This is a genomic window from Dactylosporangium vinaceum, assembly GCF_019904175.1.
GTDB classification, from domain to species: Bacteria; Actinomycetota; Actinomycetes; order Mycobacteriales; family Micromonosporaceae; genus Dactylosporangium; species Dactylosporangium vinaceum.
Window position 1 is genome coordinate 2,012,644 of the sequence record NZ_CP061913.1, and the last position, 57,671, is coordinate 2,070,314.

General features: G+C 71.7%; 43 protein-coding genes and 1 pseudogene (1 of these 44 running past the window's edge). 25 read left to right on the forward strand and 19 right to left on the reverse strand.

Features of this window, described 5'->3' with window-relative positions; translation table 11 throughout:
- The first annotated feature begins 77 nt into the window (after nt 1-77).
- The 4 genes from Dvina_RS08720 to pspM all read left to right on the forward strand — a co-directional run bounded on the left by Dvina_RS08720 (nt 78) and on the right by pspM (nt 4,472).
- Entirely contained in the window at nt 78-1,811 is a 1,734-nt protein-coding gene (locus Dvina_RS08720; protein ID WP_223101898.1) for a vWA domain-containing protein, read from the forward strand.
- A gap of 30 nt (nt 1,812-1,841) precedes the next feature.
- Nucleotides 1,842-2,666 (forward strand): hypothetical protein, encoded by an 825-nt coding sequence (locus Dvina_RS08725; RefSeq protein WP_223101899.1) that lies wholly within the window; start codon nt 1,842-1,844, stop codon nt 2,664-2,666.
- Nucleotides 2,667-2,810: 144 nt separating this feature from the next.
- On the forward strand, nt 2,811-3,677 hold the full coding sequence (locus tag Dvina_RS08730; protein WP_223101900.1) for a PspA/IM30 family protein: 867 nt from the start codon (nt 2,811-2,813) through the stop codon (nt 3,675-3,677).
- Between the two features lie 33 nt (nt 3,678-3,710).
- Complete coding sequence (gene pspM, locus Dvina_RS08735; protein ID WP_223101901.1) at nt 3,711-4,472, forward strand: phage shock envelope stress response protein PspM; 762 nt, start codon at nt 3,711-3,713, stop codon at nt 4,470-4,472.
- Between the two features lie 1,418 nt (nt 4,473-5,890).
- On the opposite strand, the gene Dvina_RS08740 is transcribed toward pspM, so the two are convergent.
- From Dvina_RS08740 to Dvina_RS08765, 6 genes are all read right to left on the reverse strand, one after another.
- Nucleotides 5,891-6,712 (reverse strand): hypothetical protein, encoded by an 822-nt coding sequence (locus Dvina_RS08740; protein ID WP_223101902.1) that lies wholly within the window; start codon nt 6,710-6,712, stop codon nt 5,891-5,893.
- 434 nt (nt 6,713-7,146) lie between these two features.
- The gene (locus Dvina_RS08745; RefSeq protein ID WP_223101903.1) at nt 7,147-7,959 is read right to left on the reverse strand and encodes a DNA-formamidopyrimidine glycosylase family protein; all 813 of its coding nucleotides are present in this window, start codon (nt 7,957-7,959) and stop codon (nt 7,147-7,149) included.
- Nucleotide 7,960: 1 nt separating this feature from the next.
- Entirely contained in the window at nt 7,961-8,422 is a 462-nt protein-coding gene (locus Dvina_RS55505; protein WP_223101904.1) for a hypothetical protein, read from the reverse strand.
- Between the two features lie 12 nt (nt 8,423-8,434).
- The gene (locus Dvina_RS08755) at nt 8,435-8,905 is read right to left on the reverse strand and encodes a GNAT family N-acetyltransferase (protein ID WP_223101905.1); all 471 of its coding nucleotides are present in this window, start codon (nt 8,903-8,905) and stop codon (nt 8,435-8,437) included.
- Nucleotides 8,906-10,108, reverse strand: a complete 1,203-nt coding sequence (locus tag Dvina_RS08760) for a glycoside hydrolase family 5 protein (protein WP_223101906.1) — start codon at nt 10,106-10,108, stop codon at nt 8,906-8,908.
- A gap of 1,102 nt (nt 10,109-11,210) precedes the next feature.
- Nucleotides 11,211-12,143: an LLM class F420-dependent oxidoreductase gene (locus tag Dvina_RS08765; RefSeq protein ID WP_223101907.1), complete on the reverse strand. Its 933-nt coding sequence runs from the start codon at nt 12,141-12,143 to the stop codon at nt 11,211-11,213.
- Between the two features lie 18 nt (nt 12,144-12,161).
- On the opposite strand from Dvina_RS08765, the gene Dvina_RS08770 reads away from it, so the two are divergent.
- Nucleotides 12,162-12,929, forward strand: coding sequence for an SAM hydrolase/SAM-dependent halogenase family protein (locus Dvina_RS08770; protein ID WP_223101908.1), 768 nt, complete (start codon nt 12,162-12,164; stop codon nt 12,927-12,929).
- Nucleotides 12,930-12,961: 32 nt separating this feature from the next.
- On the opposite strand, the gene Dvina_RS08775 is transcribed toward Dvina_RS08770, so the two are convergent.
- The 3 genes from Dvina_RS08775 to Dvina_RS08785 all read right to left on the reverse strand — a co-directional run bounded on the left by Dvina_RS08775 (nt 12,962) and on the right by Dvina_RS08785 (nt 19,514).
- On the reverse strand, nt 12,962-17,461 hold the full coding sequence (locus Dvina_RS08775; RefSeq protein WP_223101909.1) for an ATP-dependent helicase: 4,500 nt from the start codon (nt 17,459-17,461) through the stop codon (nt 12,962-12,964).
- Between the two features lie 191 nt (nt 17,462-17,652).
- Nucleotides 17,653-18,282, reverse strand: coding sequence for a leucine efflux protein LeuE (leuE, locus tag Dvina_RS08780; RefSeq protein WP_223101910.1), 630 nt, complete (start codon nt 18,280-18,282; stop codon nt 17,653-17,655).
- Nucleotides 18,258-19,514 (reverse strand): bifunctional pyridoxamine 5'-phosphate oxidase family protein/GNAT family N-acetyltransferase, encoded by a 1,257-nt coding sequence (locus Dvina_RS08785; RefSeq protein WP_223101911.1) that lies wholly within the window; start codon nt 19,512-19,514, stop codon nt 18,258-18,260. Before Dvina_RS08785 ends, leuE begins: the two co-directional genes overlap by 25 nt.
- Before the next feature lie 1,484 nt (nt 19,515-20,998).
- Between Dvina_RS08785 and Dvina_RS08790 the strand changes: the two genes are divergently transcribed.
- Genes Dvina_RS08790 through Dvina_RS08800 form a run of 3 tightly spaced genes read left to right on the forward strand, consistent with a single transcriptional unit; the run spans nt 20,999 to nt 24,038 of the window.
- Nucleotides 20,999-21,766 (forward strand): hypothetical protein, encoded by a 768-nt coding sequence (locus tag Dvina_RS08790; protein ID WP_223101912.1) that lies wholly within the window; start codon nt 20,999-21,001, stop codon nt 21,764-21,766.
- 54 nt (nt 21,767-21,820) lie between these two features.
- Nucleotides 21,821-22,861 (forward strand): LolA-like protein, encoded by a 1,041-nt coding sequence (locus Dvina_RS08795; RefSeq protein ID WP_223101913.1) that lies wholly within the window; start codon nt 21,821-21,823, stop codon nt 22,859-22,861.
- A gap of 34 nt (nt 22,862-22,895) precedes the next feature.
- On the forward strand, nt 22,896-24,038 hold the full coding sequence (locus Dvina_RS08800; protein WP_223101914.1) for an acyl-CoA dehydrogenase family protein: 1,143 nt from the start codon (nt 22,896-22,898) through the stop codon (nt 24,036-24,038).
- Here Dvina_RS08800 and dhaL read toward each other — a convergent pair.
- The gene (gene dhaL / locus Dvina_RS08805; RefSeq protein WP_246656110.1) at nt 24,013-24,639 is read right to left on the reverse strand and encodes a dihydroxyacetone kinase subunit DhaL; all 627 of its coding nucleotides are present in this window, start codon (nt 24,637-24,639) and stop codon (nt 24,013-24,015) included. The genes Dvina_RS08800 and dhaL overlap by 26 nt on opposite strands.
- On the reverse strand, nt 24,636-25,631 hold the full coding sequence (dhaK, locus tag Dvina_RS08810; RefSeq protein ID WP_223101915.1) for a dihydroxyacetone kinase subunit DhaK: 996 nt from the start codon (nt 25,629-25,631) through the stop codon (nt 24,636-24,638). Before dhaK ends, dhaL begins: the two co-directional genes overlap by 4 nt.
- 18 nt (nt 25,632-25,649) lie before the next feature.
- On the opposite strand from dhaK, the gene dhaM reads away from it, so the two are divergent.
- The 7 genes and pseudogenes from dhaM to rny all read left to right on the forward strand — a co-directional run.
- On the forward strand, nt 25,650-26,057 hold the full coding sequence (gene dhaM, locus Dvina_RS08815) for a dihydroxyacetone kinase phosphoryl donor subunit DhaM (protein ID WP_223101916.1): 408 nt from the start codon (nt 25,650-25,652) through the stop codon (nt 26,055-26,057).
- Between the two features lie 7 nt (nt 26,058-26,064).
- Nucleotides 26,065-26,295 (forward strand): HPr family phosphocarrier protein, encoded by a 231-nt coding sequence (locus tag Dvina_RS08820; protein WP_246656111.1) that lies wholly within the window; start codon nt 26,065-26,067, stop codon nt 26,293-26,295.
- Entirely contained in the window at nt 26,288-27,673 is a 1,386-nt protein-coding gene (locus Dvina_RS08825; protein ID WP_223101918.1) for an MFS transporter, read from the forward strand. Before Dvina_RS08820 ends, Dvina_RS08825 begins: the two co-directional genes overlap by 8 nt.
- A 51-nt stretch (nt 27,674-27,724) precedes the next feature.
- Nucleotides 27,725-27,925 (forward strand): DUF3046 domain-containing protein, encoded by a 201-nt coding sequence (locus Dvina_RS08830; protein ID WP_223101919.1) that lies wholly within the window; start codon nt 27,725-27,727, stop codon nt 27,923-27,925.
- A 157-nt stretch (nt 27,926-28,082) separates the two neighbouring features.
- Entirely contained in the window at nt 28,083-29,132 is a 1,050-nt protein-coding gene (gene recA / locus Dvina_RS08835) for a recombinase RecA (protein ID WP_223101920.1), read from the forward strand.
- Nucleotides 29,133-30,886: 1,754 nt separating this feature from the next.
- Nucleotides 30,887-31,537, forward strand: a complete 651-nt coding sequence (locus Dvina_RS54095; protein WP_246656511.1) for a regulatory protein RecX — start codon at nt 30,887-30,889, stop codon at nt 31,535-31,537.
- Nucleotides 31,538-33,498: 1,961 nt separating this feature from the next.
- Nucleotides 33,499-35,052 (forward strand): annotated as a pseudogene (rny, locus tag Dvina_RS08845) (ribonuclease Y); the annotation flags it as partial.
- A 424-nt stretch (nt 35,053-35,476) separates the two neighbouring features.
- On the opposite strand, the gene Dvina_RS08850 reads toward rny, so the two are convergent.
- From Dvina_RS08850 to Dvina_RS08870, 5 genes are all read right to left on the reverse strand, one after another.
- Nucleotides 35,477-38,182 carry an ABC transporter substrate-binding protein gene (locus tag Dvina_RS08850; RefSeq protein WP_223101923.1) on the reverse strand — a complete coding sequence of 902 codons (2,706 nt, stop codon included), beginning with the start codon at nt 38,180-38,182 and terminating at the stop codon, nt 35,477-35,479.
- Between the two features lie 98 nt (nt 38,183-38,280).
- Complete coding sequence (locus Dvina_RS08855) at nt 38,281-39,147, reverse strand: amino acid ABC transporter permease (RefSeq protein ID WP_223101924.1); 867 nt, start codon at nt 39,145-39,147, stop codon at nt 38,281-38,283.
- Entirely contained in the window at nt 39,144-39,800 is a 657-nt protein-coding gene (locus tag Dvina_RS08860; protein WP_223101925.1) for an amino acid ABC transporter permease, read from the reverse strand. Before Dvina_RS08860 ends, Dvina_RS08855 begins: the two co-directional genes overlap by 4 nt.
- Nucleotides 39,801-39,871: 71 nt before the next feature.
- A complete protein-coding gene (locus Dvina_RS08865) occupies nt 39,872-40,831 on the reverse strand; it encodes a glutamate ABC transporter substrate-binding protein (protein WP_223101926.1) in 960 nt (319 codons plus the stop codon).
- A gap of 112 nt (nt 40,832-40,943) precedes the next feature.
- Nucleotides 40,944-41,687 (reverse strand): amino acid ABC transporter ATP-binding protein, encoded by a 744-nt coding sequence (locus tag Dvina_RS08870; protein ID WP_223101927.1) that lies wholly within the window; start codon nt 41,685-41,687, stop codon nt 40,944-40,946.
- A gap of 189 nt (nt 41,688-41,876) precedes the next feature.
- Here Dvina_RS08870 and surE point away from each other — a divergent pair, with 189 nt between their 5' ends.
- Entirely contained in the window at nt 41,877-42,647 is a 771-nt protein-coding gene (gene surE / locus Dvina_RS08875) for a 5'/3'-nucleotidase SurE (protein WP_246656112.1), read from the forward strand.
- Between the two features lie 13 nt (nt 42,648-42,660).
- Entirely contained in the window at nt 42,661-44,127 is a 1,467-nt protein-coding gene (miaB, locus tag Dvina_RS08880) for a tRNA (N6-isopentenyl adenosine(37)-C2)-methylthiotransferase MiaB (RefSeq protein WP_223101929.1), read from the forward strand.
- Nucleotides 44,128-44,260: 133 nt separating this feature from the next.
- Here the strand turns inward: miaB and Dvina_RS08885 are convergent, their stop codons facing one another.
- Nucleotides 44,261-45,469, reverse strand: a complete 1,209-nt coding sequence (locus Dvina_RS08885) for a DUF349 domain-containing protein (protein ID WP_223101930.1) — start codon at nt 45,467-45,469, stop codon at nt 44,261-44,263.
- A gap of 229 nt (nt 45,470-45,698) precedes the next feature.
- Between Dvina_RS08885 and Dvina_RS08890 the strand changes: the two genes are divergently transcribed.
- The 3 genes from Dvina_RS08890 to dapF all read left to right on the forward strand — a co-directional run bounded on the left by Dvina_RS08890 (nt 45,699) and on the right by dapF (nt 48,205).
- Nucleotides 45,699-46,370 (forward strand): class III extradiol dioxygenase subunit B-like domain-containing protein, encoded by a 672-nt coding sequence (locus Dvina_RS08890; protein WP_223101931.1) that lies wholly within the window; start codon nt 45,699-45,701, stop codon nt 46,368-46,370.
- Between the two features lie 79 nt (nt 46,371-46,449).
- Nucleotides 46,450-47,352: a tRNA (adenosine(37)-N6)-dimethylallyltransferase MiaA gene (gene miaA / locus Dvina_RS08895; RefSeq protein ID WP_223101932.1), complete on the forward strand. Its 903-nt coding sequence runs from the start codon at nt 46,450-46,452 to the stop codon at nt 47,350-47,352.
- Between the two features lie 4 nt (nt 47,353-47,356).
- Complete coding sequence (gene dapF, locus Dvina_RS08900; RefSeq protein ID WP_223101933.1) at nt 47,357-48,205, forward strand: diaminopimelate epimerase; 849 nt, start codon at nt 47,357-47,359, stop codon at nt 48,203-48,205.
- Here dapF and Dvina_RS08905 read toward each other — a convergent pair.
- Nucleotides 48,202-49,638 carry an NAD-dependent malic enzyme gene (locus tag Dvina_RS08905; RefSeq protein WP_223101934.1) on the reverse strand — a complete coding sequence of 479 codons (1,437 nt, stop codon included), beginning with the start codon at nt 49,636-49,638 and terminating at the stop codon, nt 48,202-48,204. The genes dapF and Dvina_RS08905 overlap by 4 nt on opposite strands.
- Nucleotides 49,639-49,763: 125 nt before the next feature.
- Between Dvina_RS08905 and hflX the strand changes: the two genes are divergently transcribed.
- The gene (gene hflX, locus Dvina_RS08910) at nt 49,764-51,200 is read left to right on the forward strand and encodes a GTPase HflX (protein WP_223101935.1); all 1,437 of its coding nucleotides are present in this window, start codon (nt 49,764-49,766) and stop codon (nt 51,198-51,200) included.
- A gap of 98 nt (nt 51,201-51,298) precedes the next feature.
- Nucleotides 51,299-53,065: a hypothetical protein gene (locus Dvina_RS08915; RefSeq protein ID WP_223101936.1), complete on the forward strand. Its 1,767-nt coding sequence runs from the start codon at nt 51,299-51,301 to the stop codon at nt 53,063-53,065.
- A 141-nt stretch (nt 53,066-53,206) separates the two neighbouring features.
- On the opposite strand, the gene lexA is transcribed toward Dvina_RS08915, so the two are convergent.
- On the reverse strand, nt 53,207-53,887 hold the full coding sequence (lexA, locus tag Dvina_RS08920) for a transcriptional repressor LexA (RefSeq protein WP_223105416.1): 681 nt from the start codon (nt 53,885-53,887) through the stop codon (nt 53,207-53,209).
- A gap of 823 nt (nt 53,888-54,710) precedes the next feature.
- On the opposite strand from lexA, the gene Dvina_RS08925 reads away from it, so the two are divergent.
- From Dvina_RS08925 to Dvina_RS08935, 3 genes are all read left to right on the forward strand, one after another.
- The gene (locus Dvina_RS08925; protein WP_223101937.1) at nt 54,711-55,031 is read left to right on the forward strand and encodes a LysM peptidoglycan-binding domain-containing protein; all 321 of its coding nucleotides are present in this window, start codon (nt 54,711-54,713) and stop codon (nt 55,029-55,031) included.
- 753 nt (nt 55,032-55,784) lie between these two features.
- Nucleotides 55,785-56,297: a transcriptional regulator NrdR gene (gene nrdR, locus Dvina_RS08930; protein ID WP_223101938.1), complete on the forward strand. Its 513-nt coding sequence runs from the start codon at nt 55,785-55,787 to the stop codon at nt 56,295-56,297.
- Nucleotides 56,298-56,458: 161 nt separating this feature from the next.
- Nucleotides 56,459-57,671 carry the 5' portion of a vitamin B12-dependent ribonucleotide reductase gene (locus tag Dvina_RS08935; protein ID WP_223101939.1) on the forward strand. Its footprint extends 1,649 nt past the window's final position, so the window shows 1,213 of its 2,862 coding nt (coding positions 1-1,213); it begins with the start codon at nt 56,459-56,461; the stop codon falls past the right edge of the window.

A 57,671-nucleotide genomic window follows, 5' to 3' on the forward strand; every position in this document is an offset into this window, starting at 1 on the left:
CGGGGCAGTATCGGCGGCGGCGTAGCGCGTTGCCCATCGTTGTTGCCGCAGTGATCGGCGTGGCTGCGATCTGCGGTGTGTACCTTTTCCTGGCCAATCGCGGCGACGGCGGGGACTCGAAGGCGGACAACCCGCGCCGTGAAGGGTGTATCGCGCTCAACGTCACCGCGTCCAGTGAGAAGGCCGCGCTGCTGTCCGAGCTGGCCAAGAACTACATCAAGGCCGATCGGCGTTTTGACGGCAAGTGCGCGGATCCCCAGGTACAGACGAAGGCTTCTGGGGCTGCTCTTGACGCACTCGCCAAGGGCTGGGACGTCGCCAAGGACGGGCCGCTGCCCGCGATCTGGACGCCGGCTGCGTCGTCGTGGGTCGCGCTGCTCAAGCAGCGGCTGGCGGCGGGGGACAAGGGCGGGCTCGTCCCGGACGGCAAGTTGCCGATGATTGCGCAGTCTCCGCTGGTGCTCGCCCTGCCCAAGCCCATGGCCGAAGCCCTCGGATGGCCGGACAAGCCGATCGGGTGGGGCGACGTGTTCGGGCTGATCAACGATCCGAACGGGTGGGGCTCCAAGGGGCACCCGGAGTGGGGGAAGTTCCGGCTCGGCAAGACCAACCCGCACTTCTCGACCTCGGGGCTGAACGCGACCGTGGGGGCGTACTTCGCCGCGACCGGGCGTTCGACCGACCTCACCGACAAGGATCTCGCCGACCCGAAGGTGCTGCAGTACGTCAAGGCGGTCGAGTCAAGTGTCGTGCACTACGGCGACACCACGCTGACGTTCCTGTCGAACCAGGCCGCGGCGGACCAGGCCGGTCGCGGGCTCAACTACGTCAGTGCCGTGGCGGTCGAGGAGAAGTCGGTGTTCGACTACAACACCGGCAACCCGACGGGCGATCCGGCGCTGGCCGGCAAGGGTGCGCGTCCGCGCGTGCCGCTTGTCGCGGTGTACCCGAAGGAGGGCACCCTCGTCAGCGACCACCCGTTCGTGGTGCTGACGAACGCCAGCGACGAGCAGAAGGCCGCGGCGGCCGACTTCCTGAACTACGTGCGCGACGCGCCGCAGCAGAAGCGGTTCACCGACCTGGCGTTCCGCACGTACGACGGGAAGGCGGGCGCGGGCGCGACGCGCGAGAACGGGCTGCTGCCGGACGCGAAGTTCACGACGATCGACCCGCCGTCGCCGCAGGTGCTCGAGAAGGCGCTCGCGACGTGGGACGGGCAGCGCAAGCGGGCCAAGGTGCTGCTGGTCATGGACGTCTCCGGGTCGATGAACAACGACGCCGGCAACGGGCAGACCCGCATGGAGCTGGCCAAGCAGGCCGCGCTGCAGTCGCTCGGGCTGCTCGCGGCGGACGACGAGGTCGGCCTGTGGACGTTCTCGACCGAGATCGAGGGGGCCAGCACGCCGTACACGGAGCAGGTCCCGGTAGGGGCGCTGGCCGACAACAAGGCGAAGCTGGAGCAGGTGATCAAGTCGCTGAGCGCCGATGGCGGCACGGCCCTGTACGCGACCACGCGCGCCGCGCAGCGCAAGATGGTCGAGCTCAGCAACCCGAACCGGATCAACGCGGTCGTGGTGCTCACGGACGGCAAGAACGAGTACCCGAAGGACGCCGACCTCGACGCGCTCGTGCGCGACGTCGACACCTCGGAGAAGGAGATCCCGGTCCGGGTGTTCACGATCGCCTATGGCGAGCAGGCCGACCTTGGCGTGCTGCAGAAGATCTCGGCCGCCTCGCGCGCGGCCGCGTACAACGCGAGCGATCCGACGACGATCAATAACGTGATGGTCAACGTCCTGTCCAACTTCTGATCCCGGTTTCCACGGGGCACACTTACGAGGATGGGCTTCAAGGAGCACCTGACCGAGCCGTGGGGGCTCGTGGCCGCCGGCGTGCTCGGCGGCATGGGCGGCGCGGTCGCGGCCGCGCTCGCCCCGGCCGGTCTGCTCGTCGGTGTCCCGGTCGGGCTCGCGGTCGCGGGCGCCGTGTACGGGATTCGGGTCGGTCTCGGCGTGATCACCGATCGCGACGGGGCGCCGGACCTCGCGCTCAAGGCGGCGCCGCCCGCGACGCTGCCGACGCCTCCGCGCGGGAGCGATGCGGAGCGCTTCCTGCGGCGGGCCGAGGCCGCGGTGCGGACGCTGCGCCGCCAGGCCGAGGGCACCGGCGATCCGCTCCTGCGCAGCCAGGTCTCGGAGGTCGACGACTCGGCCGCCGGGGCGCTCGCGGACCTGGCCCGCTTCGCCGGGCAGGTGACGCTCATCGAGCAGACGGCGGCCGGGATCAACACGCAGCGGCTGCGCCAGGAGTACAGCCAGATCCAGCGCGGCCTGTCCGGGCTGGAGCCGGGGCCGCTGCGCGACGAGCGGGAGCGGGCCCGCCGGGCGCTGTCCGATCAGCTCGACGTCGGGCAGCGGCTGCGCGACGCCAAGGAGATGCTGCTGGCCCGCATGCAGTCCGCGGTGCTGGGCCTGGAGGGCCTTGTCGCACGGATGGCCGAGCTGGTCGCCCTGCACGCGACAACGGTCGGCGGCGCGCCGCTGACCGCCGCCAAGGTGGCGGAGCTCACCAACGATCTCGAGGGCCTGCGCGCGGGCCTGGCCGAGGCTGAGCGGCTGTCCCGCTCGGCGCTCTCGGGTGGGGATGACCCGGGTTCACTGCCCTGACTTTCCCCCGACTTAAGTCCGACTTGTCCGGGTTTCGAGCTGATTTTCGAGGTGTACCCGTCCGTCTGGGCGTGACGCTCTAGCGCGAGCCTGACACGATAGAAGCCGCACGTCTTCCCGTGCTGGCCGAGAGAGGACCGCGAGATGGCGAATCCGTTCGCTAAGGGCTGGAAGTACCTGATGGCGCTGTTCGGCGCCAAGATCGACGAGTATGCCGATCCGAAGGTACAGATCCAGCAGGCGATCGAGGAGTCGCAGCGTCAGCACCAGGCGCTCGTGCAGCAGGCCGCGGCCGTGATCGGCAATCAGCGGCAGCTGGAGATGCGCCTCTCCCGCCAGATCGCCGAGGTCGAGAAGCTCCAGGGCTCGGCGCGGCAGGCACTGACGCTCGCCGACAAGACCCGGGCCGAGGGCGACGAGGCGAAGGCGCAGCAGTACGAGCAGACGGCCCAGGTGTTCGCCACCCAGCTGGTCGCGGCCGAGCAGGGCATGGAGGACCTCAAGGCCCTCCACGACCAGTCGCTCAACGCCGCCGCCCAGGCCCGCAAGGCCGTCGAGAACAACGCCATGATGCTCCAGCAGAAGCTCGCCGAACGCACCAAGCTGCTCAGCCAGCTGGAGCAGGCGAAGATGCAGGAGACCGTGGCCAAGTCCCTCGAGTCGATGAGCGGCCTCGCCGCCCCCGGCAACACCCCGTCACTGGACGAGGTGCGCGAGAAGATCGAGCGCCGGTACGCCAACGCGATGGGCCGCGCCGAGCTCGCCTCCAACTCCGTCGAGGGCCGGATGCTCGAGGTCCAGCGCTCGACCCTGGACATGGCCGGCAGCTCCCGGCTCGACCAGATCCGCGCGAGCATGGCCGGCGAGAAGCTCGCGGCCGCGCCCGAGACGCCAGCGGTCGGCGCGCCGTCGGCCTCGCCGGGCACCCGGGACGCCAGCGTCGCCCGCCTCGACGAGATCCGGGCCAGCATGAAGGACAAGCAGACAGGCGACTCGGCCAGCGCCAGCTGACCGACGACGTAGGCACAACCCCGGGGGGCGGTCATGGCCAGCGAACGGACCAAGCACCTCAAACGACTGCGGAAGCTGCACCGCTCCGCCCGGGGCTGGTCCGTGCGCGCCGGGCTGCTCACCGGGGCCACCGCGATCCTGGTCCCGTACAGCGGGCTCGGCCTGCCCGACGCTTTCTGGGCCGCGGCCGCGGGCGGGTCGATCGCCATCACGTGGTGGCGGTGGATCGATTTTCGAGCCTTCCGAGCGTTGCCTGTACCGCCAGAGCCCGATCCCGCACTGACGAGCGCCCAGGCCCGCGACAAGCTCGTCAACCTGGCCCAGCGACTCCCCGGCGGCCGCACCGCGGTGGCCGAGTTCGACCGCCAGCGCGAATCGTTCAAACTCCGCGGCCTGACCGTCGCCGAGCCATGGCGCCGCCTGGACCGCGCCGCGACGATGCTCTCCGGCCTTATCGGCCGCCTGGGCCCACACGCCGAAAGCGCAGTCCTCGACGCCACCGTAGCCGAACGCCAACTCCGCGACCTGGCCCAGCGCTGCGCCTCCGTCGAGCGCACCATGCGCCTTGGCCCGGCCGGGGAAGCTCTCCGCCCCGCCCACGCCATCCTGGCCGAGCAGCTGGAGCAGGGCGTCACCGCGTACGAGCAGTTCGTCACCGCCGCCGCCGGCTGCGTAGCCGAGGACAACATGGCGGTCGGCAACCTCACAGACGCGACAGCATTCCTGCGCGGCGTAGCCGAGGGCTTGGCCGACCTGCGCAACCCCCAGGCGGCTCCCCGCCCACAGACCGCCTGAGCGCCCCTTCGCCGGCCCCCGCCCGCGCTCGACTGCGCACGCTGGCCCCACGCCCCGCACGAACCGGCACCCGCGCTGGACCCGCACCCGCGCCCAGTGACCCGCCTGGACCGGCACCGCAGAACGTGACGTCCTCTCGGGGCAAGACCCGGATAGCGTGATCCAGACCGATATTTGGTCACCGGATCGTTGGCCGCGGCCCGCGATTCGCCGTCGGCTCCGTCGTGCTCACTATTCGGTGGTAACGATCCATGGGCGCCTGCGGCGACAGAAGCAAAGGTCATATTTCGTTGTCGGCCGATAAGCTCCAACGCATGCGCCGAAAGGCGCCAAAAATGAAGCAGAACGAACAGACTATTGCCCTTATTCGCCGCAGGCGCTCGCGACCCGTTACCACCGAATGACGACCACAACGGACCTGGCCCCATCCGACGAACCTCAGCCAACAATCGGTAACCAGACAACGGCCGGGACCACGCTGTCCGGTCCTTACCCCGAGAGAACGCCACATGCTGCGGTGCCGGTCCAACCCGCTCCTCGCGGCGCCGCACCCCGACGACCGGCACGCCCTCGTGAGCAGCCGAGCCAAAGGCTGAGGCAGAAAGGACCCCGGCGAACGCGGCACCGGAAGGCGACCGATCAGTAGCCGAGAGGCACTGGTGCGGGCTGTCTTCGGGCGCGGGCCTCATGACCACTGGCAGGGTGGGACCAGCAGGCGACGCGACTCCTACGAGCACCTTGAGGCCAATAGGTGGCGTGACCCCGGCAGGTGACATGTCTTCGGCTAGTGCCGCGGACCTGGTGAGCGGCGCGGAGCTGACAGGCGGCGCAGCCTCGGCATCTCGTGTGGCGCCGATGGGCGGTGCAGCTCCGGCAAATGGTGCCGCGTCGGTGAGCGGGACGGCACTGGCAGGCGAGGCGAGAGCGGCGTCGAGCGGCTCGATCGGAGCGTCGCGCCGGCGGCGGAGCTTGGCTGCGTGCCGCTGCGCCAGTCCCCAATCCCGATGCCGCGCATGCTCGCGCCGAAACTCCTCATTGAGCGGCGAATAATTCCGCACCCGAGTCCGGTCGCGCATGGAAGACGTTTCCGCCCGATTGAAGAAGCTCAGCTGTCCGCCCACACCACGATTGTTCCGAGCTCGACGTTAACCCAGCGTTAGCCGGCCTTGCGCCATTGCAAACAGCGTATGCCCTATGTCCCTATACCGTTATCGCCACCGACGCTGACGGGAGACGCCCCGGCGCCGACCGCTTCGCCTGCCCTGGCTCGGCGGGCTTCGCATTGACCGATCCGGAGTAGGCGCTGACGGGAGCGGCGCACCCCCAGTGGCGCGGACCCGAGTAAGTCATTTTTTCGCCTGTCGGGGTATAAATCGGATATGTCGGTGTGCGGAGCGCCCGACATATCGCGGGAATGGTCACTCGTTCGGCAGCAGGTAGCGCCAGCTGGCGCGGGCCATCGTGCCGTCGGGCATGCGGTATGCGGGCCAGGCGCCGCGTTGGTCCAGGTCGCGGGTCAGGGTGCGGACCGCCGATCTTGCGGCGTCGCCGTCCAGGTCGGCTCGGCGGAGGCCCTCCGCGTTCGGCGCAGGCAGGGTGATGCCCGGCGGCCATGGGGCCTCGGTTGCGGACGGTGACGGGTCGGTGATGATCGGGGAGCCGGTGCCGGCCTGGCCCTGCAGCACAGGGACGGCCACGACGCGGACCCGGGTGGCCAGGTACGGCTGCGCGGTCGCGGACACCGTCTTGTGCACGTTGGCGAGGCGGTCGCGGGCGTTGTAGAGCGCGTCGGCGTACACGCGCTCGGGCTTGAGCTCGTCGAAGCCCTCGGCCGTGAAGCTCAGCGGGCCTGTCGGGGTCCACACGGTGACCCTCGTGACAGGTGCGTCGACGATCGTCGGGGTAGGCGTCGGCTTCTTCTGCGACGCTACCGCGCGCAGGTCGTCGGCCAGGCCGTTGGACAGGGTGCGGAGCTGGTCGGGGTCGAGGCGGGAGCGGTACGTCGCGTCGGCTATCGCGTCGCCGTCGCCGTAGATGACCAGGCGGGGCGGGCGCAGGGCGGCGATGCCGGGCGCGGTCAGGCCGCCGGTGAGCTCCCAGATGGCGATCGGCTCGTCCTGGGGCGGGTCGAACGACGGGGTCGGGCTCGGGGCGACGCCCGGGGTGCCGTCGCACGCGGTGAGCGCGGCCGCTGCGAGGAGCCCGGCGAGCATCCCTCGCCGGGTCAGGCGGTGATCCATCGCTCCTCCCCGTGAAGCGTTATGGCCTGTACCTGCGGCCGTACGGCTGCGGCGCCCACCTGGCCGCGCTGCGGCCCGCCGTGACGCCGCGTGGAGCCCGGCCGCGCGGACGCGGCGATGGTCCAGGTCACCCGCCGGCCGCGGTCGAGTGACGCGCGGAAGCGTGCGTGGCCGGTGTCGTCCGACTGCATTCCCGGCCAGCACCCTACCCCGTGGCCGCCCTCATGAATCTCCCCGGTCACGGGAGTAACAACCGGCCAGTGTCCGTGATGGATACGTTGCCAATAAGCGGGCTTCAAATCTGGCTTAGGGCACGGGGCTTTTCGCGGCGGGGCGCATAGCGTCACGAGGGTGTTCGCACAGCACGACAACCAGGACTTCTGGCTTGTCGACCTCGACGCCGAGGGGGACCTGGTCCTCGTCCGGCCGGGCCGTCACGCGCGCTCGGGCGGGCCGTTCCCGAGCTGGCAGTGCGGGCACCAGTACGTGATGCGGTCGTTGTCGCCGCCCGTCCACCGCCGGATCGTGGTGCGGCACCGGCGGCAGGGCTGACCGGAGCGCTCGAACACCCAGTGGGTCTCGCCGCGGCGCAAGGAGCCGGTAGTCGTCTGGGTCCAGCGGCCGCGGTTGGAGTTGAGCAACGCACGCGCCCGCGCGACCAGACCGGCCGGGTCGGGCACCTCACCGACCGGGGTCCACGGGGAGACGCCGCGCAGAAACAGGGTCTCGGCCTTGTACAGGTTGCCGATCCCGGCGAGGTTGCGCTGGTCGAGCAGGGCGTCGGCGATCCAGCGGTCCGGCTTGGCCAGCAGCCGCCGCACAGCCTCGTCGCCGTCCCATTCGTCGCCCATCAGGTCGGGCCCGAGGAACCCGACAAGCCGCTCCTCCTCGCGGGTCGGCACCAGGGCGAGCTCGTGCAGGTGGTACCCGACGGCGACGGCGGCCGGCGTGTGCAGCGCCACCCGGATGAGGTGGGCGGGGCGCCCCGTCCAACGCTCTCCCGGCCGGTACGTCCGCCACGCCCCGTCCATCCGCAGGTGTGAGTGGAGGGTGAGCGGCTCCCGGTCGTCTTTCGTCAGCCGCAGGAGCAGATGCTTGCCGCGGCACGCGGACTCGGCGATCGTCCAGCCGGCGAGGTTCTTGGCGGCCAGCTGCGGCACCCGGAAGTCGCTCTTCGTGATCGTCTGACCCTCGATCGCGGCCTCGAGCACGCGCGCGGTGTTCCAGACGGTGTCGCCTTCGGGCACGTTACGAACCCGCCGGCGCCACGGTGTACCGCTGCAGGTGCCCTCGAGCCTCCAGCGCGGCGACAACCGAGTCCGCGTCCGAGCGCGACTCGAGCCGGGCGACCTCGTACCGCTGGCCGTCGTCGCCCTCCCGCAGCACCGCCCAGAGCCCGGCCTCGACCCGGGCCCGCACCTTCTTGGCGTCCCGCTCGGCTTCGCGCAGGTGGTCGGCCGCCTGCTGCTCGGCCAGCTTCAGGACGCCCTCGACGCGGGTGCCGAGCCCGGACAGCGCGGGTCGGCGCTCGTCACCCTCGGCGGGCTCCTCGTAGGGGTCGGAGGGGGCCGCGGCCAGCATGACCAGGCCGACGACGGTCGCCGCGACGCCCGTCCACAGCGCGGTCGCCTGCGCCCTGGACGCGGAGAGCTGCGACCCGGCGAACAGTCCCACGCCGAGCCCGATCAGCAGTAACGCCAGCCGCCTCATCTCAGCAAGAGGCTAGCCGATCCGTTCGAGCTGCATGATCCCGTCACCCGCCGCGAGCGTCGATACCCGCCCGGTCGGGTGGTATCCGGCCTTCTCGTACAAGCGCCGCGCCCGCGCGTTGCCCGTGCGCGTCCACAGGGTCGTGCGCCGCCAGCCGCCGGCGTGGAGGCCGTCGAGCACCAGGCCGCCCAGGCCGCGGCCCCAGCGCGCGGGCGCGACGAAGACCATGGAGACGTGGCCGTAGCCGGGGATCGGCGCGCCCGCGCCGTCGTCGGCCCGACCGGGCTCGGCCAGGCCCATCGCCACCGTCTCGGCGCCGTCGACGACCACTACGACACGCGCGTCGGCCGCTCGTAGCTTCGCGCGGACGCGTTCGATCCGGGTCTCGTCCGGCGCGTGGCCGCGGGCCTCGTTGGCGGCCCGCCAGATCTCGAGGGCGTCTTCGAGGTCGGTTGGGGCTGCTTGGAGTACTGACGCCGGCATTCAAGCAGTGAGCACTTGGCGCCCGAGCGGTGTCAAGGGCTGGCAGCGCGCGGGCGCGGGCCAGGTGACGCTGCGCAGTTCGTCCGCGTAGGACATCCAGTAGTGGCCGCTGCCGTCGTGGTCGAAGTACGCGTGAGACTCGTAGGCGACGCGGTGCACCGGGTCCCGGATCCACGCGACGGGGTGCATCTCGCCCCACGACGGTGGCCCCATCGGGATGTAGCCGCTGACCAGGATCGCCCGCCGGTCCCCGGTCGCGCGGATGGCGTCGACCGCCTCCTGGGCCGCCCGCTGCCAGATCAGCGCGCCCGCGCGTCCGTCGGCGGCGAGCCGGGTCGGCTCGTTGAGCAGCCCCAGCCCGATGACGGCGGGATCGTCGACGGCCCGGCTCATCCGGCTCCAGAAGTCGGCGAGGGCGGTCGTGGGCAGCTCGAACTGCCCGAGCCGCAGCATCCGCAACGCGCCCGCGCGCCCGCCTCCGAGCGCGTAGTCGCCGTAGTTGTGCAGGTCGATGATCACCGCGAGCCCGGCGGCATGCGCATGCCCGAGCGCGGTACGCACCCGCGCGAGCTCGGTCGCGTCCAGCGGCCCGAACGGGCGGGGCTGCAGCCGCTCCCAGTTGACCGCCAGCCGCACGAGGCGCACGCCGCGCCCGGCCAGGAACCCGTAGCTCGACGGCGTCTCGTACGTGTAGTCCTGCCCGTAGCGCCCCGGATTGCCCGTGCCGAACCCGCCGTTGCTGTCGGAGGCGGCGAACGACCCGGCGGCCAGGTTCACACCGCGCAGATATCCGGGGGTACTGCCGTGCCGCTCGACGATGCGCGCCTGCGGCCCGGCCACATCGACCTGCAGGCCCTGCGCGACCGGCCGGTACACGGCCATCGGGTAGTTGGCCGGCCACGTCCCGGCCGCCCACGCCGTGACCGGGAGCCCGATGGCGTCGGCCGCCGAGTACCACGCCTCCGCCACCCGGCTCCACTGCGCGGCGTCCCGATCACCGGGCCAGCCGATCTCACCGATGAACCCGGTCGCGCGGTTGCGCCGGAGCCACGCCGAGAAGTTGGCGAGCCCCGCGACCGCGCGTGCCTGCACGTCGTCGCCGACGCAGAGCACTTTGGATGATTTTTCGGGCTGCAGTGGTACCGCCAGTGCCGCCACCAGCACCAGCAGCACCCCACAGAGCGCCGTCGCCTTTCGCAGCACCCGGCGTCTCTGCCCGTCTTGGGCACCTTTAGTCGAGCCACCCCGCCCCCCGCACGCCGCCCCCCGCCCTCGCATGCGGCCACCCCGTCCCCGCGCGCCGGCCATCCCGCCCTCGCACATGGCCACCCCGCCCCCGCACGTGGCCACCCCGCCTCCGCACGCGCGCGCCCCGCCCTCGCACGTGGCCACCCGGCTTTGCACGCGGCCACCCGCCTCGGGCACGACATCATCGCGCGGACGCGCAGCTGCGGCCTCATTGCTCGCGCGGAAGCGTCGGGCGGGCGGTGTTGCTCGCGCGGAGGCGCTGGCCAAAGCGCGGCGCCTGCGCGTCGCGCGGTTGCGTCGGCCGACGGCGTTGTTCGCGCGGAGGCGCTTGGGCGTGGCGCGGCGTCCGGGCGGGGTCGCGCGGTCGCGTTGAGTCGGCGGCGTCGCCTAAACGGTCGCGCTGGCAGTGTGTGGCGCCCGCGCCCGGTCGCGCTGTTTGGGCTGCGGCGCGCGGACGCGTTCAGACGACCACGTTGCTCGCGCGGATGCGTGGGCGTAGCTGAGCCGCGGCGCTCGCGCGGGCGCGTTGGACGGGCTACGGCGCACGCGCGGATGCGCAGGCCGAGCTGAGCCGCGGCGGCTGCGGAGGCGTTGGTCGGGCTACGGCGGACGCGGACGCCTTCAGAAGGCCACGTTGCTCGCGAGGATGCGTGGGCGTAGCTGAGCCGCGGCGCCCGCGCGGACGCGTCGGACGGGCTACGTACGGCGGACGCGCGGACGCCTTCAGAAGGCCCACGTTGCTCGCGAGGATGCGTGGGCCTAGCTGAGCCGCGGCGCCCGCGCGGACGCGTCGGACGGGCTACGGCGGACGCGCGGACGCGGACGCGTTCAGAAAGCCACGTTGCTCGCGCGGACCGCTTGGACGACGACAGCGGCGGACGCGCGGACGCGGACGCGTTCAGAAAGCCACGTTGCTCGCGCGGACCGCTTGGACGACGACAGCGCTCGCGCGGACGCGTCCGACGACGACAGCGCTCGCGCGGACGCGTTGGGCGGGCTACGGCGCACGCGGGCGCGCGCCCGAGCGGACGCGCACCCGTACGCGTGTGCGGGAGCGTCAGGCGAGACGCGGTGCCAGTTCGGCCGCGAGCAGCTCCAGGTGGTCAAGGTCGCGCAGGTCCAGCAGCTGCAGGAACGCCCGTGAGGCGCCCGCCTGCACGAATCCGTGGATCTGCTCGGCCAGCCGCTCGGGGGTGCCGTACAGCTGCCCGTCCTGCGGCTTTTTCGGGTCCAGCCCGAGCGCCTCCGCGCGCCGGCGCACCTCCGCCTCGTCGCGCCCGCAGACGATCGTCTGGGCGAAGGAGAACACGATCGGCGCCCGTCCGTCGCGGCCCTCCTGCTCGATCGCCGCGACCACCCGCCGGTACTGCGCGTCGGTGTCCGGCAGGGAGGAGAACGGCACGTTGAACTCGTCGGCGTACCGGGCGGCGAGCGCGGGGGTCCGCTTGGCCCCTTTGCCACCGATGATCACCGGCGGCCCCGCGGGCTGGACCGGCTTCGGCAGGGCAGGCGACTCGACGAGGTCGTAGTGGCGCCCCTCGAAGCTGTACGTCGCCCCGTCCGGCGTCGCCCAGAGCCCCTTGATGATCTCCAGCTGCTCCGTGAGCCGGTCGAACCGCTCACCGATCGGCGGGAACGGAATCCCGTACGCCGAGTGCTCCCGCTCCAGCCACCCGGTCCCCAGCCCCAGCTCGACCCGCCCGCCGCTCATGGCGTCGACCTGCGCGACCGCGATCGCCAGCGGCCCCGGCAGCCGGAACGTCGCCGACGACACGAGCGTCCCGAGCCGGATCGTCGACGTCTCCCGCGCAAGGGCGCCAAGCGTCACCCAGGAGTCGGTCGGGCCGGGCGGCCCGTCGTTGCCGGGGCTCATGAAGTGATCCGATCGGAAGAACGCCTCGAACCCGAGCTCCTCCGCCCGCCGCGCAATGGCAAGCTGGTCCTCGTACGTGGCCCCCAGTTGGGGCTCGGTGAACACACAAAGCCGCATGGACCGGACACTATCGCGATGATCTCCTTCACCACCGACTACGGCCTGTCCGACGGCTTCGTGGCGGCCTGCCACGGCGTCCTGGCCCGCCTGGCCCCGGCCGCCCGCGTCATCGACATCACGCACCTGATCCCGCCGGGCGACATCCGCCGCGCCGCCGCGATCCTGGCCCAGACCGCCCCGTCCCTGCCGGGCGCCGTCCACCTGGCCGTGGTCGACCCGGGCGTGGGCACGGCGCGCCGCCCGGTGGCGCTGTCCACCCGCGACGGCAGCCTCCTGGTGGGCCCGGACAACGGCCTGCTCCTCCCGGCCGCCGAGGCCCTGGGCGGCCTGTCCACGGCCGTGCACCTCACGAACGCGGCGTGGTTCGCCCCCCAGGTCTCCTCCACGTTCCACGGCCGCGACATCTTCGCCCCGGTGGCGGCCAGGCTGGCCACGGGCTCACCGCTGCACGAGGGCGGCCCGGAGATCCACGATTTGACGAACCTGCCGCCGTTGTACTTCGAGCAGGCCCCCGGCCACCTGAGCGCCGACGTGCAGACGATCGACCACTTCGGCAACGTCCAGCTGGCCGCCCCGGCCGCGTGCCTGGCCGACGTCCCCGCGACGGTCGAGGTCAACGGCGTGCCGGCCGTGCACGGAGCAACGTTCGCCGACGCCGACCCGGGCGCCCTGGTCGTGTTCACCGACTCGGCCGGCTACGCAGCGGTGGCCGTGAACGGTGGCAACGCCGCCACCCGCCTCGCACTGACATCGACCTCCCGGGTAACCATCACCTACGCCTGACCCGCGAGCACGCCGCCCGAGCCACCGATACGTCAGCCGCGAAGCCGCAGACCGCGCGGCGTGCTGCGGAATCCCGCCCCGGCCAGCGCATCCCGCAGCGGCGACTGCAGGATCGACTCCCCGTCGGCCCGCTCGACGGACATGGCCCCCAGCGCACCCCCGTGGACAGCGTCGGCCAGTGCTTTCGCCGCTAACGCCAGCAGCTCCGCATCATCCGCATAGGACAGCAGCGTCCGCCCGCCGCGCTCGACGTACAGGATCAGGTCGCCGCCCACGGTCACCACCAGCGACCCGGCCTTGCGCCCGGCGCGGTGCCCCGACCGCTCCCCGTCCCCGGCGTCGACGACCCGCTCGGGCCAGGGCAGCGCCGCCCCGTACGGGTTGGCCGGATCGGTGGCCGCCAGCACCAGGGCGTCGCGGTGCTCGGACCCGCCGCGCAGCCGGTCGACCGCGCCGGGCAGTGCGAACTGCGCCGCGCCCAGGCCCTCGACGAAGTACCCGCGCCGGGCCGCCCCCCGCTCCTCCATGGCGGCCAGCACCGGATAGACCCCGGCGAACGCGCCCGGCAGGTCCTCCGCCATGACCGCACCGCGGGTGACGACCCCGTGCCGGTCGAGCAGGAGCTCGGCGTTGGCGGTGGCGCGGCGGGTGGTGTCGAGATCGCGATCGGGCAGCCGATACCAGCGGCCGGCGGCTGTCGGCGGGCCGGTCCGGGCCGCGGCCAGCGAGGCCCGGCCCAGGGAGAGCGAGCCCGCACGGCGGTAGCGGGACTTCGGGGCGGACGGGCGGGAGCGGTGTGCCCCACCGCCGCTGAGCTTGGCCCGCAGCGGGGCGATGGTGTCGTTGGAGAGGTGGCCGGCCCAGACCAGGTCCCAGAGGGCGGCGATGAGCTCGCCCTCGGGGGCGTGGATGGTCTCCGCCAGGCCGCGGAAGAACAGCGCCTGACCGGCGGCCAGAGCCTCCAGGATCGCCTCGTGCAGCGGGCCGCCCACCTCGGACGGCGCGGGCAGCAGCAGCGGGGCGGCGTCGGCGAAGGCCAGCGTCACCCAGCCGTCGTGCTCGCCTATCGCGCCGGTGCCGGCCCACACGAGGTCGCCGGAGGCGGTGAGCTCGTCCAGGTACGCCTGGCTGTAGTCCGACACCCGCGCCGGCAGCACGAGCCGCTCCAGGGCCGAGGCCGGGATCGGGAGGCCCTGGAGCTGCTCGATGGCGGAGGCGACGGCCTCGGCGCCGCGGGCGCGGGCGGAGCCGATGTGGTGCCACTGCGGGAGGAAGCGGGCCAGGACGCGGGGCGGCACGGGCTCGATCTCGCGGCGCAGCGCGGCCAGGGAGCGGCGGCGCAGGAGGCGCAGGATCTCGGCGTCGCACCACTCGGTGCCGGCCCCGTCGGGTGAGAACTCGCCGGAGACGGCCGAGGGCAGGCGGCGCAGGGCCTGCTCGACGACGAACACGCCGAGGCCGAACCGGGAGGCGCAGGCCGCCGCCGTGAACGGGGCGTGCGTGCGAGCGTAGCGGCTGACCAGGTCGGCGAGCGGGTCGGCGACCGGATCGAGGTAGGCGGTGGGCAGCCCGACCGGCAGCGCCACACCCAGCGCGTCGCGGTAGCGGCCGGCGTCCTCGACGGCGATCCAGCGCGGCTCGCCGGCGATGCGGACCTGGATCGCCCGGCGCTGGGCGGCCAGCTCCTGCGCCCAGGCCGGGTCGGCGCCGCGGACCGCGAGACCGTCGTCGGCGAGGTCGCCCAGGACCCGCAGCATCTCGGCGACGTCCTCGGCGTCGCGGGGGGTGCGCTGCTCGCCGAGCCACTGCAGGGTCGCCTCGGTCTCGGCGACGACCGCCGGGTCGAGCAGCTCGCGCAGCTCCACCCGGCCGAGGAGCTCGGCCAGCAGTGTCGGGTCGAGCGCGAGGGCGGCGGCGCGGCGCTCGGCCAGGGGCGCGTCGCCCTCGTAGAGGAAGGCCCCGACGTATCCGAACAGCAGCGACCGGGCGAACGGCGACGGCCGCTGCGTCTCCACCTCGACCAGCCGCAGCTTGCGGCCGGCGATGTCGCGCATGACCCCGACGAGGCCGCCGACGTCGAACACGTCCTGGAGGCACTCGCGGGCCGCCTCCAGGGTGATCGGGAAGTCGGCGTAGTCGCGGGCCACGTCGAGCAGCTGGGCCGAGCGCTGCCGCTGCTGCCACAGGGGCTGCCGGCGGCGGGGGTCGCGGCGGGGCAGGAGCAGGGCCCGGGCCGCGCACTCGCGGAACCGGGCGGCGAACATCGCCGACGTGCCGACGGTCTCCTCGACGATCGCGGCGATCTCGTCCGGGTCGAAGGCGACCAGGTCGGCGCCGGGCGGCTCGTCGGCGATGTCGGGCAGGCGGACCACGATGCCGTCGTCGCTGGGCATGACCTGGGCGTCCACGCCGTAGCGCTCGTTGAGCCGGCGCCCGATCGCCAGCGCCCAGGGCGCGTTGACCTTCGCACCGAGGACACAGTGGACGGTCATCCGCCAGTCGCCGAGCTCGTCGCGGAACCGCTCGACGAGCACTGTGCGGTCGTCGGGCAGGTGTCGGGTCGCCTCGCGCTGCTCGCGCAGGTAGGCGAGGAGGTTGTCGGCCGCCCAGTCGTCGAGTCCGCCGTTGCGCAGGTGGGCCCGGGCCGCCTCGTCGCCGGACTTCACGAACCCGCGCAGCCGCGCCCCGATCGCCCGGCCCAGCTCCACCGGCCGCCCCGGCGAGTCGCCCTTCCAGAACGGCATCTTCGCGGCGGCGCCGGGCGCGGGGGAGACGAGCACCCGGTCGGGCGTGATGTCCTCGATCCGCCAGGACGTCGAGCCGAGCAGGAACACGTCGCCGACCCGCGACTCGTACACCATCTCCTCGTCGAGCTCGCCGACCCGGGCCGCTTTCTCGGCACCGGCCAGGAACACCCCGAACATGCCCCGGTCGGGGATCGTGCCGCCGCTGGTGACGGCGAGCCGCTGGGCGCCGGGCCGGCCCGTGAGCACCCCGTCGGTGCGGTCCCAGACGATCCGGGGCCGCAGCTCCGCGAACGCCGTCGACGGGTATCGCCCGGCCAGCATGTCCAGCACCGCGAACAGCGCGGACTCCGGCAGGTCGGCGTAGACGGCGGCCCGGCGCACCAGCGCGGCGAGCTCGTCGACGGTCCACGGCTCCATCGACACCATGGCGACAATCTGCTGGGCCAGGACGTCGAGCGGGTTGCGCGGGTAGCGCAGCTCCTCGATCCCGCCCTCCACCATGCGCTCCGCGACGACGGCGCACGAGACCAGGTCGCCGCGGTGCTTGGGGAAGACCACACCCCGGGAGACGGCCCCGACCTGGTGCCCGGCCCGGCCGACCCGCTGCAGCCCGGCGGCGACGCTCGGCGGCGCCTCGATCTGCACCACCAGGTCGACCGAGCCCATGTCGATGCCCAGCTCCAGGCTGGAGGTGGCGACAACGGCCGGCAGCTGCCCGGACTTGAGCGCCTCCTCGATGTGCTTGCGCTCCTCGCGGGCGACGCTGCCGTGGTGGGCCCGGGCCACGATGGGCGGCGCACCCCCGGCCATCCCGGCCTGGGCCATCATCTCGGCCGGGCTCCGGGCCGGCTCGTCCTGCGGCACCCCCGCGCGCGCCGCGGCCAGCTCGTTGATCCGGGCACAGAGCCGCTCGGCCCCGCGCCGCGAGTTGGTGAACACGATCGTCGACCGGTGGGCCTGGATCAGGTCGAGCACCCGCTCCTCGACCGCCGGCCAGATCGACGCCTGCCGGGGTGCACCGTCGTCGTCCTCGCCGGGCGCGGCCTCCCCGAGCGCCGTCATGTCCTCGACCGGCACCTGTACCTCAACCTCGATGGTCTTGGCACTGGGCGGCTGGACGATCTCCACGGACGCCGCGCCGCCCAGGAACCGTGCCGTCTCGTCGATCGGCCGCACCGTCGCCGACAGGCCGATCCGCTGCGCCGGGCGCTCCAGCAGCGCGTCGAGCCGCTCCAGCGACAGCGCCAGGTGGGCGCCGCGCTTGGTGGCGCACACCGCGTGCACCTCGTCGATGATCACGGTCTCCACCCCGCGCAGCGACTCCCGGGCCTGGGAGGTGAGCAGCAGGAACAGCGACTCCGGGGTGGTGATCAGGATGTCCGGGGGCGTGCGGGCGAAGGCCCGGCGCTCGTCGGCCGGCGTGTCACCGGTGCGCATGCCGACCTTGATGTCCGGCGGCTCCAGCCCGAGCCGGGCCGCGGCCTGCCGGATGCCGACGAGCGGGGCTCGCAGGTTGCGCTCGACGTCGACGGCCAGCGCCTTGAGCGGGCTGACGTAGAGCACACGGCAGCGGCGGGCCGGGTCCTCGGCCGGGCGGGCGGCCAACTGGTCGAGCGACCACAGGAACGCGGCAAGCGTCTTGCCGGAGCCGGTCGGCGCCACGACAAGCGCGTGCCGACCGGCGCTGATCGCCTTCCACGCACCCGCCTGGGCCTTGGTCGGCGCCGCGAACGCCGCGCGGAACCACTCGCTCGTTGCCGCCCCGAACCCGTCCAGCTCAGCCATGCCCCCATCCTGCCCCGGGGGTACGACACTTTTTCAAAGCGACAGCGATTTGCCCGAATTGGCCGTTTTGGCTACTGTGTGCACACCGCGAGACACCCGAACTTGCCTGGCCGGGCAGCGAAGGGGTCCCCCGTCCGGCCGAAGCCAGATGGGGGACCCCGTGCGGTGCGCTCGCCGAAGGCCGGTCGCGATCAGGAGATGCTGGCCGTCGCCAGCTTCACGCTGAAGGCCAGGAACGCGCCCCCGACGAGCGTCGTCAGTGCCTTGGTCAGCGCGCGCCGGGCCCGGAACCGGTCGGCCAGATACTGCCCGCCGAAGATCAGCCCGGTCAGGTACAGCGCGCTCAGCACCTCGACCACGCTTCCGAGCACCAGGAAGCTGACGGCCGGGTGCGGGTACGCCGGGTCCACGAACTGGATGAAGAACGACACGAAGAACAGGATCGCCTTCGGGTTGAGCAGGCTGATCACGAAGGCGCGCCGGAACGGCCGGTCGGCGGGGGCCGGTGGTGCCGCCGCCCGATCCGACTTGCGCAGCGTGTTCACCACGAGCCGGATGCCGACGAACGCCAGGTACGCGGCACCGAGGTACTTCACGATCCCGAACAGCCACGGATTCGCGTGCAGCAGCGACGCCACCCCGCCCGCCGACAGCGCCATGAGCACCGCGTCCCCGAGCCACACGCCCGCGGCGCCGCGGTAGCCGTCGCGGACGCCCCGGCGCGCCGCCACGGAGAGCACGTACAGCGAGTTGGGGCCGGGCAGCAGGACGATCGCGACAGTGCCCAGCAGGTACGTCAGCGGATTGGTGATGCCGAGCACGTCATGCCCTTCGCGTCGAGCGCGGCGGCCAGCCGGTCGTGCGCCGCGGGCCACTCGTCGGTGATCATGGAGTAGAGCACCGTATCGCGCTGGCTCCCGTCCGCGCGCTGGCGGTGGCGCCGCAGCACGCCCTCACGCTGGGCGCCGAGCCGCTCGATCGCTCGCTGTGACCGCTCGTTGCGCACATCGGTGTGCCACTCCACCCTCAGGGCCCCGAGCGTGTCGAAGGCGTACCGCAGCATCAGCAGTTTGGATTCGGTGTTGATCGCGGTCCGCCACCAGGGCCGGCCGATCATGGTGTAGCCGATCGCGACCGAGCGCTGCGCCGGATTCGGCGCGTAGAACGACGTACTGCCGACGATGCGCCCGGTCGCGGTCTCACGCTGCACGAACGGCACGCGGTCGCCGTCGCTCAGCGCGGCCGCGACGATCGCCGCCATATCGGTCACCGAGGCCGGCCGCGGGCTTGTCAGATGCGCCCACACCTCGGCGTCGTCGACCGCCGCGAACAGCTCGGGCGCGTGCGCGTGGTCAAGCGGTTCCAGGTCGACGTGACGGCCACGGAGCGTGACCGGAGCTCTCCACGGCCCCCGTTCCAGACGCAGATAATCCGGCAGGGGTACTGCCTGTGCCTCCGCGGGCACGGGAAGCCCGCGAGTGAGCCGGAGCGGTACGACCCCCGTCCAGTGGGGAAGATCGGCGTCCTCGGGATCGTCACTCGGCCCACCGGCTCTGACCTTTGCCGACACCTCGACGAGGGGCAGCGCCAGCACCATCGTCTGCGCGGCCTCCCGCCGGCTCGGCCGCCGGCTGTCCGCCTCGCGCCCGGGCGCGACCTTGTCCACGAGCGCGGCGAACGCGCGGTCGCGCTCCGCCTCGTCGGTCACCGGGCGCGCGACACCGTGCACGACCACCGAGCGGTAGTTGGCACTGTGATGGAACTGCGACTTGGCCAGGACGAGCCCGTCCATGAGGGTCACCGCGACGCAGACCGGCAGGCCGTCGTCGCGGGCGGCCAGCATCGGCCGGCTCCCGGTGGACCCGTGCAGGTAGAGGGTCTCGCCGACGCGCGCGTGCAGCGTCGGCAGCACCCGCGGCTCGCCCTCGGCCACGAAGCTCACATGGCAGACGTACGCCTCATCGAGCACCGAGTGCACGAGCTCCGCATCGTACGAGGCCCGCTCGGCCAGTCGCCGCGGCGTACTCCGGGCCGTCTGCTGATACGTCTCCACGCGTGGCTCCTTTGTACTAGTACAAAGCGTCTTATGTGGCAGTACATTAGCGCCGGCGTGTGAGCAGCCACAACCAAAAAATGTCAGACCCCCTCACTACTGTCCCGGCCGTCGGGCACCGCTCGCGAAAACGGGGGCGAGCGGTGCCCGCCCAAAACGCGCACCCGTTCCGGCCCAAGAACGGTTGAACCGGCAGAACCCGCTCATCAGGGAGGAAGAGCATGCGCCCAGCACTGGCCTCAGCCGCGCCGCCCACGCCCGCGCCGCCGGCGCACCTGTCGTTCGCCCCGGCTCCTCTACGCCCGGCCGCCGTCCGGCCCGCCCTACCGCGTCGGACCGCGACCTCGCCCGCCGCCACCGCCCACCCGCGCCCGGCCGCGCCGACCTGGTCCGGATGGGGACTCAGGGCCACCTGGCCGGTGCTGACACCACCGGCCGGCGCCACCCACCCGCCGACCTTGCCCCGCCGCACCTCGTCTTCGCTCGCGGTCGCCGCGCAGGTGTCGTCGGCTCCGGTCGCATGGACCGCACTGGGCATCGAGGCGACCGCTCTCGTGCTGACCGCGCCGGCCCGCACCGACTCCGCGTCTGCGCGCACCGACTCCGTGCCGGTGGTCATCGCCCGCGCGGAGCCGGCCCCGGCCGGGTGGCCCGCTCGGGGCGTTACGGCCACATGGCGCGCGCTTACCGCGCCGGCCGCATCGGGCGGTGGTTCACGGGTGTCCGCGCTGTCGGCCCGGCTCTCGTGCGAGCTGATCCCGCCCCCGATCGCCGACGCGGCCGAGCGACCCCGGCTACGGCCGGTGGTGCCGTTCGCTCCCACGGCAACCGGTGCGCCGTCCGCGCCCGCGATGCCGCCCGCGCCCGCCATGTCCTCCGCGCAGGTCGTGCTGTCCGCGCCCGCGATGCCCTCCGCGCCCGCCATGTCGCCCGCGATGCCGGACTCGGCGCTCGGGCAGTTCGAGGGCGAGCGCGCTGACCCCTCCGCGCCCACCATGTCGCCCGCGCCCGCCATGTCCTCCGCGCAGGTCGTGCTGCCGGCGCAGGTCGTGCCGCCGACGAGTGGCGCGCAGATCGCGGCGGTGTCGGCGGGCGGTGCTGTGGTTGCTGCGCTGGGCTGCGGTGACGTCGTTGCGATGCCGGTTGGTAGTGCGGTGGTGGCGGCGCTGGACTGCGGTGACGTCGTTGCGGTGCCGGTTGGCGATGTGCCGGCTGTGGCGGGGCCGGTCGGTGGTGCTGGAGTCGCGGCGGGGGGTCGCGGTGATGTCGTCGCGGTGCCGGTTGGTGGCGCAGTGGTGGCGGCGGGGGGTCGCGGTGATGTCGTCGCAGTGCCGGTTGGTGGCGCAGTGGTGGCGGCGGGGGGTCGCGGTGATGTCGTCGCGGTGCCGGTTGGTGGCGCGGTGGCGGTGGCGGGGAGTCGCGGGGCTGTGGTCGCGTTGGGGGCGGTCGGGGGGCCTCGGAGGCGGCGGAGGGTGGGGCGGCGGGTGAAGGCGTTTACCGGGGTGGTCGTGGGGCTGCTGGTCGTGCTCGTGCTCGCCGGGTGCGGGGGAGCGGCGCCGCGGAGCGGGTCGACCTCGGCGGCGGCGTCGGGCGGGCCGGCGGGGAAGGACGTGCTCGTCGGGGCGGTGAAGGCGCTGCAGGCGACGACGTACGGGTACACCATGAAGATTGACAATGGAACTGTCACAGGCGTTGTCGATCCGGCCGGCAAGCGGCAGGCGCGGCTCGACTCGGTGGCTTCGGGCGTCAAGTTCTCGCTCGAGGGGATCGTTGTCGGGGGTGGGGAGCGGTACTTCCGGACCAGCATTCCCGCGGCCGGGGTCAACGCGAAGAAGTGGTATCGGTTCGACCGGACCAAGGTGAACCACACCGAGATCATCGGGCTGTTCGAGACCGACGACCCGACCAGCAGCAAGGACTTCGCGGCCCGGGTCGGTGAGGCGCATATGGGCGACGAGGGCAAGATCACGGGGACCTACGACCTGACCCGCGGCGGCGACCTCGGGCTGGCCGACCGGGCCGATCTGGCCGCGCTGGGGGCCCGGGCCAAGGCCGCGCCGTTCGTGGTGACGCTCGACGCGCAGGGGCGGCTGGCCTCGGTGAAGGTGACTGTCCCGGAGTACGCGGGGACGGCCCAGCGCACGCTCACCGTCGACTACCGCGACCTGGGCAAGCCGGTCCAGCTCACGGTGCCCAAGCCGGCCGAGATCGCCCAGGCCAACGCCGCTGTGTACAACCTGTTGAACAACTGAACTTTCGCTTTCGCCGGCCCTCGCGGCCACGCCCCGCCCGGTACGCTCCGCCGCGTGATGGAGACGACCGGCCCGTCGACCCACCCCCGCCCAGCGCGGCCCGCCGACCACCCCGCGGCCGGCGAGCACCGGACCCGTCCTTCGCGGGCCGCCGATCACCTCGCCACCGGAGAGCACGAGCCGCTGTGCGGTGCCGGGCCGCTCGACGGCGCCGGCCCGATGCACGGTGCCGGGCCTATCGACGGCGCCGGCCGTCCGCGTCCGGCGGGCCGGCTGCGTGGCGCCGGTGGCCGGGGCGTCGGACGAAGTGTCGGCCGGAGTGCTGGATGGGGCGGCGGCACGGGTGGTGGGGCGGGTGGTGGGTGGAAGGTGCTCGCCCTGGTCGGTGCGGTGGTGGCCGGGGTGATGCTGGCCGGGTGTACGGGGAGCAAGGCGCCCGCGCCGGGGCCGTCGGTCAGCGCCAAGCCGTCGCCCACGGGGCTGGCGGCCGGGGTCTGGCATCTCGGGTTCGCCAGTTACCGGTTCAAGGTCGTGGCCAAGGAGGGCAGCTACGCGGGGGCCATCGATCCCGTCGCCGACCTGCTCAACGCCTCGGTGTCGGTCAGCTCCGGCGGGGCCTCGCTGACGATCGACACCGTCGAGGTGCGGGGCAACGCCTACACGCGGCTGACCGGGTTGCCGCTGCCCGGGTTCGATGGGCAGCTCTGGTACAGCGTGGACACGGCCAAGGTGACGAGGCCCGGGTCGCTCGGGCTCAGTGCGATCAAGGACCCGACCGGAGTGCAGGCGCTCATCGCGGCCGCGCACGATGTCCGGCGCGACGGGAGGAAGTACGCCGGGACCGTCGACATGACCCGCGTCGCCGCCTGGGGGCCCGTCAACGTCGCCCAGGTCATGCAGCTCGGGGCGGCGGCCAAGGCGGTGCCGTTCGAGGCCACCGTCGATGACCAGGATCGGCTGGCCACCGTGACCGTGAGCATCCCGGACAACCCCGTGACGGCCACCTACTCCGACTTCGGTGCGCCGGTCACGGCCGACGAACCCAAGGGCGCGCAGCCGCTCCCGGACCACCTCTACGGAATGCTCGGCCTCTAGTCGAGACCGTGTCTCGCGGCGCACACTTTCGCGCATGGAGCAGCACCTGTACGAGGCTGAGCACCAGGCGTTCCGGGACCTCTGCCGCGAGTTCCTGGCCCGCGAGGCAGTCCCGCACAACGACGAGTGGGACAAGGCCGGGATCGTCGATCGCGAGATCTGGCGCAAGGCCGGGGCCGCCGGGCTGCTCGGGATGGACGTCGACGAGGAGTACGGCGGGGGCGGGCAGAAGGACTTCCGGTTCAACGCCGTGCTCGTCGAGGAGATCGTCGCGGCCGGGGCGTCCGGGCTCGGGTTCGGGCTGCACAACGACGTCGTGGCGCCGTACCTGACCGAGCTGACCACCGAGGAGCAGAAGAAGCGGTGGCTGCCCGGGTTCTGCTCCGGTGACATCGTGACCGCCATCGCCATGAGCGAGCCCGGGGCCGGCAGCGACCTCGCCGGGATCCGGACCACCGCGGTGCGCGACGGCGACTCGTGGGTGCTCAACGGGCAGAAGACGTTCATCACCAACGGGGAGATGGCCGACCTCGTCGTGGTCGTGGCCAAGACCGACAACGCCAAGGGTGCGCACGGGATCAGCCTGTTCGGCGTCGAGACCGGCACGCCGGGGTTCACGCGCGGGCGCCGGCTGGAGAAGGTCGGGCTCAAGGCCAACGACACCGCCGAGCTGTTCTTCGACGACTGCCGCATCCCCGCCGACCACCTCATCGGCCAGGAGAGCGCCGGCTTCTACCACCTGATGGCCAACCTGCCCCGCGAGCGCCTCGGCATCGCCGTGGCCGCTGTCGCGTCGGCGGAGGCGGTGCTGGCGATGACGCTGGAATACGTCCGCACCCGCGAGGCGTTCGGCCGGCCCATCGGCAAGTTCCAGCACAACCGGTTCCTGCTGGCCGAGCTCGACACCGAGGTCACGATCGCGCGGACGTTCGTCAACCACTGCATCGCCGAGCAGAACGAGGGCCGCCTCTCCGTCGCCGACGCGGCGAAGGCCAAGTGGTGGACGACCGAGCTGCAGAACAAGGTGGCCGACCGCTGCGTGCAGCTGCACGGCGGGTACGGCTTCATGCTGGAGTACCCGGTCGCGAAGGCGTGGCTCAACAGCCGGGTCCAGACCATCTACGGCGGCACCACGGAAATCATGAAGGAGATCATCGGCCGGTCGCTCGGGCTGTGACGTCGGCCAGCGCCTCCAGGATGAGCGCTGTCGACGTGGCGCCCGGGTCGGGGTGGCCGACGCTGCGCTCGCCCAGGTAGGACGCTCGGCCCTTGCGGGCCTGGAGCGGTACTGTCGAAGCTGCCCCGGTTTGTGCGGCTTCTGCGGCGGCGCGGGTCGCGATCTCCTCGCCGTCGGCGACTGCTGCGGCGTAGGCCGCGACCGCGGGCGCCAGGGCGTCGACCATCGTCTTGTCGCCGACCTCGGCCTTGCCCAGCCGGCGGACGCCGTCGAGCGCGGCCTGCAGGCCCTCGGTGAACGTGCCGCCCTGGCGCAGGGTCTTGCCCAGGGCGCGGAACACCGTGCCGTAGAGCGGGCCGCTCGCGCCGCCGACCTTCGACAGCAGCGTCGTGCCGGTCTTGCCGAGGACGTCGCCCGCCGAGTCGGCCGTGTACGTGCCCAGGGCCGCGGTCACGGCGTCGAAGCCGCGGCGCAGGTTCACGCCGTGGTCGCCGTCGCCGATCGCGGCGTCCAGGTCGGTCAGGTGCTCCGCCTCCGCGCGCACCGCCTCCGCGGCGGCGGCGATCCAGGCCCGGGCCAGCGCCTCGTCCACGGCCGTCACGCTCCCCAGCGCAGGGCCGGCGTGCGCACGGGCGCGTCCCACAGGCGCAGCAGCTCGTCGTCGGCGCGGCAGACCGTGAGCGACAGGCCGGCCATGTCGAGGCTCGTCACGTAGTTGCCGACCAGGGAGCGGGCGATGGTGGCGCCGGCGGCGGTGAGGAGGCGGGAGATCTCGGCGTACATGAGGTAGAGCTCGATCTGGGGTGTCCCGCCCAGCCCGTTGACCAGCACGATCAGCGGCTCGCCGGCCAGAGGTTTCGCGCTGACGACGGCGTCGACGATGAGTTCGGCCAGCTCTTTTGCCGGGCGCAGCTTCTCGCGGCGGCGCCCCGGCTCGCCGTGGATGCCCACACCGACTTCGATCTCGTCGGCGGCCAGGTCGAATCCTGGCTTTCCAGACGCGGGAGTCGTACCCGCTGTCAGCGCGACGGCGAACGAAGCCGATCGATCATTCACCGTACGCGCGGTCGCGGCGACGGCGGCCAGATCGGCGCCCTCCTCCGCGTGGGCCCCGGCGATCTTCTCGACCAGGAGCGTGGCCCCGGTGCCGCGGCGGCCGGCGGTCCACGTCGAGTCCTCGACCGCGACGTCGTCGTCGACGAGCACCGCCTCGACCCGCAGGCCCTCCTCGTCGGCCAGCTCGGCGGCGAGCTGGAAGTTCATCACGTCGCCCGTGTAGTTCTTGACGATGTGCACGACCCCGGCGTCGGCGTCGGCGGCCTTCGTCGCGGCCAGGATCTGGTCGGGCACGGGTGCGGTGAAGATCTCACCGGGGACGGCGGCGTCGAGCATGCCGAGGCCGACGAAGCCCGCGTGCAGCGGTTCGTGGCCGGAGCCGCCGCCCGAGATCAGGCCGACCTTGCCTGGCCGGGGCGCGTCCGCGCGGGCGACGTACTGCTCGTCGAGGTCCACCCGCAGCTCGGGATGGGCGGCGGCGAGCCCGGCGAGCGCCTCCCGGACGACGTCGGCCGGGTCGTTGATGAACTTCTTCATGGACATAGCATGCCTGGTATGGGATCACCCGTGGGGCGCCAGGTAGTCGGCATCGTGCTCGTGTCGCACAGCGAGCGGCTCGCGCACGGGCTGCGCGACATGCTGGTACAGGTCGCGGGGGAGGAGGTGCCGATCGAGGCGGCCGGCGGCACCGACGACGGCAGTCTCGGCACCAGCTACGACCGCATCCTGGTCGCCATCGACCGGGCCGACCGGGGCGCCGGGGTGCTCGTGCTGACCGACCTGGGCAGTGCGGTGCTCACGGCGCGGACCGTCCTCGAGGATCGGGTCGCCAACGACGCGGTGCTCGTCGACGCGCCGTTCGTCGAGGGCGCGGTCGCGGCGGCGGTGCTGGCCGGCACCGGCGCGGCGCTGGACGCGGTCACCCAGGCGGCGGTGGAGGCCCGCGATGTCCGCAAGCTCTGAGCGCTCCGTGGTGCTGCTGGAGGATCTGCACGCCCGGCCGGCGGGTGCGTTGGTGCGCGCGGTCGCGCGATTCCACAGTACCGTCGAGGTGGTTTTCGGTTCGAAGAGCGCGAATGCCCGCAGCGTCCTTGCGGTGATGGCGCTCAATGCGACAAAGGGCTCGACGGTCCTCGTGCGGGCGGATGGCGAGGACGCCGACGAGGCCGCGGACGCGGTAGTCTCGGTGCTCGTTGACTGATTCGACGGCCGTCGACGTCTCGGCGCTCCAGCGGCGGACGCTCGGCCTGCTCGTCAGCACCCAGATCGTCGGCGGGCTCGGTGTGGCCAGCGGCGTCTCGGTCGGCGCGCTGCTGGCGGCCTCGCTGGCCGGGCCGTGGGCGGCGGGGATCGCCGGAAGCTGCGCGGTCATTGGCGCGGCGGTGATCGCGATCCCGGCGACGCGGCTGATGCGGACGGGCGGGCGGCGGCCGGGGCTGGTCTTCGCCTACGCGCTCGGGTCGCTGGGCGCGCTGCTGGTGGTGCTGGCCGTGCAGCTCGCGTCGGTGCCCGTGCTCTTTCTCGGCACCCTGCTGTTCGGGGGGTCGAGCGCGGCGAACCTGCAGTCGCGCTACGCCGCCGTGGACCTCGCGGAGCCGGATCGGCGGGCTCGGCACCTCTCGACGGTCGTCTGGGCCACTACGGTGGGGGCGGTGCTGGGCCCTAACCTGGCACCTTTGACGGATCGGTTTCTGCCGGAGTACGCGGGGCCGTACCTGTTCAGTGCCCTCGCCTTCGCTCTGGCCGCCGTGGTGATCTCCGTGCTGCTGCGGCCGGACCCGCTGCTGACTGCGGCGGCGGTGGCGACGTCTTCTGCTGCTGCTCCTGGCTTGGCTTCCTCGGGCTCGGCCGTCGGCTCTGGCTCGGCCTCTGGCTCTGGCTCCGGCCTCGGTCCTGGCGCTGGTCCTGGCGCTGGCCCTGGCTCGGGTTCTGGCGCTGGTCCTGGCTTGGGTTCTGGTCCTGGTTCCGGTTCCGGCTCGGGTTCGGATTCTGGGGAGAGGGCCATCTGGCGGCAGGCGGCTCTGACCATCCGGGACAGTGCCGGCGCTCGGACCGGGGTCGCCGCGGTTGCCGTCGGGCACGTCGTGATGGTCGGCGTGATGTCGATGACGCCCGTGCACATCGGCGAGTACGTCCACGACCACGGTGACCTGCTGCGCGTCGTCGGCCTGGTGATCAGCATCCACATCACCGGCATGTACGCCCTCTCGCCGGTCATGGGCCTGCTGGCCGACCGGCTCGGGCGCCGCCCCGTCATCCTCGGCGGCGTCGGCCTGCTGGTCCTGGCCTGCGTGCTGGCCGGCACGGCGGCCGAGAGCACGTGGCGGCTCTCGACCGGCCTCGCCCTGCTGGGGCTGGGCTGGAGCGCGACGATGGTGGCCGGCTCCACGTTACTTTCGGAGTCGGTACCGCTGGAGCGCCGGGCGAGCGTCCAAGGGCTCTCCGACGTCATCATGGGGGTCGCGGGGGCTTCGGCGGGCGCATTGTCGGGGCTTGTCGTTGACTTCTTCGGGTACCCGGTGCTGTGTCTGCTCGCGGGTGTCGCCGTGGTGCCATTGGTCGCCCGGGTGCTTCGTTAGGGCTCGCGCCCGTCATCAGGTCTCGGTCTTGTACTTCGTTAGGTTGGGTTCGTGCGTCTGACGGATTTCTGGCAGCGGCTCGAGCAGGTTTTCGGGCCCGGTTACGCAAAGAGCATCGCTCATGACCAAGTGTTGTCGCAGCTCGGCGGGTTGACCATCGAGCAGGCCCTCGCCGGCAACTTCGATACCGCCGATGTGTGGCGCGCTGTAGTCGCGGCATATCCGGAGCGTGTTCCAAGCCGCTTACGCTGATGTTTTTCGGCGTGTCGACGTGCTGATCGTACAGATGTACGGGTACTCTTCTCGCTCGTTGGGGCGTCGCAGCGGATTTTTTGTCATACCCGGCGCCTAACGTGTCAGCGTGACCAAGCGAACGCCGACGAAGACCGCGAACCCAGGGGTGACGGACATGGCAGTGCAACCTGACCGGGAGAAGGCGCTGGGGCTCGCCCTCTCGCAGATCGACAAGCAGTTCGGCAAGGGCTCCGTGATGCGGCTCGGCGAGCGCGTCATCGCGCCCCAGGCCATCATTCCGACCGGCTCCATCGCCCTCGACGTGGCGCTGGGCATCGGCGGCCTGCCCCGCGGCCGCGTGGTCGAGGTCTTCGGCCCGGAGTCCAGCGGCAAGACCACGGTCGCGCTGCACGCGATCGCCAACGCGCAGGCCCAGGGCGGCATCGCGGCGTTCATCGACGCCGAGCACGCCCTCGACCCCGACTACGCCAAGGCTCTCGGCGTCGACACCGACGCCCTCCTGGTCTCGCAGCCCGACACCGGTGAGCAGGCCCTCGAGATCGTCGACATGCTGGTGCGCTCCGGCGCCCTCGACATCATCGTCATCGACTCGGTGGCCGCCCTGGTGCCCCGCGCCGAGATCGAGGGCGAGATGGGCGACAGCCACGTCGGCCTCCAGGCCCGCCTCATGAGCCAGGCCCTCCGCAAGATCACCGGTGCCCTCAACAACTCCGGCACCACGGCGATCTTCATCAACCAGCTCCGCGAGAAGATCGGCGTCATGTTCGGCAGCCCGGAGACCACGACCGGTGGCCGCGCGCTGAAGTTCTACGCCTCGGTCCGCCTCGACGTGCGCCGCATCGAGTCGCTCAAGGACGGCACCGACGTGGTCGGCAACCGCACCCGCGTCAAGGTGGTCAAGAACAAGGTCGCCTCCCCGTTCAAGCAGGCCGAGTTCGACATCATGTACGGCAAGGGCATCTCCCGCGAGGGGTCCCTCATCGACGTGGGCGTCGAGCAGGCCATCATCCGCAAGTCGGGCGCCTGGTACACCTACGACGGCGACCAGCTCGGCCAGGGCAAGGAGAACTCGCGCAAGTTCCTGCGCGAGAACCCCGACGTCGCCGCCGAGATCGAAAAGAAGATCAAGGAAAAGCTCGGCGTCGGCGTCGGCCAGTCCACCGACGCGGCCGGCGGCCCGGAAGCCGCTCCGGTCGACTTCTGATCGGGCGCTCTGCTCTGCGTTCCCGTCGCCGGCCTTCCGGGGCCGTTGACCGCCGATCGATGGATGGCCTGCCCGCCGGAGTTCTCGGCCGGCAGGCCGCCCGGCTCGACACCTACCTGGTCGACTCCGACGTGCTCGGCTTCTACCGGTCGGTTCGGCCCGGTCGCCTCGATCGGGTGCTTGTTCGTCGTTCTCCGCGGCCTGGGGTCTGCTGGTCTCCGGCCTCCGGTCGGCGACCCGTGGTCGTCGACCACCGGTCACCGGCCTGAGGTCTCCGGCCACTGGTCCCTGGCCCGCGGGGGAGTGCTCTGCGCGTCGCTCGAGACTCCCGGTGCCGGCCTGGCGGGCCAAGCCGCCCGACCGGCACCGGGTCTCAGCCGACGCCGTGTGCCAAGTGGGAGGTACCGATGTCCGGCGGAGACGCCCCAACCGCCGCCAGCCCAAACCCGTGGCACACCGCCCCGGCCGGCGCCCCCCTCCCACCACCCGACCCCACTTCAGCCGACCCCACTTCAGCCGACCCCGCTTCAGCCGACCCCGCTTCAGCCGACACCGCGCCGCCCGGCCCTGCTCAGCGCGGCACCGTTTCCTCAGCTGACACCGTGCCGCCTGATGCCGCCCAGTCCGGCGCTGCGTTAGCCGGCACCGCACCGCCCGGCATCGCATCGCCCGATCCTGCTCAGCCCGGCGACGCACTCCCCGGCCACGCTCAGCCCGGCACTGTGTCAGCGGGCACCGTTCGATCCGGCGCTGGTTGGCCCGGCTTGCCGCCGCTCGACGTGGCCGGGCCGGACGCAGTTGAGCCCGACGCTCTTGGTCGCCTGGCCGCTGCCTCCGCGCCGATCTCCCAGTGGGTGGACCCCGGCGGCGACAATCCGTGGACGTCACCCACCGCTGCTCGGCCGACACCGTCGGCTCGCTCAAGCGGTGGGTCGACGGCCTCCGCCGTTTCCGGTGGACCGACTGTGCCGGTCGGATCGGCTGCTGCGGAGAGTCCCCTCGTGAGCGATACGCCGGACGAAGTGGAGCGGCCGGCGTGGAGTCCTCCGGCCGGCAATCCGTGGGCGGGCGACGACGGCGGGAGCTCCGAAACCCCATCTCGTCCCGCGTGGCAGCCGGGGCCGGACAATCCCTGGGCTGATCCCAGCTCGGCCCCGCGGAGCCTGCCGGACTCGTCGAGGTCGAGCACGGTTCGTCGGCGTGGTGCTCGGTCCGACTCTGCGGCCGGCTCGGACGCTTCAGCCGGCGATGATGCTTCCGCTGGCTCCTCGTCTCGCGCAGCTTCTTCTCGTGGGTCGTCATCCCGCGGCTCTTCCGCGCCTGGGTCGTCTTCCCGCGGTGCGTCTTCTGGTGGCACGCCTTCCCTCGGTGCGTCTTCTGGTGGCACGCCTTCCCTCGGTGCGTCTTCTGGCGGTGCGTCTTCTCTTGGTGCGTCTTCTCTTGGTGCGTCTTCTCTTGGTGCGTCTTCCCGCGGTGCGTCTTCCCGCGGTGCGTCTTCTCGTGGGGCGGCTTCCGGGGGTGCGGCTTCGGACGGTGTGGCTTCGGGCGGTGCCGCTTCGGCTCGTGGGGCGGCTTCCGGCGGTGCCGCTTCGGGCGGTGCGGCTTCGGGTGGTGTGGCTTCGGGTGGTGTGGCTTCGGGTGGTGTGGCTTCGGGTGGTTCGGCTTTGCCGGGGGCTTCGTTTGGTGGGGTGGCTTCGGGCTCGTCTTCGCCGAGGGCTGTTGAGCTGCCTTGGACGAACGCTACCCAGCCGGACATTTCCGGAATTTCCGGTTCGGTGGGCGATAGCGGGGCGGAGCAGGAGGGTGGGCGGGGGCGGCGCGGGAAGCGGGGGCGAGGGCAGCGAGAGAGTGGGCCGGCCAAGGCGGTTGATCCGCGCGAGGCGGCTCGGGAGATTTGCCTGCGGCAGTTGGCTGTTCGGCCGCGTACTCGGGCTGAGCTCGGGGCGGCCATGCGCAAGCGCGGGGTCGAGGAGGAGATCGCGGCGGAGATTCTCGATCGGTACGACGAGGTCGGGATCATTGACGACGCTGCCTTCGCCCGGGCCTGGGTGAACAGTCGGCACCATGGGCGAGGGTTGTCCCGGCGGGCGCTGGCGGGGGAGTTGCGGCGGAAGGGCGTGTCCTCGGATGAGATGGGGGAGGCGCTCGAGGAGTTGACGCCCGACATGGAGGAGCAGACGGCCAAGGCGTTGGTCGTGCGGCGGCTGCGGACGGAGACTCGCGGTACACCCGAGGCGATCTTTCGGCGGTTGGTCGGGATGCTCGGGCGCAAGGGGTATCCGCCGGGGCTGGCGATCCGGCTCGTCAAGGAGGCGCTGGCGGAGCGGGACGACGCGGCTGAGTTCGCCGACTCCATCGACGCCGATGCGCTCGCTGACGCCGCTCACGATCCCGACGTTCAGTAGGCGATCCTTGGCCTTGATGGCGCGGCCGTGGGGCCCTCGGCCTCGATGGGGCGGCCGCGAGCACCTCGGTCCTGATGGGGCGGCCGTGAGCCCTTGGCCTCAAGGTGTGTGGCGCCGCTGTGGGCAAGTTCTGTAGTGCGGATGCCGACCGCCATCGCTCGCCCTGCGCGATGCGAGATCTAATCTGCCGGTGCGGTGCGGTGCGGTGCGGTGCGGTGCGGTGCGGTGCGGTGCGGTGCGGTGCGGTGCGGTGCGGTGCGGTGCGGTGCGGTGCGGTGCGGTGCGGTGCGGTGCGGTGCGGTGCGGTGCGGTGCGGTGCGGTGCGGTGCGGTGCGGTGCGGTGCGGTGCGGTGCGGTGCGGTGGGCTGAATCTGCTCGCGGCTGATCTTGTGTCGCTGTGATGTATCGACGGCGGAGGCGGGGCGACGGGGCCCCAAGGGTGGTGGGGGTCGGGTGGCTTGCTTGGTGACAGGGTGGGGTCGGGTTGTCTGACGCTCCGTAACGGTTGGTCTTGGGGTTCGGGCCTTGCGCGGGTGCTCGGGGGCGCATTGGCGGTGATGGGTGTCGATGATGATGTTGGTGGGGTGTACGGGCTGTGGTGGAATGGTTGCAGGAATGATGGTGTGGTGCGTGCGGTCTGTTGGGGGTTGATTACTTGCGGTTGAAAGTTTTGGCGGGTGTCGACCGACATGCCGGAAAGATCCGTGCAAACGGGGCCCGTGGGGTGTTTCGGCTGGCGAGGGTACTTGACGGACTTAGGGGCCGTATGGTGCCCGATCATGAGTCCTTGACCGAAGCGGCCTTCACGACCTAGCCTCACCGTTACCAGATGGAGACCGCCCAACCACCGCGGGTTTACCGCACAACATAGATCGCATCACAGATCAGCAACACTTAACAAAGGTTCATAGCGGATTTGAGCGCCACGCCTTGCGGGAGGTGTCGGCGCTAGTGGCGACCCAGCAGCGGGGCCCTCTAAGCCTCGATATTGATATCGCTTGATATGCGGGGTCGGGCGTCTCCTCCATATACCCGCCGTTGCTGAGTGCGCGGCGTTGAGCGGAGCGAGGTGACGTCGTGACGGAGTGCGCCCGGGTCATCCTCTGCGAACTTGCACGCCCCGGCGGCCCGGCGGGCCCGGGAGCCACAGTGGGGCGAGACCCCGACCACGAGCACTCCACCGCGGCGACCGTTGCCGACGGTGACGAAGGCGGCGGAGCACCACCCGGCCAGCCACCCAGCCAGATGCCGACACCAGCAGCGCCCGGCCAGGTCTCGGCGCAAGTGTCGAGCCAGGCGGCGCCGGGGGCGGCAGACCTGCTCCCCACGCAAGCGCCCGGGCAACTCCCCATGCGGGAGCCCGGCCAGGGGGCGACGCGAGTGGTCGGCCAGGCCGCGACGCCAGGGGGCGGGCGGGTGCTGACGCGGGCGGCTGGTGAGGTGTCGGCGCGCGTGTCGGGCCAGGTGGCGGCGTGGGCGGTGGGGCGGGTGGCGGCGCGGGTGGTTGGGCGAAGCGGGGGGCGGCTCGGAGGGCGGGCGGAGCGTGGTGATGTGCCCGGGCGAACCGTGCGCATCGGGCTTGTGCGCCTAAACCCGGCGGCTGGTGCAAGTAGGGTGGCATCTGGGGGCGGGACCGCCCGTGTGGACAGGGCGGTGGGTGTGAGCAGAGCTTCCGGTGCGCGCCGGCGACTCGGGGCTGCGGCGTCGGTGCTGGGGTTTGCGGGGGCGGCGGCGTGACCGGGGTTGAGGTTGCGCTCACGCTGGCGATGATCCTGTTGGTCGTCGTCGTCGCGGTGGTGCTCGTCGTCGCGATGAAGGTCGTGAAGCGGCTCGGGAACGGTGGGCCGGGCGCCGCGGCGGTCGGGGACGACCCGGCGTTCCTGGCCGAGAAGGATCGGCAGGAGCATTCGCTGGCGTCGTTGCGTACGGCCGCGGAGGACGCGACGGCGGCCGTTGACGAGGCTCGGGCGGCGGCTGCGGCGGCGCGTACCGAGGCGGCGGCGGCCAAGGCCGAGGCGAGCGCGGCTCGCTCGGAGGCGCGGCGGATCCTCGACGCGGCCCGGGCCGAGGCCGACTCGCTGATCGAGCGGGCGCACCGGCAGGCCGAGACCGATGCCGAGCAGGCGCGGGCGGCGGCGCGACGGGCCGGTGAGCGGGAGGTCAGCCAGCTCACGACCGTCGCCAAGGAGCAGTCGCAGGATGCCGAACGGCGGCAACGCCGGCTCGACGAGCGCGAGCGGCTCCTGGCGGAGGAGGCCGAGCGGCTGGCGGAACGGGATCGGCGGATCACCAGTACAGAGGCAGAGTTTTTGGAGCGTGAAGCGTCTTTCGTCCGCCGGGAGTCGGCGCTTGCCGAGGGCGAGGAGCGGCACCGCGCCGAACTGGAGCGCATCGCCGGGCTCACCGCCGACGCGGCCCGGATCGAGGTCGTCGAGACGATCGAGGCGCAGGCCAAGCGCGAGGCGGCGCTGTTGGTGCGCGACATCGAGCACGATGCGCGCAGCACGGCCGAGCAGCGGGCCCGGCACATCGTCGTCGACGCGATCCAGCGCGTGGCCAGCGAGCAGACCGCGGAGAGCGTCGTCAGCGTCCTGCACCTGCCCAGCGACGAGATGAAGGGCCGGATCATCGGGCGCGAGGGCCGCAACATCCGGGCGTTCGAGTCGACGACCGGCGTCAACCTGATCATCGACGACACCCCCGAGGCCGTGCTGCTGTCCTGCTTCGACCCGGTGCGCCGCGAGATCGGCCGGCTCACGCTGGAGAAGCTGGTGCTCGACGGGCGGATTCACCCGCACCGCATCGAGGAGGTCTTCGAGCAGGCCAAGCACGAGGTGGAGCGGCTGTGCCACCGGGCCGCCGAGGATGCGCTCGTCGAGGTCGGCATCACCGACCTGCACCCCGAGCTGATGACGCTGCTGGGGCGGCTGCGGTACCGCACCTCGTATGGCCAGAACGTCCTGAAGCACCTCGTCGAGACCGCGCACATCGCCGGGATCATGGCGTCCGAGCTGCACCTGGACCCGGTCCTGATCAAGCGGTCGGCGTTCCTGCACGACATCGGCAAGGCGCTCACCCACGAGGTCGAGGGCAGCCACGCGCTGATCGGTGCGGATGTGGCCCGCAAGTACGGCGAGCACGAAGACGTCGTCCACGCCATCGAGGCCCACCACAACGAGGTGCTGCCGCAGACGATCGAGGCGGTGCTCACCCAGGCTTCGGACGCCTGCTCGGGCGGTCGGCCGGGGGCGCGGCGGGAAAGCCTGGAGGCGTACGTCAAGCGGCTCGAGCGGATCGAGGAGATCGCCGGCGGCAAGTCGGGCGTCGAGAAGGTCTTCGCCATGCAGGCCGGCCGCGAGATCCGGGTCATGGTCCGCCCGGACGACGTCGACGACATCGGGGCCGCGGTGCTGGCTCGCGACGTGGCGAAGCAGATCGAGGAGGAGCTGACCTATCCGGGTCAGATCCGGGTGACTGTCGTTCGCGAGTCGCGGGTCACGGAGATCGCTCGCTGACAACTTCCCTGACCGGCACCAACAGCGCTCGGCGTGAGATCGATCTTGGTAGATAAATCGTGATAAAGGCGATATGTCCGGTTAGCGGAGCGCCGGACATATCGTTGTCGCCCGAGCCGAGGGAGAACGGGCGGCCAGGGCCCGAGGCATGGCCACTGCCATGGGCCCGAGCCCAGGGAGAGCGGGCGGCCGGGGCACGTGGGCCCGAGACATGGCCACTACCATCGGCCCGAGCCTGGAAGAGAGGGGCCGTCAGGGCCGCGGGCCTGCAGCGTCGCGCCGGAGATGTCGCCATCGGCCGGCGTGGCCGCCGGGTCCCGCGTGACCTTCTGCACCACGCTGCAAGCCGGCTCGCAGCGCGAACCAGGCCTCGTCACGAGCATGAGCGTGGGCGCGCCGGGAAAGCCCGCGCCCCGCGGCGGGGTCAGGGCTTGATCGCGGTGTCGTTGACCATGTACTGGCCGTTCACCTTGTAAGCCCAGATCAACGGGTCCGGCGCGGACAGGTTGCCGCTGCCGTCGAACTTGATGGTGCGGCCCGTCGCCGCGCCCTTGCCCTCGTAGGTGGTCATGTACTTCAGCATCGACTCGCGGGTGCCGTGGCCGGAGAGGAAGCCGGCCAGGTATACGCCGGCGGCGTCGTAGGCCTCGGGGCCGTAGTAGCTCGCCGACTCGCTGAACGTGCCCTGGTACTTCGAGGCGAAGTCGTTGCCCGCGTCCTTCGACGGGACGCAGGGGCAGGTGACGGTGACGCCCTGCGCCTTGCCCTCGGTCTTCGTGACGAAGCTCTGCGTGAACAGCTTGTCGGAGCCCACGATCGGGACCGTCGCGTTGGCTGCGCGCAGGGCCTTCACGAAGCCTATGCCCGGGGTGGACTGGCCCGCGAAGTACACCGCGTCCGGCTTCGAGTCGTTCACCTGCTTGGCGGCCGAGGTGAAGTCGGTGTCGGTCTGCTTGACGGCCACGCTCAGGCCCGTGCCGCCGCCCAGGACGGCGGAGACCTCGGTGCGGCCCGTCGTGCCGTAGTCGGAGTCGTCGTAGACGATCGCGGTCTTGCTGGCCTTCAGGGTGTTCTTGATGTACCTCGCGCCCGCGCGGGCCTGGTCGACGTCGGAGCCGATCGCCCGGTGGAACGTGGCCCAGCCCTGCTTGGCCAGCTTCTCGTCGGGGGCGAACGGGGTGATCATCGGCAGGCTCGCCTTTTCCAGGATCGGGCCGGCGGCGAGGATCTCGTTGTCGTACACGGGGCCGACCACGCCGATCACGTCGGCGTCGTCGACGGCGAGCTGGGCCTTGGCCTTGCTGCCGTCGTCGGTGCCGGTGGTGTCGAACTCCTTGAAGTCGACCTTGCAGTTGGCGTGGGCGTTGTTGAAGTCGTCGATGGCCAGGCGGACGCTGTTGCGCATCATCACGCCGTCGTCGGAGTTGTCGCCGCTGGACATGCCCAGGTAGCCGATCTTCTTGCCGCAGACCGGCGGTACCGCCGAGGTCTGGCTGTCGGCGGGGGTCGGGGTGGGGACGTCGGGGTTGCGGTTGACCGCCCACACGACCCCGCCGATCAGCAGGAGCAGGACCAGGACACCGCTTCCGATGGCCGCGAGCCGTCCGCCACGCCCTTTTTTCGGCGGCTGTACCGCCGGATAGCCCGCCTGCCACGGAGGAGCCGGACTGGCCGGAATGGCGGTGATCGGCTGCGCGACGGGCGGGGCCGGCTGCGCGTAGGCCATGGGCTGGGTCGCCGGCTGCTGCTGCACCGGCGGCGTCGAGACGGGCCGGGCCACCTGCTGCGGGATGATGGGAGGCGGCGGCTGGTAGGCGGGAGCCGGGATCGAGCTCGTCTGCATCAGCGGCGGCAGGTGCGGGGTGTTCGACGGCATGCTGAAGCCGGGCGACACCGGCTGGCCGGAGACGGGCGCGGCCGACACCGGCGCGGCGGCCACGTCGCCGCTGAGCTCGTGGGCGCGCCCACCCGACGTCGGCGCGCCGGAGATCGGCCCGCCCGAGATGGGGGAGCTGCTGCCGCCCGCGGCCCCGGCGACGTGGGCGCGGCCGGTCGGCGGGGCCAGGTGCAGGGCGCCCTCGGCCACGACCAGCTCGGGCTGCTCGATCGCGGTCGGGGCGAGGCCGAACGCGCGGTGCAGCAGTGTCGCCGCCAGCGGGATGCGGCTGGAGCCGCCGACCAGGAACACCGCGGAGACGGGCCGGTTGCCCAGGGCGGAGGCGGTGACGGCGATCTGGGTGGCGGTGACCGTGCGGTCGAGGATGGGCCGGGCCAGCTGCTCGAGCTGCTCGCGGCCGATCGGGACGCTCTCGTCGAACAGGGGCACGTGGACGTAGGTCGTGGCGGCCCGGCTCAGCATCTCCTTGGCCAGGCGGGCGTCCTCCCACAGCTGCCACGCGGCGCGGCGGTCGGACTCAGTCTCCGGGTTGGTCAGGCGGCGCCACTGGTCGCCCTCCCGGCCGGCGAAGTTGCGGCCGAGGTAGGCCACGACGGCCGCGTCGACGTCGAGGCCGCCCGCGTCCGGCAGGCCCTCGCTCGCGAGCACGTCGAAGCCCCCGCCCGCGTTGCGGCGCACCACGCTGGCGTCGAAGGTGCCCGCGCCGAAGTCGTACACCACCGCGACGCCGCCGACGGGCACGTGGGTGCCGATGGTGCTGACGAAGTACGAGGCCGCGGCGACGGGCTCGGCGGCCAGCAGCGGGGCCGGAAGACCGGCGGCGACCGCGGCCTGGGAGAGCGTCTGGCGGCGCTGTGGGGGCCAGGTGGCCGGGTGGGTGAGCGTGACGTGGGCCGGCTTGGCCCCGGCGACCCGCTCGGCCTCGGCCGCGACCCGGCGCAGGACGCTCGTGACCAGCTCGGCCACGGGGACGTCGCGCTCGCCGAGCCAGACGGTGCCCTCCTCGACGCGGCGCTTGGGGTAGGGCTCGAACCGGTGCGGCTGCAGCCGCGCGGAGTGCACGGCGTCACGCCCGGTGAGGATGCTGCCGTCGGCGTTGACGTACACCGCGGAGGGGAGCAGCGGGGACCCGTCGAAGAGCAGGGGCTTGGTGCGCCCGTCCGGCCAGCGCAGGACGCCGACGGTGTTCGAGGTGCCGAAGTCGATGCCCAACCGGAAGCCAGTGTCCGCCACTCGCGCAGCGTACGCATAGGGCGCAACGTTGCCAATCGGCTCAAAGAACCGGCCCGGCTCCCCTCAATGAACGGGAGGCCGGGCCGGTGCGCGGTGCCTTATACGACAGGTGCGCCGGTGTCGGTGGTCAGCGGAACCGGGGCGGCTGTCGTGCGCGGGCGCCGTCCGCCGATGAGCCGCTTCTGCAGCCAGAAGGCGAACGCCGACAGCAGGCCGCAGGTGCTGATGTAGATCGCGGCGACGATCAGGTAGCTCGGCACGTAGGGCAGGCCGAAGGGCAGGCGGCCGCCGATCTGCTTGCCGACGTACAGCAGCTCGGGCAGCTGGATGATGAAGCCCAGCGCGGTGTCCTTGAGCAGCACCACGACCTGGCTGACGATGGCCGGGAGCATCGCCCGGATCGCCTGGGGCAGCAGGATCGACATCATGACCTGGGTCTTGCGCATGCCCAGCGCGTAGGCGGCCTCGGACTGGCCCTTCGCCACGGCCAGGAAGCCGGCCCGGAAGATCTCGGCGAGCACCGCCCCGTTGTAGAGCGTGAGCCCGATCACCAGGGGCCAGAACGGGCCGACCTTGTAGCCGAGCTGGATCGGGCCGTAGTACGCGAAGAAGATGAGCACCAGCAGCGGGATGGCCCGGAACAGCTCGACGATGAGCGTCGTGGGGCCGGTGAAGTAGCCGTGGTCGCTCAGCCGGCCGGTCGCCAGCACCGCACCGAAGATCAGCGCGAGCACCGCCGCGACTCCGGCCGCGCGCAGCGTGGTGAGGTACCCGTCGAGGAGCTGCTGTTGAATCGCCGCGTACTGGAACTGCTGCCACTTGATCGACTCGAACTGGCCCGTGTCGTTGAAGCGCATCACGATGTAGACCAGCAGGGCCACGATCGCGACGAGGCTCACGATACTGAGCACGCGGTTGCGCAGGCGGGCCTTGGGGCCGGGCAGGTCGTAGAGGATGTTGCTCATCGTGCGACTCCCCAGCGCCGCTCCAGGTTCCGCTGCACGAGGATGAGCGGTACCACCAGAATGAGGAACCCGATCGTGACCCACAGCAGGGTGTAGATCTGGTTCTCGCCGCGCTCGGAAAGGTACGCCTGGATCGCGCCCGCCTCGGCGACGGAGAAGCCGGCCGCGATCGTCGTGTTCTTCAGCATGGCGTTGAGGACGCTGACCATCGGCGGCACCACGGTGCGGAACGCCTGCGGCAGCACGACGAGGGTGAGCACCTGGCCGAAGCTCATGCCCAGGGCGCGGGCGGCCTCGGCCTGGCCGACCGGGACGGTGTTGATGCCGGAGCGCAGCGCCTCACAGATGAAGGCGCTCGTGTACGCGGTGAGTGCGACACAGGCGCTCGGGAAGTAGTCGATGTCGACGTCGAGTTTCGGCACCGCGAAGACGAGCAGCGCGAAGACCAGTGTGAGCGGGCAGTTGCGCAGCAGCAGCACATAGGTGGTACCGAAGCCGCGCAGGGCCGGCACCGGCGAGACGCGCATGGCAGTCAGCAGTGTGCCGAGGACCAGGGAGGCGACGCCGGAGATCAGGAACAGCTGGATCGTCGTCCAGAAGTGGGACCCGATCACGTCCCAGTTGTCCGTGAGGACGTGAAGAAACTCGTTCATCCGCTGCCCATCGCCAGGGGGTAAAGGGCGGGACGCCGCCCCGCGGTGGGGGCGGCGTCCCGAATGTCAGATCAGTACTTCTCGAGCGGCGGGATCGTGGCGGCGGAGCCGGACTTGCCCAGCGTGCCGTCGTAGATCTTCTGCCAGGTGCCGTCCTGCTCGGCCTTCTCCAGGGCGGCGTTGACGAAGTCGCGCAGCGCCTTGTCGTCGTGCGGCAGGCCGATGCCGTACTTCTCCGGGTACGGCTTGCCCGTCGCCGGGTCGGTGAACGGCTTGCCGACCACCTTCAGCATCGACGGGTTCTGCGCGGCGTAGCCCTTGAGGATCGCGTCGTCGGTGGTCACCGCGTCGACCTTCTTGTCGATCAGCTGCGACACGCACTCGGAGTAGGTCTTGAACTCGACGATCTTGTCGGTGAGCTTCTGGTCGCGCACCCGCTGGATCGGCGTGGAGCCGGTGGCGGAGCAGACCGTCTTGCCCTTGAGCGAGTCGGAGCCGGTGATGGACGTGTCGTCCTTGCGCACCAGCAGGTCCTGCGAGGCGATGAAGTACGGGCCGGCGAAGGCGACGTCGGCCTTGCGCTTGTCGGTGATCGAGTAGGTGCCGACGTAGTAGTCGACCTCACCACCCTTGATCGACGTCTCGCGGTTCGCGGACGCGACCTCCTTGAACTCGATCTTCGCCGGGTCGATGCCCAGCTTCGACGCGATGAGCTGGGCGATCTCGATGTCGAAGCCGCAGCGCTTGCCCGAGGCGTCCTTGTAGCCGAGGTTCGGCTGGTCGAACTTGACGCCGATGACGACCTTGCCCGCGCTCTTGATCTTCGCAAACGTCGGGCTGCCGGCGATGTCGACGCCGCTGGCCGGCGTCAGGCTCACGCCGGACGACGTGCAGGCGTCGCTCTGCGCCTGCGGCGCGCCGGACTGGCCCGCCGGGGTCTCCGGGGTGGGCGTGCCCTCCTTGCCGCAGGCGGCAAGGCCGAGCGAAAGCGTGGCGACGGCGGCCATGGCCGCGATCCGCATGATTCGCATGTGCTTGCGTGCTCCTTCCATTACCTCACGTGGCCGGCCGGGTTCGCCGGACGGCCGGGGCGCCCCGGGGGTGGTGCGCCCGATCTCTCATGTGTCGAGGCGTGCGAAAACGTCAGTGGGTGAGGATCTTCGAGAGGAAGTCCTTGGCCCGGTCGGTGCGCGGGTTGGCGAAGAACTCCGCCGGCGCCGCCTCCTCGACCAGCAGGCCGTCGGCCATGAACACGACCCGGTTGGCCGCGTGCCGGGCGAAGCCCATCTCGTGGGTGACGACGACCATCGTCATGCCCTCACCGGCCAGGGTCGTCATCACCTCGAGCACCTCACCGACCATCTCGGGGTCGAGGGCGCTCGTCGGCTCGTCGAAGAGCATGGCTTTGGGCTGCATGGCCAGGGCGCGGGCGATCGCCGCGCGCTGCTGCTGGCCGCCGGAGAGCTGGGCCGGGTACTTCTCCGCCTGCGCCGCGATGCCGACCCGGTCCAGCAGGCCCATCGCCCGCTCGCGGACCGCGGCCGCCTTCTCCTTGCGCACCTTGACCGGCCCGAGCATCACGTTCTCGAGGATCGTCTTGTGCGCGAACAGGTTGAACGACTGGAAGACCATGCCGACCTCGCTGCGCAGCCGCGCGAGGGGCTTGCCCTCCGCGGGCAGGCTGGTGCCGTCGAACACGATCTCGCCGCTGTTGATCGGCTCCAACCGGTTGATCGCCCGGCAGAGCGTCGACTTGCCCGAGCCGGACGGCCCGATCACGACGACGACCTCGCCCCGCCCGATGGACAGGTTGACGTCCTTCAACACGTGCAGCTCGCCGAACCACTTGTTCACGCCACTGAGCACGATCAAAGGCTGGTCCGTCATCTTCCGCCCCACTGCATAGCGATGCCTGTCCCGTCGTCCGGTGCGTGTGACGTTAGCGGGGCAAAGGCTTCCGATCCGCGACACAAGGGTCACGGCCAGATAACGACGCCCGTTTTGCGTTACGTGTCCCTGACGGGTTCATTACAGCCCCCGTCTGGTCACAATGAGCAACCCGCGATGCTGGTTGGCATGCGCGTACTCGTGACCAATGACGACGGTATCGACAGTCCGGGCCTCCTCGCGCTCGCCGAACGGGTGACCCGGGCCGGGCACGAGGTCGTCGTGGCCGCGCCGGCCGAGGAGTCGTCGGGATCCAGTGCCGCGCTCCAGGCGGTCGACGAGGGCGGGCGCATCCAGATGGCCGAGCGGCGGCTGGGCAGTACGGACACCACCGCTTTTGCGGTTTCGGCAACGCCGGCCTTCATCGTGCTGCTCGCCACCCGCGGCGCCTTCGGGCCGGAGCCCGACGTCGTGCTGGCCGGCATCAACCGCGGGGCCAACACCGGCGCGGCCGTGCTGCACTCCGGCACGGTCGGCGCCGCGCTCACCGCCGTGGCCAACGGGTGCCCGGCGCTCGCGGTCTCGCTCGACGTCGACCCCAACACCGTCGAGGCCAACTGGGACACCGCGGCCGAGATCGCGGTCGACCTGCTGCCGATGCTCACCGGCGGGTTCGCGCTCAACGTGAACGTGCCCGACGTGCCGGCCGGTGACCTGCGCGGCGTGCGGCGGGCGCACCTGGCCGAGTTCGGCATCGTGCAGATGACGCTGCGCGAGCAGGGCGAGGGGTTCGTGCGCATGTCGCTCGAGCAGGTGGGCGAGGTGGCCGAGCCGGGCAGCGATGACGGCTGGCTGCTGGACGGGTACGCCGCTGTCACCCCGCTGTTCCCGCCCGGCGAGGCGGCCGACGTCGAGCTGCCGGGCATCGTCGATACGGCCGGTGAGCACATCGGGGGCTAAGATTTGGCTCGCTATGACTGAGACCCGAACGTTCCGTGTGATCACCTACGGCTGCCAGATGAATGCGCACGATTCCGAGCGCATCTCCGGGCTGCTGGAGGAGGCCGGCTACGTGCCGGCGGCCGGTGACGGCGACCCCGACGTCGTCGTGTTCAACACGTGTGCGGTGCGGGAGAACGCGGACAACCGGCTCTACGGCAACCTCGGCCACCTGCGGCCCACGAAGCTCGCGCACCCGGGCATGCAGATCGCCGTCGGCGGCTGCCTGGCCCAGAAGGACCGCGGCGACATCGTGAAGAAGGCGCCGTGGGTCGACGTCGTCTTCGGCACCCACAACATCGGGTCGCTGCCGGTGCTGCTGGAGCGGGCCCGGCACAACGCGGCGGCCGAGGTCGAGATCCTCGAGTCGCTGGAGGTCTTCCCCTCCACGCTGCCCACGCGGCGGGAGTCGACCTACGCCGGGTGGGTGTCGATCTCCGTCGGCTGCAACAACACGTGCACGTTCTGCATCGTGCCCGCGCTGCGCGGGCGGGAGAAGGACCGTCGCCCCGGCGAGATCCTGGCCGAGGTCCAGGCCCTGGCGGCCGAGGGGGTACTGGAGGTCACGCTCCTGGGCCAGAACGTCAACTCCTACGGGGCCGAGTTCGGCGACCGGCTGGCGTTCGGCAAGCTCCTGCGGGCCTGCGGCGACGTCGACGGGCTGGAGCGCGTCCGGTTCACCAGCCCGCACCCGAAGGACTTCACCGACGACGTGATCGCGGCGATGGCGGAGACGCCGAACGTGTGCCACTCGCTGCACATGCCGCTGCAGTCGGGTTCGGACGCGGTGCTGCGGGCGATGCGCCGCTCGTACCGGGCGGAGAAGTACCTGGGCATCATCGACAAGGTTCGGGCGGCGATGCCGGACGCGGCGATCACGACCGACATCATCGTGGGCTTCCCGGGTGAGACGGACGCCGACTTCGAGCAGACCCTGGACGTGGTCCGGGCCGCGCGGTATTCGAGCGCCTTCACGTTCCAGTACTCCAAGCGCCCGGGCACGCCCGCCGCGTCGATGGACGCGCAGGTGCCGAAGGCGGTCGTCCAGGAGCGCTACGACCGGCTGATCTCGGTGCTCGAGGAGATCTCCTGGGCCGAGAACAAGCGCTTGGTCGGCTCGACGCTCGAGGTCCTGGTCGCGGTCGGTGAGGGGCGCAAGGACAACGCCACCGGACGTCTGTCGGGCCGGGCGCGCGACGGGCGGCTCGTCCACTTCGCGGCGGACCCGGCCGCGGGCATCCGGCCCGGCGACATCGTGCACACGACGGTGACGTATGCCGCGCCGCACCACCTGAACTCCGACTCGCCGCTCGTCTCGCACCGGCGCACCCGTGCGGGCGACGCCTGGGAAGCCGGCCGGGTGACCCGGACTCCCGGGGTGTCGCTGGGCATGCCGTCCATCGGCGCTCCGGCCGTCGAGCCGGTGAAGACGCACTGCTGACGGGCGGTACCCGGGCGTCCGCTCGCCCGGTTTCGGCTCCGGAAACGACGTTGACCACTACACGCACTCCGGCGTGTAGTGGCCAACTTTCTATGTCGGACGGGTCCTGCCCGTCACCGGAGAAGTCTCGTGATCAGCCGGTGTGCTCGGCCATGGCCAGGAACTTGCGCTTGGACTCCAGGGCCTTCTCGGCCTCCTTGATACGGCGCTGGTCGCCGGCCGCCTGAGCGCTGGCCAGCTGCTGCTCGGCCCGCGCCACCTGCTCGCGCATCTGGGCGAGCAGCGGGCTGGCCTCCGGCGGGGTACGGCGCCAAGCGGCGTCCATTGCCTGCTTGACCCGGTCCTCCACGGCGCGCAGACGCCTGTCGAGGCCCGCCTGCGACTCGCGCGGGACCCGGCCGACCTCGTGCCAGGTGCCTTGGATCTCGCGCAGGCGGTTTTGCGCGCCCTTGGGGTCGCCGTCGACGTCGAGGGCCTCGGCCTGGGCCAGCAGCTCGTGCTTGCGGTCCAGGTTGCCCTTGAACTCGGCGTCCCGAGCTGAGAATACCTCGCTGCGCCGCTTGAAGAAGGCATCCTGGGCGGCCCGGAAGCGCTCCCAGAGCTTCTGCTCCGTGTCCTTGGCGGCCCGCGGCGCGGCCTTCCACTCGGTCATGAGGTCCTTGAGGCGGGCGGCCGTCGCGTTCCACTCGGTGGACTCCGACAGCTGCTCGGCCTCGACGACGAGCTCTTCCTTGCGGCCCTGGGCCTGCTTGCGGGAGGAGTCGAGGGTGGCGAAGTGCGCCCCGCGGCGACGGGTGAAGGCGTCGCGGGCGGCGGCGTAGCGCTTCCAGAGCTCGCTCTCGGCCTTCTTCTCGACGCCGTGGATCGACTTCCACTCGTCGAGGATCTCCTTGAGCCGGTCGCCGGCCGCCTTCCAGCCGGTGGCCTCGGCCGCGATGCTCTCGGCCTCCTCGACCAGCGCGGTCTTGCGGGCGAGCGACTCGGCCCGCGCGGCGTCGCGGGCGGCCCGGGCGGCGCCGGCCTTCTCCTCGGCGATCGTCGTCAGCTTGTCGAGGCGGGCGGCGAGCCCGTCGATGTCGCCGACGACGTGCGCCTCGTCGAGGCCGCTGCGCAGGCGGCGGATCGTGGACAGCGACTGGCCGGCGTCGGCGGCACCGCTGCCGAGCCTCGCTTCGATCAGGTCGACCTCGGTCACCAGGTCCGCGAACCGGCGGGCGAAGTGGGCCAGGCCCTCCTCGGGTGTCCCGGCCTGCCAGGACCCGATGGGGCGCTCACCGGCGGCCGTCTTCACGAAGACGTTGCCGTCGGCGTCGATCCGTCCAAACTCCGTAGGCTCGCTCATCTGCCCATCCTCAATCCCGGCGCCCGTAGGATCGGGTATCCCACCGTCACGCCGCCATCGCACAGCAAAGTTCCCCAGGGCATTCTCACAGGTGTGCCCCGGGGCCGGTCGAGGGCCTGCGGCCGAACCGTGACCATTCCGGTGCCATTCACAGAGTGCCACCGGCCTCTCCGCTCGCGGAGGGCGACCTCCGGAGGGGCGCAGAGACCGTCCCCGATAACGTTAGGCCGTGTCACTCGTCGCCGCCGCTGTCTGCCCACATCCGCCACTGCTCGTGCCGGAGCTGGCCGCCGGGGCCGCGCCCGAGCTCGACGACCTGCGGGCAGCCTGCCGCGCCGCGGTGGCGCACCTGGCGAACGCCTCGGTCGACTCGCTCATCGTCCTGGGATCCGATACCACGACGGTACGCCGTGAGCCCCCGTTCGGGGGGACCCTGTCCCCGTGGGGCGTCGATCTCCCGATCGGTGATCCAAGCGGTGATCAGCTGCCCCTGAGCCTCCTGATCGGTGCGTGGTTGCTCCCGGGCGCTGGAAACTTCCAGACAGTCGCGGCCGACGCCGACCCCGCCGAGTGCGCGCAGCTGGGCCGCAAGCTCGCCGGCGAGGCCGAGCGGGTCGGGCTGCTCGTCGTGGGTGACGGGTCGGCCTGCCGCACCGAGAAGGCGCCCGGCTTCTTCGACGCCCGGGCCGAGCCGTTCGACGCCGCCGTCAGCGCCGCCCTGGCCGCGGCCGACGCCGACGCGCTGGCCGCCCTCGATCCCGGGCTCGCCGCCGAGCTGCTCGCCGCCGGCCGCGCGCCGTGGCAGGTGCTGGCGGGCGCGGCCGACCGCCCGATGCGCGGGGAAGTACTGTACGACTCCGCACCGTACGGGGTCGCTTACTTCGTGGCCACCTGGGCGTGAGCGCGCGACGCGACGTGGCCGCTCGCCATGGGCACGGGGTGGCCCTCACGCCGGTGCCGGAGCTGGCGGAGGTGCCGGTGTGAAGGACGTCATCGCGATCGTCGGGCCGACGGCGGCGGGGAAGTCGGCGCTGAGCCTGCGGCTCGCGGAGGCCCTCGGCGGTGAGGTCGTCAACGCCGATTCGATGCAGCTCTACCGCGGCATGGACATCGGCACCGCTAAGCTCACCGCGGCCGAGCGGGCCGGTGTGCCGCACCACGTGCTCGACATCTGGGACGTCACCGAGCCGGCGAGCGTGGCCGTCTATCAGCGCCTGGCCCGCGCGGCCATCGAGGACATCGCCGCGCGCGGACGCGTGCCGCTGCTCGTCGGCGGGTCCGGCCTCTACATCCGGGCGGTGCTGGAGGACTTCGAGTTTCCGGGCACCGACCCGCGGCTGCGGGCCGAGCTGGAGCGGGAGCTGGAGGAGGTGGGGCCGGCACCGCTGCACGCCCGGCTGCTGGCGGCCGACCCGGCCGCGGCCGCGCGCATCCTGCCCAGCAACGGGCGGCGGATCGTGCGCGCGCTCGAGGTCAACGCGCTGACCGGGACGGCGTTCACGGCGCAGCTGCCGCAGCCGCGGCCCGTGTATGACGCGCTGCAGCTCGGCGTCGACGTCGACACGGCCGTGCTCGACCCCCGCATCGGCGCGCGGGTCGAGCTGATGTGGGCCAACGGCTTCGTCGACGAGGTGCGCCGGCTGCTCGGCCTCGGGCTGCGGGAGGGGCGCACGGCGTCGGGCGCGCTGGGGTACCGGCAGATCATGCAGTTGCTCGACGGCCTCTGCACCGACGACGAGGCGCGGGCGGAGACGGCCCGGGCCACCCGGCGGTTCGTGCGCCGGCAGCGGTCCTGGTTCCGCCGCGACGGGCGGATCGTCTGGCTCGACGGCGCGGCGGCGGACATCACGGAGGCGGCGCTGCGGGCCGTGCGGCAAGATTGACGCCATGCGCTTCGCGAAAGGCCACGGCACGGGCAACGACTTCGTCATCCTGCCCGACCCGGACGGCACCCTGCCCCTGACCCCGGCCCTCGTCGCCGCCCTGTGCGACAGGCGCCGGGGCATCGGCGCCGACGGCGTGCTGCGGGTCGTGCGCAGCGCCGCCCATCCGGACGCGGAGGCGTCTTCCGCGGGCGCCGAGTGGTTCATGGACTACTGGAACGCCGACGGGTCGCAGTCCGAGATGTGCGGCAACGGCGTGCGCGTCTACGCCCGCTACCTGGCCGAGGCCGGGCTCGTCGCCCCGGAGGGCACCTTCGATCTCGTGACCCGGGCCGGTGTCGTGCCGGTCACGATGGGTGAGGAGATCGCCGCGGCGATGCCGATCCCGCGCGTGTACGTGTCGTCCTCCGCGACGGTCCTCGAGCAGAGCTTCACCGGTACGGCCGTCGACGTCGGCAACCCCCACCTCGTCTGCGCGGTCGACGAGCCGACGCTCGAGGGCCTCGAGCTGTTCCGGGCGCCGGTGATCGACCCGCTGATCTTCCCGGCCGGGGTGAACGTCGAGTTCGCGGCGGTCGGCCCGGCTCCCGCGGGCGCCGACCTCTACCGGCGGATGCGGGTGTACGAGCGCGGCTCGGGCGAGACCCAGTCGTGCGGCTCGGGCGCGTGCGCGGTCGCGGCGGTCGCGGTGCACCACGCCGGGCTCGAGTCCGGGGTCGTGGTCGTCGACGTGCCCGGCGGGCGGCTCACGGTCACCGTCACGCCCAACGAGTGCGTCCTGCAGGGGCCTGCGGTCATCGTCGCGCACGGCGACGTCGACGCGCAGGCCATCCGCCAGCTGGTGTTTTCCTAGCCCTCGGCCTCGCTGTCGGGCGTGCTGTCGAGCTGGGGGCCCTTCGCGGCCGCGCGCACGGCGGCGGCCACGGCGGGGGAGACCCGCGCGTCGAACACGCTCGGCACGATGACCGTCGGGTTGAGCTTGTCCTCGCCGACCGTGTCGGCGATCGCCCGCGCGGCGGCGAGGGCCATCGCTTCGGTGAACTCGCGGGCCTGCGCGTCGAGCATGCCCCGGAACACGCCCGGGAACGCGAGCACGTTGTTGATCTGGTTCGGCTGGTCGGACCGGCCGGTGGCCACGATCGCGGCGTGCTCGCGGGCCTCCCGCGGATCGACCTCCGGGTCGGGGTTGGCCAGCGCGAAGACGATCGAGTCCTTGTTCATGGTGGCGATGTCGTCGCCGGTGAGCAGGTTGGGCGCGCTCACCCCGATGAACACGTCGGCACCGCGGACGGCCCCGCGCAGGTCACCCGAGTAGTTGTCCCGGTTCGTGTTGTTGACGAGCCACTGCCACGCGGGCGACAGGCCGGTCATGCCCCGGTGCAGGGCGCCGGGGCGGTCGGTGGCGATCACGTCGCCGACGCCCTGGCGGAGCAGGAGCTTCATGATGGCGGTACCGGCGGCACCCGCGCCGCTGACGACGACCTTCACGTTGCCGAGGGACTTGCCCACCACGCGCAGCGCGTTCGTCAGCGCGGCCAGCACGCAGATGGCCGTGCCGTGCTGGTCGTCGTGGAAGACCGGGATGTCCAGCTGCTCCCGCAGGCGCTCCTCGATCTCGAAGCAGCGGGGCGCGGCGATGTCCTCCAGGTTGATCCCGCCGTAGGCGGGGGCGATCGCCTTCACGATCTGGATGATCTCTTCGGTGTCCTGGGTGTCGAGCACGACCGGCCAGGCGTCGACCCCGCCGAAGCGCTTGAACAGCGCGGCCTTGCCCTCCATGACGGGCATCGCCGCATAGGGCCCGATGTTGCCGAGACCGAGCACGGCCGAGCCGTCGGTCACCACGGCGACCGTGTTGCGCTTGATGGTCAGCCGGCGGGCGTCCTCGGGGTTCTCGGCGATCGCGAGGCAGACGCGGGCCACGCCCGGGGTGTACGCCCGGGAGAGCTCGTCGCGGTTGCGCAGCGCGACCTTCGGCGCCACCTCGATCTTGCCGCCGAGGTGGAGCAGGAACGTGCGGTCGGAGACCTTGCGCACGTCGACGCCGTCGAGCTTCTCCAGGCAGGCCACGACCTGCTCGGCGTGGGAGGAGTCGGCGGTGTCGGTGGTGAGGTCGACGACCACGTTGTTGTTGTCGGAGTCGACGACGTCGACGGCGGTCACGATGCCGCCGGCCTCGCCGACCGCGGTGGTCAGGCGGCCGATCGCGGAGGCGTCGGCGACGACGGAGACACGGATGGTGATACTGAACCCGGCGCTGGGCAGTCTGTGTGTGGCAGGACTCACCGGCCCATTCTCACCCTCCGTGCCACCCCGCCTCGGCACCGGCCCCTTATATGTAGTGCCGACTTGCGGGAATTGGTGTCACGATTGAGGGGTTGCTCAGCTGTTTTACCGAAGGAGAGATTGCTTTGCGCGCACGAACGAGCTTTTCCGCCGACGCCTACGACGCGGACGCTGAGGAGTTCGAGGACTTCGTTGACGACGGCGATCTCGAACTCGAAGAGCGGCACGCCCTGCGGCGCGTCGCCGGGCTGTCCACCGAACTGGCCGACGTCACCGAGGTCGAATACCGCCAGCTGCGCCTCGAGCGGGTCGTGCTGGTCGGGGTCTGGACCGAGGGCACCGTCACCGACGCCGAGAACTCCCTGACCGAGCTGGCCGCGCTCGCCGAGACGGCCGGCTCCGAGGTGCTGGAGGGGCTCATCCAGCGCCGCAGCCGCCCCGACTCGGCCACCTTCATCGGCCGGGGCAAGGTCGACGAGGTCCGGGCCGTGGTGCAGAGCAGCGGCGCCGACACCGTCATCTGCGACGGCGAGCTGTCCCCGTCGCAGCTGCGCCAGCTGGAGTCGCGGGTCAACGTCAAGGTCATCGACCGGACGGCGCTGATCCTCGACATCTTCGCCCAGCACGCCAAGAGCAAGGAGGGCAAGGCGCAGGTCGAGCTGGCCCAGCTGCAGTACTTCCTCCCGCGTCTGCGCGGTTGGGGTGAGGCCCTCAGCCGGCAGGCCGGTGGCTCGGCCAGCGGCAACGGCGGCGTGGGTCTGCGCGGCCCCGGTGAGACCAAGCTGGAGATCGACCGCCGGCGCATCCGGACCCGCATCTCGCGCCTCAAGCGTGAGATCGCCGCCATGTCGACGATCCGCGACACCAAGCGGGCCACCCGCCGCCGCAACCGGGTGCCCGCCGTGGCGATCGCCGGCTACACCAATGCCGGCAAGTCGAGCCTGCTCAACCGGCTGACCGGCGCGGGGGTACTCGTCGAGGACGCCCTGTTCGCGACGCTCGACACCACCACGCGCCGGACCCGCGCGGCCGACGGGCGGATCTACACGCTCTCGGACACCGTCGGCTTCGTCCGCCACCTGCCCCACCAGCTGGTCGAGGCGTTCCGGTCGACGTTGGAAGAGGTTGCCGAGGCCGATCTGGTCGTGCACGTCGTCGACGGCTCGCACCCCGATCCCGAGGCCCAGGTCCGCGCGGTGCGCGAGGTGCTGGCCGAGGTGGGGGCGGATGCGGTACCCGAGCTGCTGGTCATCAACAAGCTCGACGCCGCCGACGAGGAGACCCAGCTGCGCCTCAAGGGCCTGTGGCCCGAGGCGGTCTTCTGCTCGGCCCGCACCGGCGTGGGCCTGGCCGACGTCCGGGCGGCGGTCGAGCAGAAGCTGCCGTGGCCGGCGATCGAGCTGACCGCGATCGTCCCCTACGAGCGCGGTGACCTGGTTGCCCGCGTCCATTCGATCGGCGAGGTCCTCGAAACGTCGCACCTGGCCGAGGGCACCCGCATCCGGGCCCGGGTGACCGAAGGGCTGGCCGCGGAGCTCGCGCCGTACGCCAACGTCGGCTGATCCCGAGTCCGTTACTTAGCGTTAACTCAGTTCTATACCTGGAGTGACAGCCGGACCGGGCAATCCCAAAGCCGGTCCGGCTCTGCCAGACTTGCGGCATGCGACGACGGGTGGTGCTGAGTTCGGCTGCGTTGGTCTGTCTGTCGGCCGGCGTCACAGCACCGGCCGCGGCCTATGCGCCCTCCCCATCCGCGCAGGCCCAGGCCGGTGCGGGCACACCAGTCTGCTCGCCCAACTCCAAGGACGTCAGCGAGATCTCCGGCCTGGTGGCCAAGCCCGACGGCGGCTATTACGCGGTGCAGGACAGCCAGCCCCGGCCGGGCAAGCCCAAGATCTTCGTCCTCGGCGACGACTGCAAGCTCAACAAGACGATCAACTATCCGACCGCCGCCGTCGACCCCGAGGACGCCGCCCTGGGCAAGGACGGCACCCTGTACATCGCCGACATCGGGGACAACGACGAGCAGTCCGGTGGTTCGAGCAAGCCGCGCGACGCCGTGGCCGTGTGGACCATGGCGCCCGACTCCACCACCCCGGTGGTCAACCGGCTGACGTATCCGGACGGCAAGAAGCACGACGCCGAGGCGCTCCTGATGGGCGGCGACGGCCTGCCGATCATCATCACGAAGACGTCACCCGTCGAGGTGTACGTCGCGGAGTCGGCCCTCGTCCCCAACACCGCCAAGGGCGTGAAGCTCAAGAAGGCCGGCGACTTCAAGGCGTTGCAGGACACCAAGACCGCCAACCCGCTGGGCCTGCTCGGCTGGAAGCTCGTGACCGGCGCCGCGGCCTCGCCCGACGGCTCCAAGGTCGTCGTGCGGACCTACTCGGACGCGTACGAGTTCGACGTGGCCGGCGGCGACGTGGTCAAGGCCCTGCTCTCCGGCAAGCCCCGCATCACCCCGCTGCCGAACGAGGCCCAGGGCGAGTCGATCACCTACACGCCGGACGGCAAGAACTACGTCACCGCCTCCGACGTGAACACCTCGACGAAGGCGCCGCTGCTCAAGTACGCACCGACCGACATCACGGTCAACGCGAACACCAACGGCGGCAACGTCCCTTCCCCGAAGGCGAAGGAGCAGTCGTTCCTGCAGTCGCTGACGCTCGAGGACATCACCTATGCGGTGGCGGCCATCGGGATTGTCGGCCTGGGCCTGGTCATCGCGGGCGTGGTGGGCATCCGCCGCTCGCGCGCCGCCCGCCGGGCGGCCGGTCTGACGACCGGGAACGTCCGCGGTGCGGGTGGCGCGGACGGCGATGACGAGTTCGCGGCGGTCGGCGCACCGGGCCCGTACGGCTCATCCGGCGGCCCGGGCGGCCCGGGTGGTCCGGCCGGGGGTCCGGGTGGGCCCGGTGGTCGCGGCGGCCCGGGCGGCAACGTGTACGGCGGCGGTGGCCCCGGGCGCGACGGCGGCAGCAACGTGTATGGCGGCGGTCCGGGTGGCGGCGGCTCCGGCGGTCCGGGCGGTGGCTCGGGCGGCCAGGGCGGTGGCTCGGGTGGTCCGGGCGTCTACGGCGGGGGCGGTGACAGGCCGGGCAACCGTCAGGGCGGCGGTGTGTACGGCGGCTCCGGCGGCCCCTCGGGCGGACCCGGAGGCTCGGGCGCGCCCGGCGGTGGCGGCGTCTACGGTGGCGCCGGCCAGGGTGGTTCCGGTGGCCCGGCCCGTTCGGGCGGCGGCTCGGGCGGCGGCTCCGGTGGCGGTGGCAGCGTGTACGGCGGTGGACCCGGCGACCGGCGCGGCGGCTACGGCGGCGGCGATCAGCAGGGCTTCGCCCAGGGCCCGCCCCCGCGCTCCGGCCGCGGTGGTTACGGACCCGGCGATCAGGGCGGGTACGACCGCGGCTACGCCCCGCACCGCTGACGCCGCACGCCAGACTCGCGGCGCGCCTATCTCTTCCGGCGCTCGCCGGACCGGCTCGCGGCCGGGCTTGGTGCCGGCCGGCCGCCGCCCGGACGGTCTCGCGGTTCGGGCGGCGGGGTGGTCGCTTGTCGAGCGGGTGGGTCAGATGCGGCGCACGACGGTGACGACGCGGCCGAGGATGGTGGCGTGGTCGCCGGCGATGGGGTCGAAGGCGGCGTTCTGCGGCATGAGCCACACGTGGCCGTCGCGGTTGCGGTAGGTCTTCACCGTCGCCTCGCCCTCCAGCATGGCGGCGACGATGTCGCCGTTGTTGGCGTTGGGCTGCTGGCGCACGACCACCCAGTCGCCGTCGCAGATCGCGGCGTCGAGCATCGAGTCACCCTTGACCTGGAGCATGAAGAGGGTGCCCTCGCCGACGAGCTCGCGGGGGAGGGGGAAGACGTCCTCCACGGCCTGCTCGGCGAGGATCGGGCCACCGGCGGCGATCCGGCCGAGGACGGGGACGTATGCGGGGGCCGGGCGGGCCGCGCGGGCCGCCTCCTCGTCGACCGTCACGAGCTCGCTGGGCGGGCGGACGTCGACGGCGCGGGGGCGGTTGGGGTCGCGGCGCAGGTAGCCCTTCCGCTCGAGCTCCTTCAGCTGATACGCCACGCTGGAGGGGGAGACCAGGCCCACGGCCTCGCCGATCTCGCGGACGCTCGGCGGGTAGCCGTTGCGCTCGACGGCGGCGCGGATGAACTCCAGGATGCGGCGCTGGCGGACGGTCAGGTCGGCCGCGAAGAGGTCGGGGAAGGCGCTGACCACGGCGGTGACCGCGCGCATCTCCGGCTCGCCGCCGCGGCGGCGGGTGGCACGCTTGCTGGCGGCGCGGCCGCCGATGGCGGTGACCTCGGCGCCGGGGCCGTCGATGAGCTCGTCCGGCTCGCTCGCGGGTGCGTCGGTGCGGTCGTCGGCTGACACGTCGTCCTCCCTCGTGTTGGCAGTCGCGGGGCGTTCGCCGCGCCTGCTGACGGGGCCGTGGGGTGGCCCGTCACCCGGCTCCCGCGCGGGTGCGGGAAGCGGTTGTCGCATCGGTGGCCCCGGCGGTGCCGGGACCTGTCTCACGTCGTCGTCGCCGCCCGGGCGCGACCCCGGGCCGGTGCGGCGGCGCCCCTTGCGGGGTGCTCGGTGCGGCGGCGGCTTCCGCGGGCTGCGGAGGGCCACCGGGTGCGGCGGTGACGACATTCGGTGCTTCGGTGACGCCCGCGCTGGCTGCGCGGTGCCGGTTCGCGGCGGTGGCTTCCGCGGGGAAGGCGGAAGCCGGGCGGTGCTGCGACGGGCCGTGGCTCGGCTCCGTCGCCTCGGGCGCGCCCGCGGATGCGGAGCGCCCTGTGTTGCGCAACTGCTGGTGCGGCGGGCCGTGGCTCGGTCCGTCGCGGTGGGCTCCCGCGGGGTGCGGGCGGCCCGGATGTCACATAGGTCCGGTAATGCCGATCGAAACCTGATCGTGTGTGGATCACCGTAACGCCGAGGTAGGGCAGTTTCAAACATCTGTACTACGTGGCGCGCCGATTTTTCGGCGAGTCTTCTCGACACGGGTCTTCTCGCTCTGGTAGACCATCGTACGACTGTTCTATCGAACGGGTGTACGTAAAAGGGGGCCGACATGGGACGGCAGGCCGAAAACGGGCATGAACGGACGCCGGTTCGCCTCACCGGGCGGGGCCGGATCGTGGTGTTCGGCTTCCTGCTCGCGCTCACCGGCGGGCTCGTGGCGCTCGTGTCGGCACCCGGGCAGGCGGCCGACCCGCCGGGGCCCGCGCCGACGGTCATCGTCCAGCCGGGCGACACCCTCTGGGACATCGCCACCCGGACGAAGGGCCGAGAGGGGCGCGACGCCACGGTGGAGGAGATCCGCCGGCTCAACAACCTGACCGGCTACGACATCGACGCCGGCCAGCGCCTCGTCCTGCCCCGCCGCCGCTGATCCGACTCCTGACCCGACCGCCCGCGCGGATGCGGCCCCCGTCCGGCGAGGGTGACCACACCGACCGAAGCCTGCGCTTATCGAAGTGCGGCCACCGATCTCGGCATCGCAAGGTTCACGCGCTGATCGGCACCGCCACTGCCCGGAGCACCCGCACCGCTCGGACCCGCACCGCTCGGAGCCGCCCGTGAACCCGGAGCGGGTCGACGCGCCGATCGGCCGGCGCACATCCGGTGTCGGCCGGCGCATGATCCGCCAGCTGTGGTCGGCGCGGTCGACTGCGGTCGGCGGGGTGGCCGGCGCGCCGGACCGAAGAGGCCTGACCTGCGAAACCTGCATGAGATTGACCTGCGAAGCCCGATCGAGGAGGAGTCCGTGAAATCTCGCAAAGAGGGGATATTTCGCCCGCCAAGGTATAAGTCCGATAAGTCGTGGCGCGCAGCGCCCGACTTATCGCATAACTCCAGGTGGCGGCCCGAGTGGTAGGGGCGTGAAGAATGCTCAGGTTGAGACGCCCGACACAAAAGAGGCAGGATCCGCGTTTGACTTGCGTCGGCGTAGGCATCGGCATAGCGTCTACCCCTAGATGTAGTAGTTACAGGGGTGTAAGTCGTCCACAGGTTGTGGAATCGGCAAGCTCCGATCACTGGTTGTAACCGATGGCGAGTTGGCCTCACGAGGGCGCGCTCGCCTGGTTTGGCGTGCGCTTTTGCCGGATTTGTCCGGCGTACTCTTGGAGAGAGGTCCATCGACATGCGGTGCCCGTACTGCAGGCACGCTGACTCGCGGGTCGTTGACTCCCGGGAGGCCGAGGATGGGCAGATCATCCGGCGGCGCCGGTCGTGCCCCGAGTGCGGGCGGCGATTCACCACCGTCGAGGAGGCGGTGCTGGCCGTGGTCAAGCGCAGCGGGGTCACCGAGCCGTTCAGCCGGCTGAAGATCATCGCCGGCGTGCGCAAAGCGTGCCAGGGACGGCCCGTGGACGAGGACTCCATCGCGCTGCTCGCGCAGAAGGTCGAGGAGACGGTCCGGGCCCGGGGCGCGGCCGAGCTGCCCAGCCATGAGGTCGGGCTGGCGATCCTGGCGCCGCTGCGGGAGCTGGACGAGGTGGCGTACCTGCGGTTCGCCTCCGTGTATCGGTCGTTCGACTCGCTCGGTGACTTCGAGCGGGAGATCGCGGCGCTGCGCGCGGGAGCGGCGGCGCCGGTCAAGGAGCACGAGCTGCCGGGGGATGGCTCGTCGGTGCCCGCCGCGCGGGTCGGCTAGCGCAGAGGACAGAGCACGCACAGCGGGACAGTCGGCGCTGAGAACCCGACAAAGCGCCACAAAAGACTAGGGCTGCAGCGGTACTGCACATGCAGTACCACCAAAGCCAAAAAATGCTGAACCAAGACGATGAGACACACACGTTGATGAGGGGGCCGCGGATGGCGGGGGAGACGAAGACGAAGGCAACAGCACGCAAGGACTCGCGGGAGGGGCTGCGGGTCGAGCGCGTCTGGACGACCGAGGGTGTACACCCGTATGACGAGGTGACGTGGGAGCGCCGCGACATCGTCATGACCAACTGGCGGGACGGCTCGATCAACTTCGAGCAGCGGGGGGTCGAGTTCCCGACGACGTGGAGCGTCAACGCGGCCAACATCGTCACCACCAAGTACTTCCGCGGCGCCGTCGGCACCGAGCAGCGCGAGCAGTCGCTGCGGCAGCTGATCGACCGCGTCGTCACGACCTACCGCAACGCCGGGCAGCAGTACGGGTACTTCGCGACCGAGCGGGACGCGACGGTGTTCGCCGAGGAGCTCACCTGGATGCTGCTGCACCAGGTGTTCAGCTTCAACTCGCCCGTCTGGTTCAACGTCGGCACCGCATCGCCGCAGCAGGTCAGCGCGTGTTTCATCCTCTCCGTCGACGACTCGATGGACTCGATCCTCGACTGGTACAAGGAAGAGGGTCTGATCTTCAAGGGTGGCTCCGGCTCCGGGGTCAACCTCTCGCGGATCCGCTCCTCGCGGGAGCTGCTGACCAGCGGCGGCACCGCCAGCGGCCCGGTGTCGTTCATGCGCGGCGCTGACGCGTCGGCCGGGACGATCAAGAGCGGCGGGGCGACCCGGCGCGCGGCCAAGATGGTCATCCTCGACGTGGACCACCCCGACGTGGAGGAGTTCATCGAGACCAAGGCCCGCGAAGAGGACAAGATCCGGGCCCTGCGCGACGCCGGCTTCGACATGGACCTGGGCGGCAAGGACATCGTCAGCGTCCAGTACCAGAACGCGAACAACTCGATCCGGGTCAACGGCGAGTTCATGCGCGCGGTCGAGGACGACGCCGAGTTCGCGCTCAAGGCGCGCCTCGACAACGCCCCGATCGCCACGGTCAAGGCCAAGGAGCTGTTCAACAAGCTCGCGCAGGCCGCGTGGGCGTGCGCCGACCCCGGCATCCAGTACGACGACACGATCAACGACTGGCACACCTGCCCCGAGACCGGGCGCATCACGGCGTCGAACCCGTGCAGCGAGTACATGCACCTGGACAACTCCAGCTGCAACCTGGCCTCGCTCAACCTGCTCAAGTACCTGCAGCCCGACGGCTCCTTCAACGTCGAGCGGTTCGTGAAGTCGGTCGAGCTGGTCATCACCG

Coding starts and splice junctions, on each gene's coding strand:
- Dvina_RS08725 (WP_223101899.1), top strand. CDS start 1,842: ATGGGCTTCAAGGAGCACCTGACCGAGCCGTGGGGGCTCGTGGCCGCC.
- Dvina_RS08730 (WP_223101900.1), top strand. CDS start 2,811: ATGGCGAATCCGTTCGCTAAGGGCTGGAAGTACCTGATGGCGCTGTTC.
- pspM (WP_223101901.1), top strand. CDS start 3,711: ATGGCCAGCGAACGGACCAAGCACCTCAAACGACTGCGGAAGCTGCAC.
- Dvina_RS08740 (WP_223101902.1), bottom strand. CDS start 6,712: ATGGATCACCGCCTGACCCGGCGAGGGATGCTCGCCGGGCTCCTCGCA.
- Dvina_RS55505 (WP_223101904.1), bottom strand. CDS start 8,422: ATGAGGCGGCTGGCGTTACTGCTGATCGGGCTCGGCGTGGGACTGTTC.
- Dvina_RS08755 (WP_223101905.1), bottom strand. CDS start 8,905: ATGCCGGCGTCAGTACTCCAAGCAGCCCCAACCGACCTCGAAGACGCC.
- Dvina_RS08765 (WP_223101907.1), bottom strand. CDS start 12,143: ATGCGGCTTTGTGTGTTCACCGAGCCCCAACTGGGGGCCACGTACGAG.
- Dvina_RS08770 (WP_223101908.1), top strand. CDS start 12,162: ATGATCTCCTTCACCACCGACTACGGCCTGTCCGACGGCTTCGTGGCG.
- Dvina_RS08775 (WP_223101909.1), bottom strand. CDS start 17,461: ATGGCTGAGCTGGACGGGTTCGGGGCGGCAACGAGCGAGTGGTTCCGC.
- Dvina_RS08800 (WP_223101914.1), top strand. CDS start 22,896: ATGGAGCAGCACCTGTACGAGGCTGAGCACCAGGCGTTCCGGGACCTC.
- dhaK (WP_223101915.1), bottom strand. CDS start 25,631: ATGAAGAAGTTCATCAACGACCCGGCCGACGTCGTCCGGGAGGCGCTC.
- dhaM (WP_223101916.1), top strand. CDS start 25,650: ATGGGATCACCCGTGGGGCGCCAGGTAGTCGGCATCGTGCTCGTGTCG.
- recA (WP_223101920.1), top strand. CDS start 28,083: ATGGCAGTGCAACCTGACCGGGAGAAGGCGCTGGGGCTCGCCCTCTCG.
- Dvina_RS08855 (WP_223101924.1), bottom strand. CDS start 39,147: ATGAGCAACATCCTCTACGACCTGCCCGGCCCCAAGGCCCGCCTGCGC.
- Dvina_RS08860 (WP_223101925.1), bottom strand. CDS start 39,800: ATGAACGAGTTTCTTCACGTCCTCACGGACAACTGGGACGTGATCGGG.
- Dvina_RS08865 (WP_223101926.1), bottom strand. CDS start 40,831: ATGCGAATCATGCGGATCGCGGCCATGGCCGCCGTCGCCACGCTTTCG.
- Dvina_RS08870 (WP_223101927.1), bottom strand. CDS start 41,687: ATGACGGACCAGCCTTTGATCGTGCTCAGTGGCGTGAACAAGTGGTTC.
- surE (WP_246656112.1), top strand. CDS start 41,877: ATGCGCGTACTCGTGACCAATGACGACGGTATCGACAGTCCGGGCCTC.
- miaB (WP_223101929.1), top strand. CDS start 42,661: ATGACTGAGACCCGAACGTTCCGTGTGATCACCTACGGCTGCCAGATG.
- Dvina_RS08885 (WP_223101930.1), bottom strand. CDS start 45,469: ATGAGCGAGCCTACGGAGTTTGGACGGATCGACGCCGACGGCAACGTC.
- dapF (WP_223101933.1), top strand. CDS start 47,357: ATGCGCTTCGCGAAAGGCCACGGCACGGGCAACGACTTCGTCATCCTG.
- Dvina_RS08915 (WP_223101936.1), top strand. CDS start 51,299: ATGCGACGACGGGTGGTGCTGAGTTCGGCTGCGTTGGTCTGTCTGTCG.
- lexA (WP_223105416.1), bottom strand. CDS start 53,887: ATGCGCGCGGTCACCGCCGTGGTCAGCGCCTTCCCCGACCTCTTCGCG.
- Dvina_RS08925 (WP_223101937.1), top strand. CDS start 54,711: ATGGGACGGCAGGCCGAAAACGGGCATGAACGGACGCCGGTTCGCCTC.
- nrdR (WP_223101938.1), top strand. CDS start 55,785: ATGCGGTGCCCGTACTGCAGGCACGCTGACTCGCGGGTCGTTGACTCC.